Annotated in this window: 43 protein-coding genes and 3 tRNA genes (2 of these 46 running past the window's edge); 29 read left to right on the top strand and 17 right to left on the bottom strand. The window is 63.8% G+C overall.

The window, feature by feature from the left end; translation table 11 throughout:
* The 14 genes from ccmB to B0E48_RS17485 all read left to right on the top strand — a co-directional run.
* On the top strand, positions 1–72 hold the end of the coding sequence (gene ccmB / locus B0E48_RS07090) for a heme exporter protein CcmB (RefSeq protein ID WP_077517331.1). The gene continues 615 nt to the left of window position 1, outside the view; the window shows 72 of its 687 coding nt (coding positions 616–687); the start codon falls outside the window, past its left edge; it ends in the stop codon at positions 70–72.
* A 6-nt stretch (positions 73–78) separates the two neighbouring features.
* Positions 79–837 (top strand): heme ABC transporter permease, encoded by a 759-nt coding sequence (locus B0E48_RS07095; protein ID WP_077517661.1) that lies wholly within the window; start codon positions 79–81, stop codon positions 835–837.
* 5 nt (positions 838–842) lie between these two features.
* Complete coding sequence (gene ccmD / locus B0E48_RS07100; protein ID WP_174566727.1) at positions 843–1,037, top strand: heme exporter protein CcmD; 195 nt, start codon at positions 843–845, stop codon at positions 1,035–1,037.
* A gap of 24 nt (positions 1,038–1,061) precedes the next feature.
* On the top strand, positions 1,062–1,529 hold the full coding sequence (ccmE, locus tag B0E48_RS07105; RefSeq protein WP_174566724.1) for a cytochrome c maturation protein CcmE: 468 nt from the start codon (positions 1,062–1,064) through the stop codon (positions 1,527–1,529).
* Positions 1,526–3,502 carry a heme lyase CcmF/NrfE family subunit gene (locus B0E48_RS07110; protein WP_077517337.1) on the top strand — a complete coding sequence of 659 codons (1,977 nt, stop codon included), beginning with the start codon at positions 1,526–1,528 and terminating at the stop codon, positions 3,500–3,502. The genes ccmE and B0E48_RS07110 overlap by 4 nt, the downstream gene beginning before the upstream one ends.
* Positions 3,499–4,041, top strand: coding sequence for a DsbE family thiol:disulfide interchange protein (locus B0E48_RS07115; protein ID WP_077517339.1), 543 nt, complete (start codon positions 3,499–3,501; stop codon positions 4,039–4,041). Before B0E48_RS07110 ends, B0E48_RS07115 begins: the two co-directional genes overlap by 4 nt.
* A gap of 176 nt (positions 4,042–4,217) precedes the next feature.
* Positions 4,218–4,613 carry a cytochrome c-type biogenesis protein gene (locus tag B0E48_RS07120; protein WP_254423896.1) on the top strand — a complete coding sequence of 132 codons (396 nt, stop codon included), beginning with the start codon at positions 4,218–4,220 and terminating at the stop codon, positions 4,611–4,613.
* Complete coding sequence (locus B0E48_RS07125) at positions 4,610–5,662, top strand: hypothetical protein (protein WP_077517343.1); 1,053 nt, start codon at positions 4,610–4,612, stop codon at positions 5,660–5,662. Before B0E48_RS07120 ends, B0E48_RS07125 begins: the two co-directional genes overlap by 4 nt.
* Positions 5,662–6,789: a homoserine O-acetyltransferase gene (locus tag B0E48_RS07130; protein ID WP_077517345.1), complete on the top strand. Its 1,128-nt coding sequence runs from the start codon at positions 5,662–5,664 to the stop codon at positions 6,787–6,789. Before B0E48_RS07125 ends, B0E48_RS07130 begins: the two co-directional genes overlap by 1 nt.
* A gap of 48 nt (positions 6,790–6,837) precedes the next feature.
* Positions 6,838–7,419, top strand: coding sequence for a cysteine dioxygenase family protein (locus B0E48_RS07135; RefSeq protein ID WP_077517347.1), 582 nt, complete (start codon positions 6,838–6,840; stop codon positions 7,417–7,419).
* Positions 7,420–7,444: 25 nt separating this feature from the next.
* A tRNA-Leu gene (locus B0E48_RS07140) sits at positions 7,445–7,530 on the top strand.
* 353 nt (positions 7,531–7,883) lie between these two features.
* Positions 7,884–9,251 carry an integrase arm-type DNA-binding domain-containing protein gene (locus tag B0E48_RS07145; RefSeq protein WP_077517349.1) on the top strand — a complete coding sequence of 456 codons (1,368 nt, stop codon included), beginning with the start codon at positions 7,884–7,886 and terminating at the stop codon, positions 9,249–9,251.
* A 378-nt stretch (positions 9,252–9,629) separates the two neighbouring features.
* The gene (locus B0E48_RS07150; RefSeq protein WP_077517351.1) at positions 9,630–12,098 is read left to right on the top strand and encodes a protease pro-enzyme activation domain-containing protein; all 2,469 of its coding nucleotides are present in this window, start codon (positions 9,630–9,632) and stop codon (positions 12,096–12,098) included.
* 35 nt (positions 12,099–12,133) lie between these two features.
* Complete coding sequence (locus B0E48_RS17485; RefSeq protein ID WP_139350191.1) at positions 12,134–12,322, top strand: cadherin-like domain-containing protein; 189 nt, start codon at positions 12,134–12,136, stop codon at positions 12,320–12,322.
* Between the two features lie 116 nt (positions 12,323–12,438).
* Here the strand turns inward: B0E48_RS17485 and B0E48_RS07155 are convergent, their stop codons facing one another.
* On the bottom strand, positions 12,439–14,376 hold the full coding sequence (locus tag B0E48_RS07155; protein ID WP_077517353.1) for an SUMF1/EgtB/PvdO family nonheme iron enzyme: 1,938 nt from the start codon (positions 14,374–14,376) through the stop codon (positions 12,439–12,441).
* A gap of 98 nt (positions 14,377–14,474) precedes the next feature.
* On the opposite strand from B0E48_RS07155, the gene rnd reads away from it, so the two are divergent.
* Positions 14,475–15,590, top strand: a complete 1,116-nt coding sequence (gene rnd / locus B0E48_RS07160; RefSeq protein ID WP_077517355.1) for a ribonuclease D — start codon at positions 14,475–14,477, stop codon at positions 15,588–15,590.
* 68 nt (positions 15,591–15,658) lie between these two features.
* Positions 15,659–15,734 (top strand) — tRNA-Ala (locus tag B0E48_RS07165).
* A gap of 181 nt (positions 15,735–15,915) precedes the next feature.
* Here the strand turns inward: B0E48_RS07165 and B0E48_RS17490 are convergent.
* A complete protein-coding gene (locus tag B0E48_RS17490; RefSeq protein ID WP_139350192.1) occupies positions 15,916–16,164 on the bottom strand; it encodes a hypothetical protein in 249 nt (82 codons plus the stop codon).
* A gap of 368 nt (positions 16,165–16,532) precedes the next feature.
* Complete coding sequence (locus B0E48_RS17745; protein ID WP_077517357.1) at positions 16,533–17,063, bottom strand: hypothetical protein; 531 nt, start codon at positions 17,061–17,063, stop codon at positions 16,533–16,535.
* 20 nt (positions 17,064–17,083) lie between these two features.
* On the opposite strand from B0E48_RS17745, the gene B0E48_RS17750 reads away from it, so the two are divergent.
* A complete protein-coding gene (locus B0E48_RS17750) occupies positions 17,084–17,305 on the top strand; it encodes a hypothetical protein (protein ID WP_168170308.1) in 222 nt (73 codons plus the stop codon).
* Between the two features lie 537 nt (positions 17,306–17,842).
* On the opposite strand, the gene B0E48_RS07175 is transcribed toward B0E48_RS17750, so the two are convergent.
* Positions 17,843–18,046, bottom strand: a complete 204-nt coding sequence (locus B0E48_RS07175) for a hypothetical protein (protein WP_077517359.1) — start codon at positions 18,044–18,046, stop codon at positions 17,843–17,845.
* Positions 18,047–18,260: 214 nt separating this feature from the next.
* On the opposite strand from B0E48_RS07175, the gene B0E48_RS07180 reads away from it, so the two are divergent.
* A complete protein-coding gene (locus B0E48_RS07180) occupies positions 18,261–20,249 on the top strand; it encodes a S9 family peptidase (RefSeq protein WP_077517361.1) in 1,989 nt (662 codons plus the stop codon).
* A 500-nt stretch (positions 20,250–20,749) separates the two neighbouring features.
* Positions 20,750–22,498 (top strand): diguanylate cyclase, encoded by a 1,749-nt coding sequence (locus B0E48_RS07185; RefSeq protein ID WP_077517363.1) that lies wholly within the window; start codon positions 20,750–20,752, stop codon positions 22,496–22,498.
* A gap of 18 nt (positions 22,499–22,516) precedes the next feature.
* On the opposite strand, the gene B0E48_RS07190 is transcribed toward B0E48_RS07185, so the two are convergent.
* The 4 genes from B0E48_RS07190 to B0E48_RS07205 all read right to left on the bottom strand — a co-directional run bounded on the left by B0E48_RS07190 (position 22,517) and on the right by B0E48_RS07205 (position 27,209).
* Positions 22,517–24,787, bottom strand: coding sequence for a thiamine pyrophosphate-dependent enzyme (locus tag B0E48_RS07190; RefSeq protein ID WP_077517365.1), 2,271 nt, complete (start codon positions 24,785–24,787; stop codon positions 22,517–22,519).
* A 122-nt stretch (positions 24,788–24,909) separates the two neighbouring features.
* A complete protein-coding gene (locus tag B0E48_RS07195; protein WP_077517366.1) occupies positions 24,910–25,512 on the bottom strand; it encodes a glutathione S-transferase family protein in 603 nt (200 codons plus the stop codon).
* Positions 25,509–25,970 carry a hypothetical protein gene (locus B0E48_RS07200; RefSeq protein WP_139350193.1) on the bottom strand — a complete coding sequence of 154 codons (462 nt, stop codon included), beginning with the start codon at positions 25,968–25,970 and terminating at the stop codon, positions 25,509–25,511. Before B0E48_RS07200 ends, B0E48_RS07195 begins: the two co-directional genes overlap by 4 nt.
* 69 nt (positions 25,971–26,039) lie before the next feature.
* The gene (locus B0E48_RS07205; protein ID WP_077517369.1) at positions 26,040–27,209 is read right to left on the bottom strand and encodes an acyl-CoA dehydrogenase family protein; all 1,170 of its coding nucleotides are present in this window, start codon (positions 27,207–27,209) and stop codon (positions 26,040–26,042) included.
* A 117-nt stretch (positions 27,210–27,326) separates the two neighbouring features.
* On the opposite strand from B0E48_RS07205, the gene B0E48_RS07210 reads away from it, so the two are divergent.
* A complete protein-coding gene (locus tag B0E48_RS07210; protein WP_077517371.1) occupies positions 27,327–28,202 on the top strand; it encodes a DMT family transporter in 876 nt (291 codons plus the stop codon).
* Positions 28,203–28,237: 35 nt separating this feature from the next.
* Here B0E48_RS07210 and B0E48_RS07215 read toward each other — a convergent pair whose 3' ends face one another.
* From B0E48_RS07215 to B0E48_RS07225, 3 genes are all read right to left on the bottom strand, one after another.
* Positions 28,238–29,185 carry a 5'-nucleotidase gene (locus tag B0E48_RS07215; protein WP_077517662.1) on the bottom strand — a complete coding sequence of 316 codons (948 nt, stop codon included), beginning with the start codon at positions 29,183–29,185 and terminating at the stop codon, positions 28,238–28,240.
* A gap of 48 nt (positions 29,186–29,233) precedes the next feature.
* On the bottom strand, positions 29,234–29,995 hold the full coding sequence (locus B0E48_RS07220) for an NAD kinase (protein WP_077517373.1): 762 nt from the start codon (positions 29,993–29,995) through the stop codon (positions 29,234–29,236).
* 162 nt (positions 29,996–30,157) lie between these two features.
* The gene (locus B0E48_RS07225; protein WP_077517375.1) at positions 30,158–35,086 is read right to left on the bottom strand and encodes an NAD-glutamate dehydrogenase domain-containing protein; all 4,929 of its coding nucleotides are present in this window, start codon (positions 35,084–35,086) and stop codon (positions 30,158–30,160) included.
* Positions 35,087–35,636: 550 nt separating this feature from the next.
* Here B0E48_RS07225 and B0E48_RS07230 point away from each other — a divergent pair.
* Entirely contained in the window at positions 35,637–36,824 is a 1,188-nt protein-coding gene (locus tag B0E48_RS07230; protein ID WP_077517377.1) for an efflux RND transporter periplasmic adaptor subunit, read from the top strand.
* A gap of 13 nt (positions 36,825–36,837) precedes the next feature.
* Positions 36,838–40,020 carry a multidrug efflux RND transporter permease subunit gene (locus B0E48_RS07235; RefSeq protein ID WP_077517379.1) on the top strand — a complete coding sequence of 1,061 codons (3,183 nt, stop codon included), beginning with the start codon at positions 36,838–36,840 and terminating at the stop codon, positions 40,018–40,020.
* A 112-nt stretch (positions 40,021–40,132) separates the two neighbouring features.
* On the opposite strand, the gene B0E48_RS07240 is transcribed toward B0E48_RS07235, so the two are convergent.
* Positions 40,133–41,293 (bottom strand): acyl-CoA dehydrogenase family protein, encoded by a 1,161-nt coding sequence (locus tag B0E48_RS07240; RefSeq protein ID WP_077517381.1) that lies wholly within the window; start codon positions 41,291–41,293, stop codon positions 40,133–40,135.
* 156 nt (positions 41,294–41,449) lie between these two features.
* Between B0E48_RS07240 and B0E48_RS07245 the strand changes: the two genes are divergently transcribed.
* From B0E48_RS07245 to metH, 3 genes are read left to right on the top strand one after another with little or no spacing between them, the layout of a single operon-like run.
* Positions 41,450–42,379, top strand: a complete 930-nt coding sequence (locus B0E48_RS07245) for a metalloregulator ArsR/SmtB family transcription factor (RefSeq protein ID WP_077517383.1) — start codon at positions 41,450–41,452, stop codon at positions 42,377–42,379.
* A gap of 44 nt (positions 42,380–42,423) precedes the next feature.
* Positions 42,424–43,518, top strand: a complete 1,095-nt coding sequence (locus B0E48_RS07250) for a homocysteine S-methyltransferase family protein (RefSeq protein WP_077517385.1) — start codon at positions 42,424–42,426, stop codon at positions 43,516–43,518.
* Positions 43,519–46,209, top strand: coding sequence for a methionine synthase (gene metH / locus B0E48_RS07255; protein WP_077517387.1), 2,691 nt, complete (start codon positions 43,519–43,521; stop codon positions 46,207–46,209).
* Positions 46,210–46,320: 111 nt separating this feature from the next.
* Here the strand turns inward: metH and B0E48_RS07260 are convergent, their stop codons facing one another.
* Positions 46,321–46,662, bottom strand: a complete 342-nt coding sequence (locus B0E48_RS07260) for a lipid-A-disaccharide synthase N-terminal domain-containing protein (protein WP_077517389.1) — start codon at positions 46,660–46,662, stop codon at positions 46,321–46,323.
* A 161-nt stretch (positions 46,663–46,823) separates the two neighbouring features.
* Between B0E48_RS07260 and B0E48_RS07265 the strand changes: the two genes are divergently transcribed.
* Positions 46,824–46,898: transfer RNA gene (locus tag B0E48_RS07265), tRNA-Val, on the top strand.
* Positions 46,899–47,291: 393 nt separating this feature from the next.
* Positions 47,292–47,795 carry a hypothetical protein gene (locus B0E48_RS07270; RefSeq protein ID WP_077517391.1) on the top strand — a complete coding sequence of 168 codons (504 nt, stop codon included), beginning with the start codon at positions 47,292–47,294 and terminating at the stop codon, positions 47,793–47,795.
* A gap of 204 nt (positions 47,796–47,999) precedes the next feature.
* Here B0E48_RS07270 and B0E48_RS07275 read toward each other — a convergent pair whose 3' ends face one another.
* From B0E48_RS07275 to B0E48_RS07290, 4 genes are all read right to left on the bottom strand, one after another.
* On the bottom strand, positions 48,000–49,304 hold the full coding sequence (locus B0E48_RS07275; protein WP_077517393.1) for an RNA polymerase sigma factor: 1,305 nt from the start codon (positions 49,302–49,304) through the stop codon (positions 48,000–48,002).
* 45 nt (positions 49,305–49,349) lie between these two features.
* Entirely contained in the window at positions 49,350–49,877 is a 528-nt protein-coding gene (locus B0E48_RS07280; protein ID WP_077517395.1) for an SRPBCC family protein, read from the bottom strand.
* A 71-nt stretch (positions 49,878–49,948) separates the two neighbouring features.
* Positions 49,949–50,362: a VOC family protein gene (locus tag B0E48_RS07285; protein WP_077517397.1), complete on the bottom strand. Its 414-nt coding sequence runs from the start codon at positions 50,360–50,362 to the stop codon at positions 49,949–49,951.
* Between the two features lie 46 nt (positions 50,363–50,408).
* On the bottom strand, positions 50,409–50,828 hold the full coding sequence (locus B0E48_RS07290; RefSeq protein ID WP_077517399.1) for a YciI family protein: 420 nt from the start codon (positions 50,826–50,828) through the stop codon (positions 50,409–50,411).
* A 215-nt stretch (positions 50,829–51,043) separates the two neighbouring features.
* On the opposite strand from B0E48_RS07290, the gene recC reads away from it, so the two are divergent.
* Both recC and recB read left to right on the top strand, forming a co-directional pair.
* On the top strand, positions 51,044–54,538 hold the full coding sequence (gene recC / locus B0E48_RS07295; protein ID WP_254423891.1) for an exodeoxyribonuclease V subunit gamma: 3,495 nt from the start codon (positions 51,044–51,046) through the stop codon (positions 54,536–54,538).
* On the top strand, positions 54,535–57,671 hold the 5' portion of the coding sequence (gene recB, locus B0E48_RS07300; protein ID WP_077517403.1) for an exodeoxyribonuclease V subunit beta. It continues 544 nt past the right edge of the window; only the first 3,137 of its 3,681 coding nucleotides appear in the window; its start codon is at positions 54,535–54,537; its stop codon lies off the right edge, out of view. Before recC ends, recB begins: the two co-directional genes overlap by 4 nt.

The following is a 57,671-nucleotide window of genomic DNA, read 5'->3' on the forward strand; positions in this document are numbered from 1 at the left end:
GCCGTGGTGCTGGCCGTGGTGCTGGCGCCACTGGCATGCGCAGCGGCCCTTCGTATTGCTCTGGACGCTTGATTGGTCATGTCTAGCTGGATTCCCCTCTGGTTGCACAAGCTCGGCTCACCACCGACGTTCTACCGATTTGCCGGCACGCTGCGACCATGGGCGATGCTTCTGGCTTTGCTGCTCGGTGCAGTCGCGCTGTATGGCGGCCTGGTGCTGGCACCGGCCGATTACCAGCAGGGCGATGCCTACCGGATCATCTTCATCCACGTGCCAAGCGCCGAGATGAGCATGTTCATCTATGCGGTGATGGGCGTGGCCGCGTTCATCGCGCTGGTGTGGCGGATCAAGCTGGCGGAAGTGGTAGCAATGGAATCGGCGCCGATCGGCGCGGCGTTCACCTTCATCACCCTGATCACCGGCTCGCTATGGGGCAAGCCGATGTGGGGCACCTGGTGGACGTGGGATGCACGGCTCACCTCCGAGTTGGTGTTGCTGTTCCTGTTCCTCGGCGTGATCGGTCTGTATCACGCATTCGAAGATCGTCGTCAGGGCGCACGCGCCGCCGCGTTCCTGGCGATCATCGGCATCATCAACGTGCCGATCGTGCATTTCTCGGTGAACTGGTGGAACACCCTGCACCAGGGCAGCACCATCAACATCTTCGGCAAGTCGAAGATGTCCTGGGACATGCTGTGGCCGCTGCTGACGATGATGCTGGCGACCAAATTCTATTATGCGGCCAGCCTGTTCAATCGCGTGCGCACCGACCTGCTGGCACTGGAAGGCGGCAAGGACTGGGTGCGCCAGATCGCCGAAAGCGAGGCACGTTCATGAGTGCCTTGCAGACGTTTTTCGCCATGGGCGGATACGCCGCCTATGTATGGCCGGCCTATGCAGTGTTCTTCATCGTGCTGATCGCCGACACCATCGCTCCCGGCGTGCGTCGCCGCCGGGTGCTGCACGAACTTCGCGCCAGGCTGGCGCGTCAAAGCCTGCGCCAGAATCGCAACTCTCCTGCCCCGCCGTCGCCCTGACCGGAACGGCTCACGACCATGCCCATGAATCCCACCCGTAAACGCCGGCTCACCATCGTCGTCCTGATCGCCGCCGCCGCCGCGCTGGCGGTCGGCCTGGGCGTATATGCGTTGCAGAACAACATGAACTACCTGCTCACGCCGAGCCAGGTGCAATCGGGACAAGCCACCGATTACAAGACGTTCCGCCTGGGCGGGATGGTCAAGGCCGGCTCGATCCAGCGCAGCAGCGATTCGCTCAAGGTCACCTTCACCGTGGTCGATGCCGGCGGCGCGATGCCGGTCGAGTACACCGGCATCCTGCCCGACCTGTTCCGCGACAACCAGTCGGTGATCGCCACCGGCCACATGGACGGCGCCCGCTTCGTCGCCACCGAAGTGCTGGCCAAGCATGACGAGACCTACATGCCGAAAGAGCTGAAGGATGCGATGGCGAAAGCGCACGCGGACAAGAAAGTCGGCGAAGAATCCGCGCAGGGCGACATGCCATGACCCCGGAACTCGGCCAGCTCGCGCTGATCCTCGCCCTGCTGCTGGCGCTGGCACAGGGCATCTTGCCGATGCTTGGAGCGTGGCGTGGCAACCGCGCGCTGATGGCAGTGGCGCGTCCGGCTGCGGCGGGACAGGCGGTGTTCGTGGCGCTCGCGTTCGGCATCCTGGTGTGGGCGTTCGTGCATTTCGATTTCTCGGTGCAGTACGTGGCCGACAACTCGAATCTGGCGCTGCCGTGGTACTACCGCATCGCCGCGGTATGGGGCGCGCATGAGGGTTCGCTGCTGCTGTGGATCTTCATCCTCAACGTGTGGACGGTGGCGCTGGCCGCGTTCAGCCAGAAGCTGCCGGAAGTTTTCGCCGCACGCGTGCTGGCGGTGATGGGCCTGATCGCGGTGGGTTTCCTCGCCTTCATCATCTTCACTTCGAATCCGTTCGGACGGCTGCTGCCGATGCCGGGCGACGGTGCCGATCTGAACCCGGTGCTGCAGGACCCGGGCATGACGTTCCACCCGCCGGTGCTGTACACCGGCTACGTCGGATTCTCGGTGGCGTTCGCGTTCTCGATCGCCGCCCTGCTCGGCGGCGGCTTGGAACAGGCCTGGGTGCGCTGGGCGCGCCCATGGACGAATATCGCCTGGGCTTTCCTCACTCTTGGCATCGTCGCCGGCAGCTGGTGGGCGTATGCGGAACTGGGCTGGGGCGGCTGGTGGTTCTGGGATCCGGTGGAAAACGCCAGCTTCATGCCGTGGCTGGTCGGCGCGGCGCTGATCCACGCGCAAGCGATCACCGAGAAGCGCGGTGGCTTGCGCGCCTGGACGATCCTGCTGTCGATCTTCGCGTTCTCGCTCTCCCTGCTCGGCACCTTCCTGGTGCGCTCGGGCGTGCTCACCTCGGTGCATGCGTTCGCCTCCGATCCGCGCCGCGGCATCTTCATCCTGATTTTCCTGACCATCGTGGTTGGAGGCTCGCTGCTGCTGTACGCGCTGCGCGCACCGAAGGTCGCCAGCGGCAAGCCGTTCAAGCTGGTCTCGCGCGAAAGCGCCCTGCTGATCGGCAACCTGATGTTCGCGGTCGCCGCCGCGATGGTGTTGCTCGGCACCTTGTTCCCGCTGATTGGCGATGCGCTGAACCTGGGCCGGATCTCGGTCGGGCCACCCTACTTCGGCTTCCTGTTTCCGTTGCTGATGCTGCCGGTGGTGCTGTTGCTGCCGTTCGGGCCGTTCCTGCGCTGGGGCAAAGGTGACGCGTCGGCGCTGAAGCAGGTGCTGCTGCGTGCCGGCATCGCCGCTGCGGCCTGCGCGATCGTGGCTGTTTTCTTCGTCGATGGTCAGCTCAAGGCGATCGCCGGCGTGGCCGCCGCCGTCTGGATCATCGCTGGCGTGCTGCTGTATGCATACAAACGCTGGCGCGAGATGCCGCGTGGCCGGCGTTACCCGGCTGAGATGGCCGGCATGCTGCTGGCGCATCTGGGCGTAGGCGTGTTCGTGGCCGGCGTGCTGCTGTCCGAGTCGCTCAGCGTGACCAGCGACGTGCGGATGGCGCCGGGACAGACCGAACACATCGGCGGCTACGACTTCCGCTTCGACGGCGTGCATCGCGCCAGCGGAGCGAACTGGCGTGCCGACCAGGGCGTGATCACGGTGACCCGCGATGGTCGCCAGCTCACCGTGATGCATCCGCAGAAGCGCACCTACCTGCGCGGCCAGGTGCAGACCGAGTCGGCGGTGGACGCCGGCATTTTCCGCGACCTGTATGTGGCGCTGGGTGAGCCGATGGATGCGAACAAGGTCGAGGATGCCTGGTCACTAAGGCTGTACTACAAGCCATTCATTCGCTGGATCTGGGGTGGCGGCCTGTTGATGATGCTGGGCGGCTTTGTCTGCGCTGCCGACAAGCGCTTCCGCATCAAGCGCGCAGCTACTGAGGTCGTAACGGCCGAAAGTCTGCAGGTGCAGGAGACGCATGCATGAACCGGTTGCTGCCGTTCATCGGCTTCATGTTGCTGGTGGCATTGTTCGGCTTCGGCATCTGGTGGAACTCCCGGCACGACCCGAATGCGATCCCGACACCACTGTTGAACAAGCCGGCGCCTGCGTTCGTGCTGCCCAAGCTGTATGAGCCCACGCAGACGGTGAGCAAGGCGGACTTGCTGGGCAAACCCTACCTGCTCAACGTGTTCGCCAGCTGGTGCGTGGAATGCGGCGCGGAGCATCCCATGCTGGAAGCCGAGGGTCCGACGCTGGGCGTGCAGCTGGTCGGCTACAACTACAAGGACGCGCCAGCCGATGCGAAGCGCTGGCTGGCCGAACACGGCGATCCCTACAACCTGCTGATTGCCGATGAGCCGGGCAACACGGCGATCGACTTCGGCGTATACGGCGCACCGGAAAGTTTCCTGATCGATGGCAAAGGCGTGATCCGCTACAAGCATATCGGTCCGCTGACGCCTGATGTGGTCGCCAGCGAACTGAAGCCGGCGATCGCGGCGTTGCAGCAGGAGACACCGTGATGCGGCTTTCTTCTTCCTGTCCCACAGGGACTCCCTGCGGTCGTGGGAGCGGCTTCAGCCGCGACAGCTCTTCGCACGGTAGATCAACAGCATCGCGGCTCAAGCCGCTCCTACAGGTTCTGTTCGTGGCCCTTCTGGCATTTGCCGGCGTGACCCACGCGCAGGCGATCGAGCCGATGCCGTTCGCCGACCACGCGCAGGAACTGCGCTTCCAGCACCTGACCCAGCAGCTGCGCTGCCCGATGTGCCAAAACGAGACGCTGGCCGATTCCAACGCACCGATCGCACGCGACCTGCGCAACCAGATCTTCCAGTTGATGCAGCAAGGCAAGAGCGACGACGAGATCAAGCAGTATCTGGTCGCCCGCTATTCCGATTACGTGCTGTACGACCCGCCACTGAAACCCGGTACCTGGCTGCTGTGGTTCGGCCCGCTGCTGATCCTCTGTGGCGGCGCCGGCGTGGTGCTGGTCGCGATCCGCAGACGCGGCCGCGACGGCGGCACCTCCGATAAAACCACTGACAGTATGCCGCTCGACAACGAACCGGCCGACAACGGGGACGACTGGTGAAGATCGTGTTTTCCATCGCCGCTGCAGTGATGATCGCTGTGGCGCTGGCCGCCTTGCTGCTGCCGCTGGTACGACAAGGCCGCAAGTCAGGACGCTCGCGCGGCGTGTTTGCGCTGACGCTCGCGATTGCCTTCGTGCTGCCACTAAGCGCGGGCGCGCTGTACCTGCTGGTGGGTACACCGACCGCGCTGAATGGCGTCTCCGCCGAGGCCGAACGGCCACTCACCTTGTCGCAAGCGATTGATGAACTGCGCGCCCACTTGGTCCAGCAACCGGGCGATGTGCAGGGCTGGATGCTGCTGGCACAGACCAGCACCATGCAGCGCGATCCGGCCGCGGCGCGCGACGCCTACGACCACGTGCTGAAGCTCGCCCCCAACAACGCCGAGGCAATGGTGGGCTGGGCCGAAAACGATTCGTTGACGCGCAGCGACCATATGCTCGAAGGCCGGGCGCTGGAGCTGCTCAAGCGTGCCGTGCAGTTGCAGCCGGACAGCCAGCGCGGCCTGTGGCTGCTCGGCATCAGCGACTTCCAGCATGGCCAGTATCACGATGCCGCCGCTACCTGGCGCGTGCTGCAGCCGCAGCTGGAACCGGGCTCGAAGGTCGCCCAGGCGGTGGCTGAGCAGATCACCGTGGCCGATGCCCGTGGCGGCGGCGCGCCGGCTGATGCGTCGACCGCAGCCCCGGCTGCCGCCCCGCAAGGCGCGGCGTTGCAAGTACAGGTTTCGCTGGCAGCGGCGCTCAAGGACAAGGTTGCTGCGGGCGACACCCTATTCGTCTACGCCCGCGCCCAGAACGGCCCCCCCATGCCTCTTGCTGTGGCCAAACTCGACGCCAGCCAGCTGCCCACCAGCGTCACACTTACCGATGCGATGGCAATGACGCCAGCGCTGAAACTGTCGTCGGTCTCTCACGTCTTCGTCGGCGCGAGGATCAGCCACAGCGGCCAGCCGATCGCCCAATCCGGCGATCTCGAAGGCGATGCCGGCATCGTCGCGGTGGACCGCAAGACGCCGATCACGATCCGTATCGACAAGGTGCATTGATGAGCCAGGACGCGCGCCGCTATTTCAGCCTGCCCTCGCCGTTCGCGATGAAACGCGGCGGCGCACTGCACGGCGCGCATGTCGCCTACGAAACCTGGGGCACGTTGAACGCCGCGCGCGACAATGCCGTGCTGGTGCTGACCGGCCTCTCGCCCAGCGCGCACATGACCTCCTGCACCACCGATCCCACGCCCGGCTGGTGGGAAAACATGGCCGGCCCGGGCAAGGCGATCGACAGCTTGCGCTGGTTCGTGATCTGCGTGAACTCGCTGGGCAGCGACAAGGGTTCGACCTGCCCTGCCTCCATCGACCCGGCTACCGGCGAGCCATATCGACTGACGTTTCCCGAGCTGGCGCTGGAGGACGTGGCCAACGCCGCGCACGCCGCCGTCAGCAGCCTCGGCATCACCCAACTGGCCTGCCTGATCGGTTGCTCGATGGGCGGCATGAGCGCGCTGGCGTACATGCTGCTTCATCCCGGTAGCGTGCGCGCGCATATCAGCGTGGACACCGCGCCGCAGGCGCAGCCGTTCGCGATCGCGATCCGCTCGCTGCAACGCGAGGCGATCCGGCTCGACCCGCAGTTCAACGACGGTCAGTACGACATTCACGCCACGGAAGGCGGCAACTATCCCGACCTGGGCATGAGCATCGCACGCAAGCTCGGCGTGATCACCTATCGCTCGGCGATGGAATGGAACGGTCGCTTCGCGCGCATCCGGCTCGACCCGGAACAGCGCGACGAAAATCCGTTCGGCCGCGAGTTCCAGGTCGAGTCGTATCTGGAAGGCCATGCCCAGCGCTTTGTGCGCAACTTCGATCCAAACAGTTATCTGTACCTCTCGCGTGCGAGCGACTGGTTCGACATCGCCGAATACGGCCATGGCAGCGTGCTGGAGGGACTCAAGCGCATCCACATCGAACAGGCGATGGTGATCGGCGTCAGCACCGACATCCTGTTTCCGCTGCAGCAGCAAGAACAGATCGCCGAAGGCCTGCAGGCAGCCGGCGCCGAGGTGGAATTCGTGGCACTGGATTCGCCGCAGGGCCACGACGCGTTCCTGGTCGATATCGAGAACTACAGCCGTGCCATCGGCGGCTTCCTGAACCGGCTGCAGGCCGCTTAACTGATGCGCTGGTAAGATAAGCGGCATCACGCACCACCCGAGACCATCATGCTCACCCTGGATTTCCCCGGCAGCCGTACCCTGATCGACGCGATCGACGCCGCTGTGGCCAAGCCGACCACCCACGAGCTCACCGACAGCCTGCGCAACAGCCTGTGCAAGCTGATCCGCGACAACGAAGTGAAGCTGCCCGATTGCGTGTTCGAAGCCAATCCGGAGCACTACGCCCGCCGCGAGCTGTACCGCAGCGACGAGCACGGCTACTGCGTGGTGGCGATGACCTGGGGCCCGGGCCAAGGCACACCGATCCACGATCACGACGGCATGTGGTGCGTCGAGGGCGTGTGGAACGGCGCGCTGGAGATCGTGCAGTACGAATTGCTGGAACACGACGCGCAACGCTACTGCTTCCAGCCGGTCGGCTCGATCCAGGCCGGCGCCGGCTCGGCCGGCAGCCTGATCCCACCGCACGAGTACCACAGCATTCGCAACCCCAGCGACAGCGCCGTCACCGTCAGCCTGCACATCTACTCCGGCCCGATGCTCCGCTGCGCGGTGTTCCAGCCGTTGCCGGAAGATCGCTGGTACGGGCGCAACGTGCGTCAATTGGGTCTCGACCGCGTGCACTGAACCCGGCATAATGCACCGCTCACATGCCGGTGTGGCGGAATGGTAGACGCGGCGGACTCAAAATCCGCTGGCAGCGATGTCGTGTAGGTTCGAGTCCTATCACCGGTACCAGTTATTGAAAACCCCGCCAAGTGCGGGGTTTTTCATGTCTGCCCTAAGCTCACGCAGCTTAAGGCTCGCGCAGCACGCAAAAGCCACCCCGGCCGATGCACATGCTGCCATCGGAGACCTTCGCGATAAGAGTGGCTCACTGATCCCTTTGGTTGCTACCAACTCGAAGAAAAGCGTGGAGCGCCTGAGACCTTCCAAATAACCCGACCATCAGCCTGCGTCGCCCATACCGGCAGGGAAAGGTATCCGACCATGGGGCATGGCAGGCCAGAGCCCGTCGTCTCGCATTGTTGCCTGGTGGTACCTGACGGTATATTTGACGAATCACCACATACCGTCTCAAGGTTACCGTCATGCCGCTTACCGACATTGAAATCCGAAGAGCCAAGCCGGCAGATAGACCTCGGAAATTGGCAGCCGGCGGAGGCCTGTACCTACTGCTGAACCCGAACGGCTCGCGCTACTGGCGGTTGGACTATCGGTTTGCGGGAAAGCGCAAGACCATCAGCATGGGGACCTATCCCAAGACTGATCTGAAGCAGGCTGAGGGCAAACGAGACGAGGCACGCAAGCAGTTGGGCGCTGGTATCGATCCCGGCGAACACAGGAAGAACCAAAGAGCAGGCGATACCGGACGCTCAGCGAATAGCCGTGCACCGATCGCACGCGCTTCGAACATGCCAAAAACGATTCATGACAAGGTGAACAACCCAAGACCCTTGGCAGCGCTTGGCATCGACGATATGGAAGAGCGTGCCTATCGCGCGCTCATCGTCCATCGGATCGCGACCGTGGAGGAAATCGCCAACTTGCTTGCCCTGTCGCCGCGCAAGGCCCAGCGGCTGCTCGACACTATCGAGAGCAAGGGGCTGGCAACCTACTCACAGGAACGACCACCACGCTACATCGCCACCCCTCCGGAATTCGCCGTCGAGGCATTGGCCAGTCAGCGCCGGGCAGATATAGAACGTGCATGCTTAACGATACCGGAGCTGAAGGCGCAAGCCATAAGCGCAGCTTCCAGCGACGGTCAACAGATTGTGGAAGTCATCACCAACCGTGCTGCCCTTGGCCAGATATTGATGCATCTGCATCAAACGGCTCAGCATGAAATGATCGGCTTTCAGCGCGCACCCAGTTTGTATCCCAACCACGGCAAGAGAGCGCACGTCGGCGTTCACATCCGAACCATCTCCGATGCCAGCTATATCGAAATGCCTGGTGCTCTGAATTCGATCCGACAGGTCATGAAGATGGGGGAGGAGGCGAGATTCTTCTCCGCGTTGCCGGTCAAGATGGTCATTGTGGATCGACGCATCGGCCTCATCCCATTGAAAACCGACGACCCGAATGGCCCCATCATGTTGCTGCGATCTTCCGCATTGCTCGACGCACTGTGCGCGCATTTTGAGTTTATCTGGGAACGAGCAACACCCATCGTGTTCACGCAAGCTGGAGAATGGAAGGCTACAAAACCCACGACGCGACTGTCGGAGGCAGCCGGGCAGTTGATACCCCTGCTTGCCGCAGGGCTCAACGACAAGGCGATTGCCCATGAATCGGGAATGTCCGCGGCAACGCTCAACCGACGCATTGCCGAACTCATGAAGTCGTCTGGCATACGAACGCGGTTCCAGTTGGGCTGGCGTGCAGCCATGGACGCGTATCCGAACAGATCGCCGCAACAGCAAACGGCAAGTGTGGATGCAGCCGCAGAGTAGCCGTTGGAGTGATTGACGCATTTTTTCAATGAAAGAAATCAGACAGCACTTTTCATTGTGCGCCTCGCCCGACCATGCACATACTCGGTCCACGCGATAGGAATCAAGCCGCCGGTGCAGGGCCTGACGCCCCCTTTATCGCGTATTCCAGATGCGCAGCGATTTACGCTCTGGGGATAGGCGGGATGCCTGAAATGTTATTGCTGGACCCTTGTGTGTTCGCTGAACCCTTGCGCGGCTGAATACCGACGGGGATGTGGTCGAGTTTGTCCCATTCGATGGAAATGCCCATGAAACGGCGATCACTTGTCGTGTTCCTTCGCGGCCGTGATCGATCGATTTCACGCATGGTTGTGCCCAGGCTATTGGGAATAGCCGATGCAAAGGCAGCTTGGCGAGGGGATGGGGAATGGCGCCAACCGGCGTTGCGGCATTTTTTTAATCTTGTCTGATTTCTTTGAAGAGGTAGTCATGAACCATGGTCGTTTGATCTTGCGTGCATCCATCGTGGCGGCACTCGCCACGACATCTGCATTGGTATTCGCGAATACGATAGACACCTCAGGGGCCCTGCCAACTGCCGGAATCAGCGGCATCGAGGCGCCTCGGGTCACCCAGGCTGTCAACATCAGCAATCTCGTTACGGTTCCAAAGTCCCACCTTGCTTTTGTTGACAAGGCGTCGTCGAAAGCGCCGCTGGCCAATACATTCACCATGAATCACCTGCAGCTGGTGCTGAAGCCTAGTGCGCTTCGCACGGCAAGCCTGGAGGCGCTGATCGCCAATCAGCACAATCCCAACTCCCCCCAGTTCCAGAAGTGGATGACACCGCAGCAGTACGGTGAGCAGTTCGGCGTAATCGATAGTGATATTGCCGCGGTGACCTCGTGGCTCACCTCGCAGGGATTTACCGTCAATAGTGTGTATCCAAACAAGACACAGATCGATTTCAGTGGAACCGCGGCGCAGGTGAACCAGGCGTTCCATACCCAGGAAAACATCTACACGGTCGGCGAAGAAAAGCACTTGGCCAACGCCGGCGACATCCGGGTCCCCGCCGCGCTGCAATCGGTGGTGGCGGGCGTGATGGGCTTGAACGACTTCCATCCGGCTCCGCTGCTCAAAAAGTCCCGGATTGCCAAGTGGGACGCGTCCAAGAAGGGTTACGTACTCAGGAAAGAGGTCGGCGCAAGCGCAAGTGCAAACCCAATCAGTCAGGCCGTCACCCCCGTTGGCGGGACTGCCCGTGGCTTGGCACCCAATGACATGGCTACGATCTATGGCATCAAGACGATACGCGCCAACGGCGTGACCGGCAAAGGCATCAACATTGCCGTTGTCGAGGATGGTGACATGGTGCCGGCGGACTGGGCCAATTTCGTCAGCGTGTTCAATCTCGGCCAGTATGGCGGCACGTTCAGCCAGATCAATCCGGCCCCGCCCAGCGGCACCAGCAATTGTGCCGACCCCCAAATAGCAGGCCCTACTTTTTATTTCGGCGAGTCTGGGGAGACCCTGCTTGATGCGGAATGGGCAACCGCGATTGCCCCTGGCGCGAACATCACGGTCGCTTCCTGCTCCGACTACAACACAAATTATACCTATGCGAGCAGCAACGCCTTCGGTGGCGTTTTCATCGCGGCGGATAATCTGATCAATGCCAGCAGCGGCCGCCCCGATGTCATCAGCGCCAGCTATGGTTATGGTGAGCAAAATGTCGATGCCGCCAGCAAATCGGCGATTGACGCCATGTGGGCGCAGGCTGATGCCGAGGGTATCTCGGTGTTCGTGTCCACCGGTGACTCCGGCTCCAACCCGAGTTTCAACGGCTCAACTATCAATAACCAATCTGCTGTCGATGCGAATGCGTTTGCGACCTCAGCACACGACACAGGTGTAGGCGGGACGGATTTCGCCGATGTGCTGGATGGCACTACCAGCCAGTACTTTGCCCCTACTCCGAGCGTTGTGGGTGGTTCCGCGTTGTCCTACGTGCCGGAGATTCCGTGGAATGAGTCCTGCGGCAACGGCGTCGCCGCGAAGGCCAATGGCTTCAGCAGTGCTATCCCGTTCTGCCTGGAAGCCCTGAAGTGGGATCCCGATGGTTACTACGTGACATCTGAGGCCGGTAGCGGCGGCCCCTCGTCGATGGATGCCAAGCCGGCATGGCAGCGTCAGATCTACAACTCGGCGAAGGATCAGTCGCGCGATCTCCCTGATGTATCGCTGTTTGCAGGCTCCTTCGGCGATGCTACCTGGGCGATCGTATGCACGAGCGCCTATCCGTGCGCTCCGGGTTTCTCCACGCCCATGGTATTCAGTGGCGGCACCTCGTTGGCTTCGCCGATGTTTGCCGGTATCCAGGCGCTGGTCGATCAAGGTCTGCAAGCGCGTGGCCTGCCGGTCGATCAGGGCAATGCGGCGCCCACACTGTATGCGCTGGCGGCAAGTGAATACGGCAACGCAACGGGACCCGTGCCGGCCAGTCTGGCCACCTGCAATGCCGACAACGGTGCCACAGGGACATCAAGCTGCGTGTTCCACAATGTCACGCGCGGCTCGATTTCCAGTCAATGCGTGGAGTTGCATGGGTATGTGGATGGCGTGCTCGAAGAGCTCTCAACCCCCAACTGCTATTTCTATGCGTCGCCCTTCAATGGTCAGGTGCTTCTTGGATTGACGAGTACGGAGTCTACCCCCACCAGCTACACAGCAACCAACAAGGCATTTTCGGCACAACCGGGCTGGAGCTTTGCTTCTGGTCTGGGGTCAGTGAATGCCACGAACCTGCTGATGGCATGGCGTGCGTTCGTGCATGCCCCGGCCGCAGTGGCGGCTTCCAACTGATCCTGGTCTGACTGCAGCGCGACATAGGTGATGGCGTGCTCGATCCGGCGGCGGAATGCCGCCGGATTTTTTTGATTTGCGAGAAGGAACCTTCGATTCAAGGCGGCGGCATCGTATACACCACACCGGGCGATTATTCCGGGAACGTCACTTTCCGCCACACCGTATCTGATGGTGATGGTGATGCGACAACAGCGAGTGTGACCATCACGGTAAAGCGCTGACTCGGATTGCAGTCGTCACAGTGACTGAAACCTGGCAACTCGCCATTTCCTCATTCTCGATTCGGATCGCCGAGAAAATTGAAAACCCCGCCTCGCGCGGGGTTCTTCATGCCTGCCTACAGCTCGCGCACCACCCGGAAGCCGACGCGACCGCTGCGCACGTCGCTGTTGTTGCCCTGCCGATAGGCGGAAACGACCTGCTCCGGCGAGCTGCCCCAGGAGCCGCCGCGCACGACGTGGGCGGTGCAACCGGGGTTGAGCCATGCCGTGCCGTCGGCCGGTGCGCGGTTGTAGTTGTCGTGCCAGCAGTCCGCCGACCATTCGGAGACGTTGCCGTTGATGTCGTACAGGCCGAATGGATTGACGGCGAAGCTCATCACCGGCGCCGGACCCCAGTAGCCGTCGCGGTAGCCACGGAAAGCATGACTCCAGTGGCGACCGCTGCGCGAGCGGTCGCCGGAACCGGTGAGGTTTTCGACAGGATGCGTGGGCACGCCATCGCCCCACCAGTAGCGGGTGGTGGTGCCGCCGCGCAGGGCGTACTCGAACTCGGCTTCGCTGGGCAGGCGGTAGGCCTTGCCGGTGCGCTGGCTGAGCCAGTCGGCGTAGGCCTTGGCGTCATTCCACGAGATGTTCACCACCGGCAGGCTGTCCTCGGCCTTGCGGCCGGCGTAGTCGTCCTGCCAGGTCGCGCCGGCATCGTCACGCATCGCGCCGCTGCGTTCGTCATACACGCTGGCGCCACCCATTTTCACCGAGTCGGGCACGTAACCGCTGGCGCGCACGAATTCGCGGAACTGGCCTACCGTGACCGCGCTGCGCGCCATCGCAAAACCCTTGCTGATGGTGACCGCGTGCTGTGGCATCTCGGCATCGATGCGGTCATCGTCGCTGTCCGGCGCGCCCATCTGGAAACTCCCGGTAGGAATCACCACCATCGCCGGAGTCTTGCCGGGCAGATCGACATAGCGATCGGAAAATACCTGGCCCGGCTTGTAGCTGGCGTACAGCTGCGCATTGGTCAGCTGTTCCTGGAAATTGGCCAGTCCGCCCAGGCTCGGGCTGATTCCCTGCGCCTGCGCCGCCAGCTTCTTAGCCATCGCGATATTGCCGGCATCCAGGGCCGAATGCGCCTGCGCCAGCACGCCATTGGCGCGCTGCTCGCGCATGTCATCGATGCGTTTGCGCACATCCTGCATCTGCTGCGAGCCGGGGCGGATCGCCTGCGCCTGCGCCAGCTGCTTGTCCGCGCCAGCGAAATCGTTCTGCGCCACGGCGGCCAGCGCACGATCGAGCACCGCACGCTGCACTTCAAAGATGCCCTGCTCGGCCACTGCGTTCTGCGGATCCAGCTGCTGCACTTCGCGGTAAAGATCCAGCGCACTCTCGCCACTCGGCTGATCGGCGTTGCCCTGTTGCAGCAGGCCGGCGGCCTTGGCCAGCATCGGCCGCACCTTGGCCAGGGTTTTCAGGCTCGCCTCGAGTTGCGCCACATCGTCGGCGGCATTCGGCAGCGTGCGCAGTGCGTTGAGCAGATCCTGTGCCGAATCGGCATCGCCCACCGCGATGTCCTGGTCGATCTCCGCCACCAGCCGCACGCGTACGTCGAACAGGCCCTGGGCCGCGCGGCGGCTGTCCGGTTTCTCCTTCAACGCCTGCTCGTACAGCGCCGCGGCACTGTCCTTGTCGCCGACCAGCTGGCCGGCATGCAGCGCCTTGGCGGCACGCGCCAGCAACTCGCGCACCGCCAGTGGATCGGCACTGAGCTGCTCGGGAAGATCCGCATTCCGGCCACTGCGCGCGGCAATCACCTCGGCCGGTGCCAGCGTCAGCGGCGGCCCGGCATTGAGCTCGGCCACTGCCGACGCCCGCTCCGGCGCCTGCGGACTGCCCGGCGCCGCCGTACCCAGCGACATCGAGCGCCGTGGCGCTTCAGCCGGATTGACGTGAAACACGCGCGGAAAGAAGTGGTAGGTCAGCGCGCAGCCCAGCACGATCACGCCAAGCGCTCCGCCAAGCGTGCGCTGACGATGCAGGGTTGCGTTGCTCGGCATGGATGGGCGTCCTTGGTGTGGCCTGTTATCGTGCGCTGTCCACCATAGGCACAAACCGCTGACAGGGCAATCCGCCCCGCGGCCTTAAAGGAATACTGATGTCATTGCCCGAGACGGCCACAGCCGACTGGATCGATCACCGTGATGCATTGCTGGCGTGGCTCGCTGCGGTCCCCGCGGATGCGGCCGTCGGCCTCGACACCGAGTTCATGCGCCGCAATACGTTCTACCCGCAGCTGGCGCTGCTGCAACTCGGCTGGAACGGTCGCCACGCGTTGATCGATCCGCTCGCATTCGACATCGGCGACGCTCTGCAGCCGCTGCTCGGCGCCGGTCCGGCAGTCACCGTGATGCACAGCGCGAGCGAGGATCTGGAAACCCTCTCGCCGTTGCTGCCGGATGGCCCGCACATCCTGTTCGACACCCAGATCGCCGCCGCCTTCGTCGGCATGGGTCTGGGCATCAGCTATCGCGCGCTGGTCGCCGAACTGGCCGGTGCGGAGCTGGACAAGGGCGAGACCCGTTCTGACTGGCTGCAGCGCCCGCTCACCGCCTCGCAATGCAGCTATGCCGCGCTGGACGTGGTGTATCTGAAAACCATCCACGAACAACTGAGCGAACGCCTGCAACAGCGCGGGCGCAGTGCCTGGCACGCGGAGGATTGCGAGCGTCTGAAGCGCCGCGCCAGCCATCGCGATGGTGACCCGCAACCGCAACGTGCCATGCGTGGCGCCGCCGACTGGCCGGTCGCACAACAAGCCCTGCTGCGCCGCCTGCTGCTGTGGCGCGATCGCAGTGCGCGCCGACTTGACGTACCGCGGCCATGGTTGATCGACGACACGCTGGCACTGAGCCTGGCGCAGCAAATACCCGCCAGCCTCGGCGAACTCGAACAACGCAGTCGCGGCCAGCGTGCGCTGCGCTCGGCCCAGCGCAGCGAACTGTTCGCGCTGCTTGCCGAGGCCGTCAGTGGCGACGAAATTGCCATTACCGCGCGCATTCCCGGCCACCCGCAGGGCGACGCCAAGAAGGCACTCGGCGAAATGAAGCCACTGGTCGACAGCCTCGCCGGCGAACTTGACCTGCCGCCCGGCCTGCTGTGTCCGCGCAAGGCACTGGAGGAATACGTGGTCACCGCCGAATGGCCCGAGTTCCTCGAAGGCTGGCGCCGCGACGTGCTGCACGATCGCCTCGCCACTCTGCTGCCCGGCTGATCCCGACCCGGACCGAACACAGGGCTTGGCGAGAACCGGCGCACGCTGCTAACATTTGCGGATTCCGTGGGGCGGTAGCTCAGCTGGGAGAGCGCCACGTTCGCATCGTGGAGGTCGTGGGTTCGATCCCCATCCGCTCCACCACGGATTTACGACTCACGGGAAGCCGGCCTTGCGCCGGCTTTTTCGTATGCGCTATCCGGCACGACATCCCGATCCGCCCAACAAAAGTGGGAGCGCGGGACCAGGCGTGAACTTTGCCACCCCATCCGCGCGAACAAGATGGTCTGGGCCTGCCATGGACCACATGCCTGTTCGCAACGCACTAGCAGCCTTGCAGATAGGCCTCCACCTTGTCGATCAACTCAAAGTCTCGGTGACTGCCATCGTGTCGCGCATGGTCACGCAACCTTTCGACCATCTCCATCAGCAACTCCTCACCCATCTCGGCATGCACTGTTCGGCCGCCCTGAAATCTTGATGAAGCCTCGGCCGAGGCGACCGTTTCCACGACTTTTTTGCCCGGGAGCGGGCCTGTTTTTCCTTTCTCAGCTGAATAACATAGTGTGAGCATGAGTGGCTGTCCTCGGATCCGGACTTGAATGATCATAAATGGGCACGTTTGGACGCAGCTCGGTAACAACGGTCAGCCACCTCGTCTGCGGGCTGAACCATCACGCTCTCCATGGCACACCGCCTTGCAGCAGGCAGTGCCTGGACTGCCGTACGACTCTGATTGCGCGTCGCGACTGAAGCTGCGTCCGATTCATCTACGGTGAAGCAAGAGCTATGCCGTAAAGGCGCCGCTTCGGGTCACAGGCTGGAAGCGCTTGCGATCCCGGGGCAGTCCACGCCGTCCGATAGGGGCCGATTTCAATCCGGTGCCCACCGGACACAGTCGACCAGCGCTCGCCCCGTGCCGAATTGGCCATGCGGGAATCATCAGGCCCGGTCGCTTGGCACATCAGCCTTGCCCTTCCATCGTTTCAAGATCAATCCACCAATGGGCAGCAGAATGGCTGCCCACAGCCACTGCCAGTTGTTCTTGAGAAAATCTGTAACCCATTGGCCAGCAGTCACCTTGACGACGATAGTCTTGTCATAGGTATGGATGGCTATTCGAGAGGTAGCACCATCGGTTTCGACCAATGCAGTCAGCGTCAAGTGCAAGGGATATTGGCCGGATGCCGTGGGCACGACATCCCACCTCCATTCGGCCGTATCGAGAGACCCGACCGATTGCTCTTCCGGTGTAATCGCCGTGATCTGGAGTTGCGGCGCCGTAAGTCGGGCCTCCATTCGATCCCACACTTTTACCGTCGCGGTCTGCTTCACTCCAGCCTCAGCGATTTCTGCAGCCAAGGTCGCCTGAGATTTCTTGACGTCGAGCAAGAGCTGGATATGGCCGGTCTGCCTCAGATTGAGCTGCTCCGGTACATTGAACGCGATATTTGCTGCAGGCATGGCCGCCATAAACTGATCCACGTCAGCGAATGGATTTACGGCAGTGGCTGTGGCTGCTGGTGCTGGTGCTGGTGCTGGTGCTGGTGCTGGTGCTGGTGCTGGTGGTGGTGGTGGTGGTGGTGGTGACGGTGGTGGCGCTCCATTCCCGGATGTATGCGCAGCAGCGGCACCCACAGCTACAGGTACTGGTACCGAAGCTTTGTAATGGTATTCGGCGGCCTGTGATGCGTGCGAGGCTGCGAGCTGGGTGACCTCATACGGACTTGCCCTGCCCGGGAATGCCGAGGGTGGGTAATAGGCCACCAGATACTCAAAGTTGCCGCGGCACGTCTGCACAGACCACCGCTCGTCGCGATAGCCATTTTTGTCTACCACGGCGTTGTCAACATTTGCCCGAACCACGGTGCAGGATGGTTCAAAGCTGGCCTTGATCAGGCGGAGCCACGCATCATCCATGCTTTCTGCCGCAAGAGCCGTGCTCCCGGCAAACACAAGCACGACAGATGCCCATCCGATAAGTGCAGATCGCTTCACTGGCCCTTCGCCCGAATCAAGTGGCGCGAGCTGGACATCCGCTTGAATGAATCACCATGGCTGGCAACGGTTCCGCAATCCATGGCCGAACTCTTTCAAGAGCTCATCGATGCGCCCGCCGATGCATAGTGAACCACTGCAGCATGCTCACCAAGATGACCGAAGGGCATAGAGCCATGGGCCGATTTCGACTGATGGTCGCGCCAGAGAAACATCGCTGTTGCGAGCGATCTTTGTTGTGCGCCTTCCTTAACTTAGATCCTGACGAAATAAGGTATCGCCATCAGCGCAACGCCGATGGCAATCAGCAGCAGCGTGCCTGACACGAAATAGGGAAACGCCATCAGCGCCAATCCGCATACCAGCGGGACGATCGCGCGCTGTTTCCTGCCGTACACGAAGAAACCGAGTCCGATCGACCCGAACAACACACCCCAAAGTAGTGTCGATGAGTTCAAGGCAACCTCGATGGTTTCGGCCTGAATGGCGCGATCGTACTCCAGCCCGGGCCAGCGAATTCAGCGGTATGTGTCCACCCGCACTTCTCGCTGAACTGGCGAACGTGCGAGTCTCTGCAGCGGGAATCTGCCTGCCGGGATTCAACCTCTACCGCGGGATGGCGTGAATCGCACGCCATCCCGCCCGTCGCATGCTTGGGATAGGAGCGTTTTCATGAAGTCCACCGGATATTTTGCGTTCGCGGCCTGCTGTGTGCTTGCCCTGCCGCTGTCGGCACATGCCGCCACGGCCGCACCAGCACTCCAGCTAGGCGATCTGCAGAAGATCGTGAGCCTTGGCGAGCCGCAGATTTCGCCAGACGGCAAGCGCATCGCCGTGATCGTGTCGACGCCGGACTGGAAGACCGACAAGAGCAAGCAGGAGCTCGACCTGGTGGATGTCGCCAGCGGTACGCGGCGCATGCTGACCTGGAAGCGCGAGGGGATCTCGTCACCGCGCTGGTCGCCGGACGGCACGCGGCTGGCCTTCATCGCCGACGACGCGGAGTCCAAGCAGGGGCAGCTGTTCGTGATGCCGATGGACGGCGGCGATGCGTTGCGCATCACCGAGATCAAGCGCGGTGTGGACTCATATAGCTGGAGCCCTGACGGCACGCAGATCGCGTTCGTCAGCGAGGACGAACCGGCCAATGCGAAAGCCATCAAGGAACACGACGACGCGTTCCAGGTCACCGACAACCACTTCCTTACCCGCGCCGCGCTCACGCCCTGGCACCTGTGGCTGGTACCCAGCGCCGGCGGCGGCGCAAAGCGGCTCACCCAGGGCAGCTACAGCCTGCAGACCGATCAGCAGGACAGCGCGCCGGAACCGGCATGGAGCCGCGATGGTCGCAGCATCGCGTTCGTCCGCTTTCCCAGCCCGTACTGGGGACCATCGTTCCATTCGGTGATTGCCACCGTGGATGTCGGCGGTGGCGAGCCGCGCACGCTGGTATCCGCCGAAGGGGCCGCAGATGTCATCTATGCGCCGGACAGCGACCACTTCGCCTTCGTGCGCTCGCGCAACGGCGACCAGAACAACGGCAATGCCGTCTATGTGACGGAGGGCGGCAACACCCGCGACGTCACCCAGGCGCTGGCGCGCAACCTCAACAGCTACGCGTGGCTGCCGCACGCCAAGTCGCTGCTGCTGGCCGCCGAGGACGGCACCCGCTCGGTGCTGTGGGAGCAGCCGCTGTCGGGCGCCGCGAAGAAGCTCGACCTCGGCGAGGTGGAAGCCGGTGCTGACGTGAGCGTGTCGAAAACCGGCGCACTGGCCTTCACCGGCAGCACCACGACGCATCCAGGCGAGCTGTACGTGATGGACTCGGTGAGTGCGAAACCGCGCCGGCTCACCAACCTCAATGCGTTCGTCGACAACCTCTCGCTGGGCCGCACCGAATCGGTCGAGTGGCAAGGGCCGGACGGTTTCCACGAGGATGGTGCACTGACCTATCCGATCGGCTACCAGCGCGGGCAGTCCTATCCGCTGGTGCTGGTGATCCATGGCGGTCCGGAAGCCGCTTCCACGGTGAAATTCTCGCCATTGCCGCAACTGCTGGCTGCGCAGGGCTTCGTGGTATTCCAGCCGAACTACCGTGGCAGCACCAACCTCGGCGATGCCTACCAGCACGCGATCTTCCGCGACACCGGCGTGGGTCCCGGCAATGACGTGATGGCCGGCGTGGCCGCGGTGCAGAAGCTCGGCATCGTCGACGCGCAGCGCATCGGCGTCACCGGCTGGTCGTACGGCGGCTACATGACGACCTGGCTCACCGGCCATTACCCGATCTGGAAAGCTGCCGTATCCGGCGCAGCGCTGACCGACTGGGTGATGGACTACACCGTGTCGTACTACCAGACCGGCGATACCTATTTCTTCGGCGGCTCGCCGTGGATGGCGAAGTACAAGGACATCTGGCGCGAGCAGTCGCCGATAGCCTATGCGCACAACGTCACTGCGCCGACCCTGATCATGGGCGACGTAGGGGACCCCAACGTGCCGCTGCTGAACAGCTACGAGTGGTACCACGCGCTGCGCGACAACGGGGTGCCGGTGGAGTTCTACGCCTACCCGGTCGACACGCATTTCCCCAAGGACATCGTGCGCACCACCGACGTCTACCGCCGCTGGGTGGGCTGGATGACGCAGCACCTGAAATAGCCGCCAGCGGCAGCGCGAACCGGCCAGGTCCTCGCCTCCGGACGTGGTTGTCATCCCCGCAGCTGTCCGACCTCATTGCCAGCAGGTGATCGGGCGTGTGATGAAGCAAGGCTGTGGCGTGGACCGGCACACACGCCGGGCCATTCCAAGGAAGCAGCGGCCGCGCTGCGTTGGTCAACCTTGGATGACCCTCCGCGTCCAACCTGAACCTGGCCGGCTCTGACGCCGCCTGCACGGTAGTCAGTGGTCACGAGGGGACGGATGTGATGGCGTCAGCGCTTGCGGGGCACCCAGTAGCACTGGCATGACCCGTGCTTGGTATTACGCAGAAAGCTGCGGTGTCCCGGCAGAATCGGTTCGATCCATAATGATGGGTCGACCGGCCATTCGGTGCGGGCGACGCAGTATGGAACAGGCTGGCTGAAGAAGAGCGCGGCTGACGGCTGTGTGCGTCGTTCGCTTGCAGTACCGCAGGATCATCCCAGAACAGGGGAAGGCAAATGGAGAGGCTCGTCACAATACCGGTATCAGGTCGCCTCTGGCGGTCATGGTGCGGTTTTGTGCTCGGGCTGCTCTGGCTCGGTCTCGCCCATGCTGCCAGCCCGCTGAATGGCGCCTGGCGTGAAGTCCATATCGGCGACACCCCGCAAACCGTGCTGAACGAGTACCACGACGGCTTGCTGCAGACGTTCAATCCATCCCTGCTGGAACGGTTTCCGCATAGCGCACAGGGCAGCTGGGTGGTCATCGCGCCGCAGCCACCGTGGGACAACGGCGAACGCGTGCTGACGATCTACCCGCCCCCACTGGGTGCGGTCACGGTGTACAGCCACGACCAGACCCAGACACTGGCGCTGGATGATTTCAGTGCGCCCACCCACGGTCATGGCCGACTGGCCTGGCGCGTACCCGCCAGCCAGGCTGGCTCGGAGCCGATCCTGTTGAAGTTCGAGCCGGCGGAAACACTGAGTGCGCCAGTGCGTTTCCGCCTGCTGCCGTGGAGCGACTACCTGCAGCAGGATGCGCAGTGGCTGGTGTTCGCCAGTGCCTGTTTCGCGGTGATGCTCGCGATGGTGCTGATGGCCTTGTGCTTTGCACTGATGCTGCGCGATGTCACGTATGCCTGGTACGCCGGCTACGTGGTCTGTTACGCGCTGATCCAGGGTATCCAGACCGGCTTCCTGTTCCACCCGCTGGAATGGGAATGGCTGTCCGGCAACATCGTGCTGGCTGGTACGACTGCGGTCGCACTGTCGGTATCGTTCGCTGCGCTGTTCATGATGCGCTTCTGCGAACTGCGGCGTTACGCACCGTTGTTGCGAGTGCCGATCATGGCGCTTTCCGTCGGCATGATCCAGCTGGTTCTGATGCGCTGCAGCCAGATCCCGTTGCTGATCGAGGTGGCGCAGGTCCTGCTCAATCCACTCTTGATGATCGGCGCGGCACTGCTGCTGATTGCTTCGGTCGTCGCCGCCGCGCGTGGGTCACGCCAGGCATGGTTTTTCCTGGGTGGCTGGACGCCGCTGCTGCTGCTCACCGCGATGACCAGCGCGCAGGCCAACGGTGCGCTGCCCCAGCTGGACTGGCTCAACGATGCCAGTCTGGCTGGCGGAGCATTCGAAGCGGTGGTGCTGTCACTGGGCCTGGCCGACCGCGCCTTGCGACTGCGTCACGATCGCGACAGCGTGCGCGTACTGGCCGACCATGACTCGCTCACCAATGTGCTCAACCGTCGCGCCTGGAGCGAGCGCGCCAGTGCGTTGCTGGCCAGCGATCCGTCGCGGCCGGTCGCCCTGCTGTTTCTCGATCTCGACCATTTCAAGCTGCTGAACGATTACCAGGGCCACAACACCGGTGATCGTGCCCTGGTCGCGGTGGCCAAGGCACTCGGCGCGGAATTGCGCCCGAACGATCTGCTCGGTCGTTTCGGTGGCGAGGAGTTCACCGCCCTGCTCGACGATGCCACCGCGGTGCAGGCGATGCAGGTGGCCACCCGGTTGTGCCGGCGCGTGCACCGGCTGGAAATCCCGGTGAGCCGCGAAGCGCAGTTGCTCAGCATCAGCATCGGCATCGCCATGCGGCAGGAAGGCGACGACCTGGAGTCACTGGTCGAGCGCGCCGACCATGCCATGTACGACGCCAAGCTCAATGGCCGCAACCGGGTGCGCCTGTTCGACAGCAGCACACCGATAAACGTGTCGTCCGGCCGGCTGCTGCGCGTGGTGGAAACGCGCGAGCGCGACCGCTGATCCTGCCAGACACCTCGTTCAGCGCGAGGCCAGTTCGCGCGCCGCCGCAACCACCTCAGCCTCTCCGGGCAATACCAGCAGCGCAGCGCCGGCCAGTGGCGTGAAGGTGTCGGCACCGACCACCCGTTGCATCGGCGTGGCGCCGCAACCGCCCTCGACGATCGCCGTGATCACGCCCTCGCCCACACCGGCACTCTTACGCCCTTCGTCGAGCACCAGAATGCGCTTGGCGGTCTTCGCCTGCGCAGCGATAAACGCATTGTTGAGCGGCGCCAGCCAGCGCAGGTCGACCACGCGCACCTGCCAGCCGTGGTTCTTCTCGATCGTGCGTGCCGCGCGCAGCGCCATCGGCACACCGTTGCCGAACGTGAACACCACCAAGTCGTTCGCCGCTTCGTTGTAGACGCGCCCCTCACCCAGCGTCATCGCCTGATCCAGTGCCGGGTACTCGAACTGCCACTGGCCGTCGCCGGCCTCGTGCAGATCCTTGGTCATGTACAGCGCGATCGGTTCGAGGAACGCGCAGACGCGGCCATCGACTTTCGCCAGCGCCATCAGCGTGCGCAGCATCATCGCCGCATCGTCGCCGCGGCTGGGACAGCCGACGACCAGACCCGGGATATCACGCAGCGCGGTGATCGAGTTGTCGTTGTGGAAATGGCCACCGAAACCCTTCTGGTAGCCGAGCGAAGCCACGCGCATCACCATCGGGTTGCGGTACTGGTCGTTGGAGAAGAACTGCAGCGACGCCGCCTCGCCGCGGATCTGGTCGCAAGCGTTGTGGAAATACGCCAGGTACTGGATCTCGGGCATCGGCAGCATGCCCATGTTGGCGTAGCCCTGGGCCAGGCCGAGGATCATTGTCTCGTCCAGCAGCGTGTTGAACACGCGGCTGCCCTTGAAGGTCTTGTTGAGGCCCTTGGTGACGGTATACACGCCACCCTTCTGCGCCACGTCCTCGCCGAACAGCAGCGCCTGCGGATATTTCGCCAGCAAGTCATGCAGGGTCTGGCCGATCTGGATGGCCAGGTGCCGCGGCGGAAGATTCTCCGGCAACTTCGCCTCGCCGCCGAATACCGCGAGACGCTTCTCAGCGTAGTCCGCACGGGTGGCTTCGGCTTTCACGGCCACCGGGGAGTACGGGGCCAACGGCCTCATCACATCTTCCAGCGAAGTCAGCCGATGCCGCGAATCCGCCTCCTCGGCCGCAGCGAAGCAGCGCTTGCGGGTGGCTTCGTACAGATTCAGCAGCTCGTCCTTCGAGTACAAACCGGACTCCAGTGCGATGCCGGCCGAACGCAGCAGCGGATCGCTCGCCTCTACTGTGAACAGTTCCTCGATGCTGCGCCACTCGATCTCGAAATCGGTGCCGGCATGCCCTGTCACGCGAGTGGTCTTCAGATGCAGGAAGGTGGGGCGACGCGTCGTCCGGCAATGCTGCACCGCGCGCTGCACCTGTGCGTAGCCTGCAGCCAGATCGAGGCCATCGGCGAAGAAGTAGTCCAGGTTGGAACGCTGCTGGAAATTGCTGGCGACCCAGCCGTTCGGCGTCTTCACCGAGATGCCGATACCGTTGTCCTCGCACACGAACAACACCGGCGCCGGCAGCTTCTGGTACGCCGTCCACGCGGCGGCGTTGAACGCGGTCTGCGCAGTGGCATGGTTGCTGGAGGCATCACCGAACGAGCAGATCGTGATCGAGTCATCCGGAATCGGCAGCTGGTGGCCGATCCGTCGCGCCTGCTCGATCGCCACTGCGGTACCCAATGCCTTGGGCAGATGCGAGGCGATCGTCGAGGTTTGCGGCAACACCCACAACGGCTTGCTTCCCCATACCTTGTGGCGGCCACCGGAGGCGGGATCGTCCTTGCTGGCGGCAAAGCTCAGCGCCGAATCCATCACCGCATCCATCCCCGGCAACTTGCGGAAACGTTCGGCCATGAAGCCACCGCTGCGGTAATGCAGGAAGGCCGGATCGGTGTGACGCGTGAGCCGAGCCACCATCGCGTTGCCCTCGTGCCCGCTGGAGCCGATTGTGTAGAACACCTTGTTCTGCACGCGCAGCACGCGTGCCATCAAGTCAAGGTGACGCGAGATCAGCTGTGATTCCAGCAACTCGCGAAAGCCGCGTGCGTCGAGCGCACTGCCCGGCAACACCGCTTCATCATCGCGCGGCGTCGCGCGCACATCGCCATGCCACAACTGCACGAACTCGATGAAGTTCTGATCGACGATCTCGGCACGGTTGAATCCCTTGTGACGGGCGCTGATGGCAAACGGAATGGACATGGTGGTTATCGCTTGGATGAATTGGGAAATATGGCGTCTGTGTAGGAGTGGCTTCAGCCGCGACCGCTCTTGCCTCAGCATCGAGCTCCGTCCTGATCGCGGCTGAAGCCGCTCCTACAAAATCAATGTTGCATCGGGGTATGGCCAGGCTGTGCCTGCACACGCGCAAGCCATGCACGAATGTTCGGGAACACGGACAAATCGAAACCGCCGTCGCCGGCGCAATGGGTATACGCATACAACGCGATGTCGGCGATGCCATAACGCTCACCGACAAACCATTCGCGTCCGGTCAGATGCTGTTCCATCACCGCCAGCACCTGCACGCCTCGCTGCAACAGCACCGGCACCTCGGCCTGACGCGGATGATCGGGCGGCAGCCAGCCGCGGATGAAGCGTGCCACCGCGATGCATGGCTCATGGCTGTACTGCTCGAAGAACAGCCATTGCAGCGTCTGTGCGCGCAACCAGCGGTCATCGGGAAGCCATGCCGTGCCCTCGGCAAGGTAGCAAAGAATCGCGTCGGACTCGGCCAGCCGACGGCCATCCTCCAGCTCCAGCAAGGGCACCTTGCCGTTGGGATTTTTCGCCAGATAGGCGGCGGTGCGTGTTTCACCATGCGCGCTGTCGATATCCACCCAGCGATAGGCATGGCCGAGTTGATCGAGCAGCAACTGCAGCTTGTAGCAGTTGCCGGAAGCGCGCATGCCGTAAATCGTGATCATTCCACATTCCCACCAAGCAGTTTCAGTTGCTCCGCGCGCCGCTGGTCCTTGGAACGTCCAAAACTTTCCAGGACGCGCACCTGTTCCGCGACGACAGGGATCGGCACCGCGAAGCCGCCAAACTCCGCCATGATGATCCCGCTGATCCGCACCGGCTCCCAGCCACGTGCGCTGAAGCATTCGAGGTCACCCATCACCTCGACCGGCAGTCCGGGAAAGCCGTAGCGCGCAAAGTGCGAGCGGAATCGGCCGCCATCCGCCGGCACATGCATGCCGTCCCGACGTTCGCACCAGCAGCCAGCCAGGGTTTCCGCATCGCGGGCACTCGTCAATACATCGAGGTCAGCCACCGTTACATCCGCACCGGCCAGCCATGCCGCGGCGCTGCCGACCAGCGTCCACGCATCACGACAAACCCGACGCAGGTCCGGCACGACGGCCGCAAGCACCTGAGCCATCGCAGCCGCCGTAGCGTCGGTTCCGGATGGCGTCCTGGCTTCACGCGGCGCGGCGACCATCGAGACGACTCAGAATGCGTTGATGCCGGTCAGCTCGCGGCCGACCACCAGCTCGTGCACGGTCTCGGTGCCTTCATAGGTGATCACCGATTCCAGGTTCAGCGCATGGCGGATCGCGCCGTGCTCGGTGGTGATGCCGGCGGCGCCGAGGATGTCACGGCACTGGCGGGCGATGTCGATCGCCATGCGGCAGTTGTTCCACTTCGCCAGCGACACCTGGGTCGGCTGCATCTTGCCGGCATCCTTCAGGCGCCCGAGCTGCAGCGATATCAGCTGCGCGCCGGTGATGCGCCGGGCCATGTCGGCCATCTTCAGCTGCACCGCCTGATTGGACGCGAGCGGACGACCGAACAGGATGCGCTCCTTCGTGTAATCCAGCACTTCCTTAAGGCACGCCTGCGCAGCACCGATCGGGCCCCAGGTAATGCCGTAACGCGCCTGCGTGAGGCAGCCCAGCGGACCCTTCAAGCCCTTCACGTTCGGCAGTCGCGCGCTGTCCGGCACGCGCACGTTGTCGAAGAACAGCGCGCTGGTGACCGAGGCGCGCAGGCTCATCTTCTTGTGGATTTCCTGCGCCTTGAAGCCGGCGCTGTCGGTCGGCACGACGAAGCCCTGGATGCCATCCTCGGTCTGCGCCCACACGATCGCGATCTGCGCCAGGTTGCCGTTGGTGATCCACATCTTGGCGCCGTTGATGACCCAGTCGCCGCCGTCCTTCTTCGCGTTCGTCTTCATGTTGGCCGGATCGGAGCCGCCATGCGGCTCGGTCAGGCCGAAGCAGCCGATCACTTCGCCGGCCGACATCCGTGGCAGGTACTGTTTCTTCTGCTCTTCGCTGCCGTAGGCATAGATCGGATACATGCACAGCGAGCTCTGCACCGACGCGAAGCTGCGCAGGCCGGAATCGCCGCGCTCCAGTTCCTGGCAGATCAGGCCGTAGCTGACCCCGTTCATGCCGGCGCCGCCGTATTCCTCCGGAATCGTCGCGCCGAGCAGGCCGAGACCGGCGATCTCCGGAATCAGCTCGGTCGGAAAACGGCCCTGATCGAAGCAGTCGCCGATGATCGGCAACACGCGTTCGTCGACGAAGCGACCCACGGAGTCCTGCACCATGCGCTCCTCGTCGGTGAGCAGCGAGCGGACATCGTAAAGATCGAGCGGATTCAGACTGACAGCCATGGAAGCTCCGGAGGCGGGCGCGTAAAAACCGTTATTGTAGCGCGGGAGCCGGGGGCGCACAGGATCGAGTGCGGCGACTTCGGACTCCACTGCTCCATTCCCAGGTACCGGAAATCCATGTTCAAAGGTGTACTGCTCGGCTTCATGGCATTCGCGGCGTATGCCCTCAGCGACGCCTTCGTGAAGTCGCTGAAAGGCTCGCTGCCGGCCTACGAAGCGGTGTTCTTCGGCGCCGCGCTGGGTTTGTCCGCGCTGCCGCTCATCAAGGCCCGCGGCGACCGTTGGCGCGAAGTGCTGGTCGCCCAACGCCCGGGCCTGTACCTGGTGCGCGCCGTGGCTGGTGCCGTGGGCAGCATCGCCGCCGTGATCGCCTTCACCGCGCTGCCGATGGCCGAGGCATTTGCGCTGATCTTCCTGCTGCCGATCTTCGTGACCATTCTGTCCGTGGTGCTGCTGAAGGAACACGTCGGCTGGCGCCGCTGGTCGGCCGTGGTGGCTGGCTTCATCGGCGTGCTGGTGGTGCTGCGCCCCGGCTTCCGCGCGCTCGGCATCGGGCATCTGGCCGCCATCATCTGCGGTCTTGCTGGCGCCATCTCGATGATCGCGCTGCGCGTGGCCGGACCGCATGAGAAACGCATCACTCTGTACAGCGCCGGCGTGATCGGCCCGATGTTGCTCACCGGCGTGCTGATGCTGACGGATTTCCGTTGGCCCAATCTGCCGCAGATTGGCCTGCTGCTCGGTTACGGCCTGCTCGCCGCGCTGGCCGGCGTGCTGCTGATGGTGGCCACGCAGAAAGCGCCGGCCAATCACGTCGCGCCGACCCAGTACAGCCAGATGCTGTGGGCAGTATTTCTGGGCTACATGCTGTTCCACGACCAGCTGGACTGGCCGATGGCCGTCGGCATCGCGATCATCCTCGGAGCCGGGTTGTTCACCTTTGTGCGCGAGGAGAAAGTCACCCGCTGGTGGAAGCGCATGCGGATGGTGTGAGTGCGCTGCCCGCCCAGTCCGCACTGATCACTCTGTCAGCGATTGCTCACCCCATGCGGCACATGCCCGGTCGCCACGTGCTTGCGTGCGGACTCCACGTTCGCCGGCGAGTCGTCAAAGAAAATGTCGGCGCCAAACGCATCGAGGAATGGGCCCTTGTCGCGACCGCCGAGGAACAGGGCCTCGTCGATACGCACGCCCCACTTGCGCAGAGTGAGGATCACCCGCTTGTGCGCGGGCGCGGAACGCGCGGTAACCAGAGCGGTGCGGATCGGCGAGTTCTCGGCCGGGAACGCAGCCTGCAGGCGGTGCAAGGCGGTGAGGAAGCCGCGGAACGGGCCAACTGACAGCGGCTCGGCGGCATGTTCGGTTTCGCTGCGATGGAAGGCTTCCAGACCTTCCTCGCGCGACACGCGCTCACCTTCGTCGCCGAAGATCACCGCATCGCCGTCGAATGCGATGCGCAGCTGTTCGCTGGCGCGTGGTGGCGCGGTGCTGGGCAGGATCGTGGCCGCCGCCACGCCTGCGGCGAGCGCGCGGCCGACATCTTCAGCATTGGCGGAAAGGAACAAATCCGCCTTGAACGGCGCGATGTAGTCGGAGGTCGGCGCGCCGCTGGTGAACGCGGCGCGGCTGATTTCCAGGCCGTAATGCTGGATCGCGTTGAAGATGCGCAGCCCGGTATCGCCGGAATTGCGCGACAGCAGGATCACCTCGACCGGCGGCACATCGCCGGCCAGCTTGTTCAGGCCGAGCAGCTTCTGCACCAGCGGAAACGCCACGCCGGGTTTCAGGATCTCGTTTTCATGATCGATCTGGAACGAGCGATAGGCGTCGAGGCCATCGCGCTCGAACAGCGCATGGCTGTCGCCGAGGTCGAACAGCGCGCGCGAGGAGATCGCCACCACAAGCCGCTGGTCGCCAGCAGCAGCTGGATCGTTGGCGTCGGTAGACGAGGGCAGCTTGTTCACGGGTAACGTCATGCGGATCGATGATGGATCGTTGCCGATCAATCTAGCACGCAGCCAGTTTCATTCCGCCGCGAACTGCTCATCGAGGATACGTTGTTCGAGGTTGTGTTCCGGATCAAACAGCAGCCGCACGCCCTGTCCGCCGGACTGCCGGATCGATACGGTTTGCACGTCACGCACTTCATGGAAATCGGCGGTGGCGCTGACCGGACGCTTGGCTGGATCGAGCACGCGCAGGATGACTTCGGTGCGATGCGGCAGGATCGCACCGCGCCAGCGGCGTGGACGGAACGGGCTGATCGGAGTGAGCGCCAGCACGTTCGCGTCCAGCGGCAGGATCGGCCCATGCGCGGACAGGTTGTAGGCGGTAGAGCCGGCCGGGGTAGATACCAGGATGCCATCGCAGACCAGGGTCGCCAGCTTCACGATGTCGTTGAGCTGCACTTCCAGATGGGCGGCTTGATTGCTCTGACGCAACAACGACACCTCGTTGAACGCCAGCGCCGTGTGTTCATTGCCGGCCGCATCGATGACCTGCATCTGCAGCGGAAACAGCGAAGCGGTGTGCGCGCGTGCGACTCGTTCCGGCAAACCGTCGAGCTTGTGCTTGTTCATCAGGAAGCCGACCCGGCCCAGCTTCATGCCATAGACCGGCACTTCCAGTGCCCGGTACGCATGCAGGGTGCGCAACATGAAACCGTCGCCGCCCAGCGCCACGATCAGCTCGGCCTGCTCGGGCGACACATCGCCGTAACGGTCCACCAGTTTGCGTCGCGCCTGCTGGGCAACGCTGGTATCGCTGGCGACGAAGGCGAAGCGCATACGTGGAAACCCGACGAAAAGGTCAGGTCAGATTACCCGATTTCCGCGGCAGCGCCTTCTGTACGCCGGAGCCTGCAGGAGCGGCTTCAGCCGCGATGCTTTTGATCCAATCCGGGGAAACCAAAAAGCATCGCGGCTGAAGCCGCTCCTACATAGGTTGACTCAGCTCACCGGCACCTGCGCCAGCTGGGCCAGGCGACGGACGGCGACCGAGGCGATCGGATAGTCCGCGTTCTGGGTGAGGATTTCGGCCAGCATGCTGCGGGTGTACTGCAGCGTGGCATCGTCGCGCTGCAGCCATGCCTGCACCGGCGAGATGTCCTTGCGCTCGCCGGTCAGGCTCAGCACCTGCAGGGCCAGCGCGCGATGCTGGTGGTTGAGTTCATCCAGCAGCGAGCCGCGGGCCTGTGCATGCCAGTGACCATCGACCGGTAGCGCCTCGATCTGGCTGCGCAGCCACTCCAGGTCGAGCGCCTCGCCCAGCTCGAAGAACACGGAGGCCACCTTCTCCATTGGCTGGCCGCTTTGCTGCACGACCTCGGCCATGTCCAGCGCAGCGCGCAGCTCTGGCATGCGGGCTAGGCGCAGGGACAGATCGGCGGGCAGGTCCAGGCCCTCCCACTTCTCCTGCGTGCAGGAGAAGTCGCCCTTGCCGGTCGGCGTCAGCACCTCCGGCAGCGCCTTGCGCAAGGCCGACACGCTGGCCTGGTAACGCTCCACGTTGGCAGCGATATCCAGCGTGCCACCCGGGCGGTTGAGCAGCCAGCGGGTCAGATGGCGCAGCAACGACCAGATCTGCTTGATCGCATCGACCTGGGTGTCCTCGGCGACCTTGCTGTCGAGCGCCTCGATCTGCGTCCACAGTTCACGCGCCTCGATGATCTCGCGCGCCGCCGTATATGCCTTGGCGATCGCCGCCGGACCCTGCCCGGTGTCTTCCTGCATGCGCATCATGAAGGTGGCGCCCATGCGGTTGATCGTCGAGTTGGTCACCGCGGTTGCGATGATCTCGCGCTTCAGGCGATGGCGTTGCATGTGCTCGGCGTACTTCACGTGCAGCGGCTCGGGGAAGTAACGCACCAGCTCCTTGGACAGGTACGGGTCTTCCGGCACGTCGGAATCGAGCATCTGCTGATACAGGCGAATCTTGTCGTACGACAGCAGCACCGCCAGCTCCGGCCGGGTCAGACCCAGGCCACGAGTCTTGCGCTCGGTGAGTTCCGCTTCGGACGGCAGGTTCTCGACCTGGCGATCCAGCGTGCCTTCGGCCTCCAGCGTGCGGATGAAGTGCGCCATCGAGCCGAGACGGCTCACCGACTGATGCTCCATCAGGGTGATCGCCTGGTTCTGCCGGTAGTTGTCCCACAACACCAGCTGGCCGACCTCGTCGGTCATCGCGGCCAGCTGGGTGTTGCGTGCCGACTCGGTCAGCTCACCGCGATGCACTGCATCGTTCAGCAGGATCTTGATGTTGACCTCGTGGTCGGAGGTGTCCACGCCGGCGGAGTTGTCGATGAAGTCGGTGTTGAGCAATACACCTTGCTGCGCCGCCTCGATGCGACCCTTCTGGGTCATGCCCAGGTTGCCGCCCTCTCCCACGATCTTGCAGCGCAGCTCGGCGCCGTTGACGCGCAGCGCGTTGTTGGCGCGATCGCCTACATCGGCATGCGTCTCCGCAGCCGACTTCACGTAGGTACCGATACCGCCGTTCCACAGCAGGTCGACCGGCGCCTTGAGGATCGCGCTGAGCAGATCGCTCGGCGCCAGCTGCGTCACGTCAGGCTTGAGGCCCAGCACGGCACGCACTTCCGGCGAGACCGGGATCGACTTGGCGCTGCGCGGGAAGATGCCGCCGCCAGCGGAGATCAGCGACTTGTCGTAATCGTCCCAGCTCGAGCGTGGAACCTTGAACATGCGCTGACGCTCGGCGAACGAGCGCACGGTATCCGGGTTCGGGTCGAGGAACACATGGCGATGGTCGAACGCCGCCAGCAGGCGGGTGTGCTCGGACAGCAGCATGCCGTTGCCGAACACGTCGCCGGACATGTCGCCAATGCCGACGCAGGTGAAGTCCTGCGTCTGGCAATCGCGGTTGAGCGAACGGAAGTGGCGCTTGACCGACTCCCACGCACCCTTGGCGGTGATGCCCATGCCCTTGTGGTCGTAACCGTTGGAACCGCCGGAAGCGAACGCATCGCCCAGCCAGTAGCCGTGCTCGATCGAGATCGCGTTGGCGATGTCGGAGAACGTGGCGGTACCCTTGTCGGCAGCAACGACCAGATACGGATCATCCGCGTCGTGGCGCACCACGTCGTGCGGGTTCACCACCTTGCCTTCGACCAGATTATCGGTGATGTCGAGCAGGCCGCTGATGAACAAGCGATAGCAGGCGATGCCTTCGGCCAGCTGCGCGTCACGGTCGCCGCCAACCGGCGCCTTCTTGACGAAGAAGCCGCCCTTGGAACCGACCGGCACGATCACCGTGTTCTTGACCATCTGTGCCTTGACCAGGCCCAGCACCTCGGTACGGAAATCCTCGCGACGATCCGACCAGCGCAGGCCGCCACGCGCCACCGCACCGAAGCGCAGGTGGATGCCCTCGACGCGCGGCGCGCATACCCAGATCTCTCGGTACGGCACCGGCTTGGGCAGCTCGGGCACCAAGTGCGAGTCGAGCTTGTAGCTGATGTAGTCGCGATAGGCGCCCTCCCACTTCTGGAAGAAGCTGGTGCGCAAGGTGCCGCGGATCAGTCCCACGAAGCTGCGCAGGATGCGGTCCTCGTCGAGGCTGGCGACGTTCTCCAGCAACACGCCGATCGCGCTCTCGACGATCTGGATCTGCTCGTCGCGCGGCTTGGACAACGCGGCACTCAGGCCGTCGATCAGCGCCGGCTGCGCGCTCTGCACATTCGCCGGAATCAGCGCATGCATCTCGGTGGCCAGGGTCGCGCCGGCGGCCTTCAGCTCGTCGGCAGAAAGCGCCTCGCGGCGCGGGTCGAATTTGGCCAGGAACAGTTCCACCAGCAGGCCGGCGACCGCCGGATAGCGGTTGAGAGTCTCTTCCATGTAGGTCTGCGAGAACGTGGCACCGGTCTGCAACAGGTACTTGCAGTAGCCGCGCAGCATCGCCACCTGGCGCCAGTTGAGCTTGGCGCCGAGGATCAGCCGGTTGAAACCGTCGTTCTCGGCGTTGCCGCGCCAGATCTGCTCGAACGCATCCTCGAACAATGCACCAACCTGCTCGACGCTGAAGGTCAGCTTGCCCACCGGCTGCACTTCGAAATCCTGGATCGAACGCGGCGCATCGCCGGGAATCTCGTAGACATGCTCGGTAAGCACGCGCAGGCCGAGGTTCTCCAGCTGCGGCAGCACTTCGGACAAGGCGATGTCGCCACCTGAACGGTAGACCTTGAAGCGCAGTGTCTCGGGCGCCTTTGGCGGATGGTAGAACGACATGCGCAGCGCGTTGTCGCCGTTCAACAGCGACAGCTGATGCACGTCCTCGGCCGCCACCGCCGGGCTCACGTCCTCGACGTAACCCGCCGGCAGCGACTTCGCAAAACGGTTGGCCAGCACCACGCCTTCGTGATCGCCACGCTGCTGCACCAGTGCATCGCGCACGTCGTCGTGCCAGTTGCGCACGATGGCGGCGACACCCTGCTCCAGCGCAGCCAGGTCATACGCAGGCTGGTCGCCGATCTTCGGACGCACCACGACGGTCAGCCGCGCCAACGCGGCCTCACCCATCTGCACCGACGAATCGCTCTGCTCGGCATGCAGGGCCGTGCCCAGCAGGCTCTCGATGCGTTCGCGCACCGAAGTGTTGAAGCGGTCGCGCGGCACGAACACCATGCAGCTGAAGAATCGGCCGTAGCGATCGCGCCGCATGAACAGCCGCGTGCGTGCACGCTGACGCAATTCGAGGATGCCCATCGAGGTGGCGAACAGTTCGTCCTCGCTGCTCTGCTGCAACTCCTCGCGCGGCAGCGTTTCCAGGATGTGGCGCAGCGACTTGCCGGAATACGAATCGCGCTTGAGGCCCGAACGTGCCAGCACCGCTTCGACCTTGTGGCGCACCAGCGGCACGTCCTGCGGACGCGCCATGTAGGCATTGGAAGAGAACAGCCCGAGGAAGCGCTGCTCGGACACCGCACGGCCATTCGCGCCGAACTGCAGCACCCCGATGTAATCCATGTAACCGGCGCGGTGGACGTGCGAGCGCGCATTGGTCTTGGTCAGGATGATCGCGTCGGTCGCGCCGGACTGCGGCAGCTCGCTGGCGGCCAGCGTGCGCAACGAACGTGGCGCCATCGAGCGCTCGGTGTTGCGCAGGATGCCCAGACCGGAAGACTCGACCGCACGCAGCACGCGGTCACCGTCAGCGTCGGTGACCTCATACTCGCGATAACCGAGGAAGGTGAAGTTGTCGTCGGCGAGCCAGTGCATGAACTCGCTGGCCTCCTGCACCGATGCGGCATCCAGCGGCAGCTTGCGCTGCGGCAGATCGGCAGCGATCGCCAGCGCCTTGTCGCGCATCGTGGCCCAGTCGTTCACGGCCGCGCGCACGTCGTCCAGCGCGGCCTCGATCTGCGCCTTCAGCTGCACCTGCTCGGCGTCATCGGCGACCCGGTCGATCTCGAAATGCATGACCGACTCGGGCACACCAGCCTCGTCACCGAGGCTCTGCAGCTGGCCGGATGCATCGCGCACCACCTTCAGCACCGGATGGATCACGGCGTGGATCTGCAGCTTCGCCGACACGATCATGCTCACCGTGTCGATCAGGAACGGCATGTCGTCAGTGACGATCTGCAGCAGGCTGCGACCGGCATGGGCGCCCACCGGATTGAGCACGCGCACCGAGGCGCGACCCGCCGGACGCTGCCGCATGAATTCCAGCAGGCCGCCGACCAGGGCCGCCCATTGCGTGGGTGTGTGCATGTCCCGGTCAGTCCCGGCGATGCGTGCGAAGAACGCCTGGCAAAAGACCTGCGCCTCGTTCAATCGCTGCGGCGACATGCCGCCTTTCTTCAGCTCATCAAGCACAACAGACGGGAGGGAAAGATCGTTCGCCGCAAGGGTCGCATTCATGGCATCTACTGGTCAGTGGAGACGAGGATTGAGAACGTGGGTAACAAAGCCTTGAAAGGATACGCCGCGCGTCAGGGCGAATCCACCCGCGGCAGCCCGAATCACACCATGCCCGCGCGCATGGGATCAGCAGAGCGGCACCACGCGTGGTCGTGTTCGATGAACGTTGCGGAGCCACACAATCACGGCATGACATGCAAACCGAGCGCCGAATCACGCGGTTGTCGTCAGCAGCATGCCGATCGAGTCACGACCGCCATATGACAGGCGAGCTGCCGCGTGACGGAATTGCCCAGATCGCAAGCGCCATGTCAATGACTGGATTCGCACCGCAAATAAAATGTAAACTGACCGGTATAGTCTGAGCTTGGCAACGCGTGGCAGCACCGTTCGCGGCGTGATCACACGCATGAATGACCATCGTCAGCCCTGCGCGGACCAACCAATGACACAAGACAGGCGTGTCGCGATGCAGTATCTGGTCCCTGGACTTGCTGCGCGCGCCCCGGCGACACCCCACATTCCCGACCAAGCAAGTCCTGGAGCTCTCATGAAGTCCTCATCACTGCGCACACCCCTGCTGTGCCTGAGTCTGCTGACGCTGGCCGCTTGCGGTCAAGGCAAGACCCAGGGACCGCCGCAGATGCCACCGCCCGCAGTAGGCGTGATCACGGTGCAACCGCAGAGCTCGCCATTGACACAGAATCTGGTCGGGCGACTGTCGCCTTATCGCAGCGCCGATGTGCGTGCGCGAGTGCCCGGCGTGCTGTTCAAGCGCAACTATGACGAAGGCACCGACGTCAAAAAAGGCCAGTTGCTGTTCCAGATCGACCCGGCGCCGCTGAAGGCCGTACTCGACTCCAGCGTGGCTGCCCAGGCCCAGGCCCAGGCCACCTACACCAACAACAAGGTCACCGCGCAGCGCCTGCAGGACCTGGCGCCGAAAGGCTATGTCTCCAAGTCGGATCTGGACAACGCGCTGGCCGCCGAACGCACGGCCGCCGCGGCCGTGCAGGCTGCCCAGGCCAACGTGCAGGCAGCCCGCATCAATCTTGGTTATGCCAGCGTGACTGCGCCGATCGACGGCCGCGCCGGCCAGCAGCAGGTCACCGAGGGCGCCCTCGTCGGCAGCGGCGAAGCCACCCTGCTCACCACGGTCGACCAGATCGATCCGCTGTACGTGAACTTCACCATGAGCGTGGCCGCGATGCAGCAGATGCGTCGCGCCCAGAGCAGCGGCAATGTCACCCTCGCCGATCCTGACAAGGCCAACGTCCAGGTCACCCTGCCCGACGGCAGCGTGTACGGCGAACAGGGCGTGCTGGATTTCTCCGACACCACGGTCAATCCAGCCACCGGCGCGGTCAACCTGCGCGCGATCATTCCGAACCCGAAACACAGCCTGCTGCCCGGCATGTATGTGACGCTGCAGGCTACCCTCGGCCAGCAGCACAAGGTGTTCCTGGTACCGCAGCAGGCAGTGCAGCGCGATACCGTCGGCGCCTATGTGATGGTTGTCGGCAACGACGGCAAGGTGCTGCGCAAGGACATCACCACTACCGACATGTCAGGCGGCAACTGGGTGGTCAGCGATGGCCTCGACGCCGGCGACCAGATCGTGATGTCCGGCCTGCAGAACGTGAAGGCCGGTGCGCCAGCCAAGGCCAGCCCATGGCAGGCACCTGCCAGTGGCGCATCCGCCGCCAACGCTCCGGGCTCCGCCCCGAGCGGCAAGTAACGGAGCGCCGATCATGCCGAGTTTCTTCATCGACCGCCCGATCTTCGCCTGGGTGGTAGCGATCCTGATTTCGCTGGGCGGTGTCCTGGCGATCCTCAACATGGGCGTGGAATCGTACCCATCGATTGCGCCGCCGCAGGTGGTGGTCAATGCCACCTATCCGGGCGCGAGCGCCGACACCACCGAGAAAACCGTCACCCAGGTGATCGAACAGCAGCTCACCGGCATCGACCACCTGCTGTACTTCAATTCGTCGTCCAGCGCCAGCGGCAGCTCCAGCATCACGCTGACCTTCGAGACCGGTACCAACCCGGACATCGCCCAGGTGCAGGTGCAGAACAAGGTGGCGCTGGCCACGCCGCGCCTGCCCAGCCAGGTGACCCAGCAGGGCGTGGTGGTGGCCAAGGCCAACGCCGGCTTCCTGATGGTGCTGGCGCTGAAATCGGACAACCCGGGCATCGACCGCGACCGCCTCAACGACATCGTCGGCTCGCAGGTGCTGGATCAGATCTCGCGCATACCCGGCGTGGGCAGCACCCAGCAGTTCGGTGCCGAATACGCGATGCGGATCTGGCTGAACCCGGACAAGCTGCAGGGCTACAACCTGTCGGCCAGCCAGGTGCTCGCCGCGATCCAGGCGCAAAACGTGCAGTTTGCCGCCGGCTCGCTCGGTGCCGACCCGGCCATTCCCAGCCAGGGTTTCACCGCCACGGTCTCGACCGAGGGCCGCTTCACCACGCCCGAGGAGTTCGCCAAGATCATCCTGCGCGCGAATCCTGATGGCACCACGGTCACCCTGGGTGACGTGGCACGGATCAGTTTCGGTCCGAACGGCTATGGCTTCGACACTACCTGGGACGGCAAGCCGATCGGCGCGTTCGCGATCCAGTTGCTGCCCGGCGCCAATGCGCTGGACGTGGCCACCGCCGCCCGCGCCAAGATGGACGAACTGGCACCCAGCTTTCCGCAGGGTGTGAGCTGGTTCAGTCCCTACGACAGCACCAGTTTCGTCAAGATCTCGATCAGCGAGGTGGTGCACACGCTGATCGAGGCGATCATCCTGGTGTTCCTGGTGATGCTGCTGTTCCTGCAGAACATCCGCGCCACGATCATCCCGACCCTGGTGATTCCAGTCGCCCTGCTAGGCACCTTCCTCGGCATGCTGGTACTCGGCTTCACCATCAACCAGCTGACCCTGTTCGGCATGGTGCTGGCCATCGGCATCGTGGTGGACGACGCGATCGTGGTGATCGAGAACGTCGAACGCATCATGACCGAAGAGCACCTGTCGCCCAAGGACGCCACCCGCAAGGCGATGGGCCAGATCACCGGCGCCATCGTGGCGATCACCGTGGTGCTTGCGGCGGTGTTCGTGCCTTCGGCGCTGCAACCGGGTGCTTCCGGCGTGATCTACAAGCAGTTCGCGCTGACCATCGCCCTCTCGATGGGCTTCTCCGCGTTCCTCGCGTTGTCGTTCACGCCGGCGCTGTGCGCCAGCTTCCTGCAGCCGGAGCACGACAAGAAAAAGAACATCGTGTTCCGCAAGTTCAACGACGCGTTCACCTGGACCACGAAAACCTACACCGGTCATATCGGTGGCGCGGTGCGTCATGCACCGCGCTGGATGCTGGTGTTCGTACTGATTGCGATACTCGGCGTTTTCCTGTTCACGCGCCTGCCCGGCAGCTTCCTGCCGGAAGAGGATCAGGGCTATGCGTTGTCGGTGATCCAGTTGCCGCCGGGTGCCACCAAGCAGCGCACCAATGAGGTGATGGCCCAGATGCGCGCCATCCTCGACAAGGACGACGCGGTGGAAGGCGTGCTGCAGGTCACCGGCTTCAGCTTCATCGGCTCCGGCGAGAATGCCGGCCTGGCCTTCATCAAGCTCAAGGACTGGGCGAAGCGTGACGTGACGGCGGCGCAGTTCATCCAGCGCACGAACGGCGCGATGCAGCAGGTGCATGACGCACGCATCTTCGTGGTCAATATCCCCACCGTGCAGGGCCTGGGCCAGTTCGGCGGCTTCGACATGTACCTGCAGGATCGTGGCGGTAACGGTCGCGATGCGCTCACCCAGGCGCGCAATACCCTGCTGGGCAAGGCCGCCCAGTCAGCACTGCTGACCGGCGTACGCCCGAACTCGCTGGAAGACGCGCCACAGTTGAACCTGAGCGTAGACCGTGTACAGGCACAGTCGATGGGCTTGCAGGTAGGGGATGTCTACAACGCGATCGCCCTGATGCTGGCACCGGTCTACGTCAACGACTTCACCTACGGCGGCCGCGTCAAGCGCGTGATCATGCAGGCCGATGCGCCGTACCGCATGGGTCCGGAAGCGTTGCAGCACATCTTCACGCCCAGCGGCTCACAGACGAACAGCGACGGCACGCCGGCGATGATTCCGCTGTCCAACGTGGTGCACCCGACCTGGCAGGTCGGCTCGCCGTCGCTGACCCGCTACAACGGCTATTCGGCGGTGGAAATCGTCGGCTCACCGGCACCGGGCCATGCCTCGGGCGAGGCGATGAACGAGATGCAGAAGATCGTCACCGATGACCTGCCCAAGGGCTATGGCTACGACTGGACCGGCCAGTCCTACCAGGAAATCCTCTCCGGCAATGCGGCCACGCTGCTGATGGTGCTGTCGCTCGTGATCGTATTCCTGGCCCTGGCTGCGCTGTATGAAAGCTGGTCGATCCCGGTGTCGGTACTGCTGGTGGTGCCACTGGGTCTGCTCGGCGTGGCGGTGTTCACCCTGCTGCGCGGATTGCCCGACGACATCTACTTCAAGATCGGCCTGATCACGGTGATCGGCCTGGCCGCGAAGAACGCGATCCTGATCGTGGAATTTGCGGTGGCCGAACAGAAAGCCGGACGGACCCTGCGCGAGGCGACCATCGATGCGGCCCGTCTGCGTCTTCGCCCGATCCTGATGACCTCACTGGCCTTCATCCTCGGCGTGTTCCCGCTGTTCATTTCCAGCGGCGCCGGCGCCAACGCGCGTCATGCGATCGGTACCGGCGTGATTGGCGGCATGCTGTTCGCCACCTTCCTCGGCGTGCTGCTGATCCCGGTGTTCTACGTGGTGGTACGCCGCCTGCTCGGCGACAAGCTGGACGGCGATACGCCGCCGCCCGGCACGTCATCCCACAACGGCATGCAGTCGTTTGATTCGGATCCGCGCCGCGGGAATTGAGTCATGGCTCCTCTCCCTGTCTGGGAGAGGGTTGAGAGCAGAAACCGAACGCGACAAACAAAAAGCCCGGACAGGTTTCCCGTCCGGGCTTTTTGTTTGAACCTATGCCAGCTTAACGCAGACCAGTTTCCGCGCGCGCAATCACCATGCGCTGGATCTCGCTGGTTCCTTCGTAGATCTCGGTGATCTTGGCGTCGCGGAAGTAGCGCTCCAGCGGCATCTCCTTCGAGTAGCCCATGCCACCGTGGATCTGCACGGCCTGATGGCTGATCCACATCGCCGCTTCCGACGCGGTGAGCTTGGCCACGGCCGCCTCGGTGCCGAAGCGACCACCGTTCTTTTCGGTCTCGCCTTTGGTCCATGCTGCACGCAGGGTCAGCAGAGTTGCTGCATCCAGCTTGCACTTCATGTCGGCGATCTTCGACTGGGTCATCTGGAACGTGCCGATCGGCACGCCGAATGCCTTGCGATCACGCGACCACTGCAACGTCGCCTCGTACGCGGCGCGGGCGATGCCGACCGCCTGCGAGGCGATGCCGATGCGGCCGGCATCGAGCACGCCCATCGCGATCGAGAAGCCCTTGCCTTCGTCGCCCAGCAGGTTTTCCTTCGGGCAGACGTAATCGGTGAACTCGATCTCGCAGGTGGCCGAGGCGCGGATACCGAGCTTCGGCTCGCTCTTGCCCGCATGGAAACCCGGCAGCTGGGTATCGATGATGAAAGCCGAGACGCCCTTGGCGCCGATACCCGGCGTGGAGATCGCGAACAGCACGATGTAGCGCGCCACCGGACCGGAGGTGATCCAGCTCTTCTTGCCGTTGATCACCCAGTCGCCGTTCGCATTCTTGCTGGCGCGAGTATGCATCGCCGAGGCATCGGAGCCGGACTGCGGCTCGGTCAGCGCGTAGGCACCGATCGCCTCGCCCTGGGCGATCGCGCGCACGTACTTTTGCTTCTGCTCTTCGTTGCCATGCTTGAGGATGCCGTTGCAGAACAGCGAATTGTTCACCGACATGATGGTTGCGGTGGCCGCATCGGCGGCAGCGATCTCGATCATCGCCAGCACATAGGCGATCGGATCCATGCCGGCACCGCCGTACTCATGCGGCACTTCGATGCCCATCAGGCCGAGCTGACCCATCTCGCGGATGTTCTCCAGCGGAAATTCACCCTTGGCATCCAGCTCCGCCGCCACCGGCACGATGCGCTTCTGCGCGAAATCGCGCGCGATCGACTGGATCGACAACTGGTCTTCGGTAAATCGGAAATCCATGAACTACTCCCAGACGCCGCATGCGGCGGCTGATCAAGACAAAACAAGCCGCGCATTGTAGTCCGGTCGCTCCCACGGATTCGCCGCGTGGTGCTTGACGGCTTCGCATGCGGGGCCTAGCCTTGCCATCTCTTTATCGCGATACAAGGATGCCCGATGGATCTGGCGACCGCCTCCAGCGTGCTCCGGCTGCTGGCCGACCCCACCCGCGTGCGCCTGCTGGCGCTGCTCGAACACGAGGAACTCACCGTGGCCGAACTGGCTGCGGTGCTGCATCTGGCGCAGCCGCGGGTGTCCACTCATCTGGCCAAGCTGAAGGAAGCCGGGCTGGTGCGCGACCGCCGCGCCGGCGTGTCCGCTTATTACCGCGCCAACAACGAGGGCGACGAGGCCCAACACAGTCTGCTCGCCTCGCTGCGCGAAAGTATCGACGACGCCTTGCTGCGCGAAGACAGCGCACGCCTGCCCGGTGTGCTGGCCAATCGTGCGCGCGAGGAAGGCTGGGCCGATACCGTGGCCGGCGACATGGAGCGCCACTACTCGCCCGGCCGCACCTGGGAAACGCTGGCGCGCTCGCTGCTGCAATTGCTGGGCACCGGCGATGTGCTCGACATTGCCTCCGGTGATGGCATCACCGCCGAGCTGCTGGCGCCACACGCCCACTCCATCGTCTGCATCGACAGCAGCGAACGGGTGGTCGAGGCCGCGGCAAAGCGCCTGCAATCATTTACCAATGTGAGGGTACGTCAAGGCGATATGCATGCGCTTGAACTGGGCGAGCAACGCTTCGATCTGGTGCTGATGCTGCATGCGCTGACCTATGCCCAGCATCCGGCCCAGGCCGTGGCCGAAGCTGCGCGACTGCTGCGTCCCGGCGGCCGCCTGCTCGCCGTGACGCTGGGCCAGCACGATCATCGCGCCGCGGTCGAGCCGTTCGATCATCGCAACCTCGGCTTCAGCGGCGAACAGCTCGATGGCTACGCGCGCGCCGCCGGCCTCGACGTCATCAGCTGCAACCGGCTCAGCCGCGAGCGCAAGGCGCCGCATTTCGAAGTAATCAGCCTGCTCGCGCGCAAGCCGGCCTGAACACCGCTCTCCCCACGGAGCGATGCATAACCAAAGGAAGTTTGATGAGTACGTTGCCCTGGCTTCACCCCGAACGCGTCGCCCTGCTGGAACAGGCGCTGCGCCGACGCATCCTGATCCTGGACGGCGGCATGGGCACCATGCTGCAGGCACACGAACTGGATGAACACGGCTTCCGAGGCGAGCGTTTCGAGCATGGCCACGACGGCCACGCGCAGATCCACGACAACCATGCCCATCCGGGTGGTTGCGACCTGAAGGGCAACAACGACCTGCTCACCCTGACCAAGCCGGAGATCATCCGCGGTGTGCACGAGGCCTATCTGGAGGCTGGCGCCGATCTGGTCGAGACCAACACCTTCAACTCGACCCGGATCAGCCAGGCCGACTACAAGCTGCAGCACCTGGCGCACGAGTTGAACCTCGAAGGCGCCCGCCTGGCCCGTGCCGCCTGCGATGCTATGACCGCAAAAACCCCGCATCAACCGCGCTTCGTGATCGGCGTGCTCGGCCCGACCAGCCGCACCGCCTCACTGTCGCCGGATGTCAACGATCCGGGCTTCCGCAACGTCACGTTCGAGGAACTGGCGGAGAACTACACCGAATCCGCCAACGGCCTGATCGACGGCGGCGCCGATGTGATCATGGTCGAGACGATCTTCGATACCTTGAATGCGAAGGCCGCGCTGTTCGCGCTGAGCGAACTGTTCCACCAACGTGGTACACGGATGCCGGTGATGATTTCCGGCACCATCACCGACCGCTCCGGCCGTACCCTGTCGGGACAAACTGCCGAGGCGTTCTACTACTCGGTGCGTCACGCGCGGCCACTCTCGGTAGGCTTCAACTGCGCGCTCGGTGCGGACGACCTGCGTCCGCATATCCAGACCCTGGCGAACCTCGCCGAGAGTTATGTCAGCACGCATCCGAACGCCGGCCTGCCGAATGCATTCGGCGAGTACGACGAGACGCCCGAACACATGGCCGACGTGATCAGCGGCTTCGCCCGCGACGGCCTGCTGAACCTGGTCGGCGGCTGTTGCGGCACCACCCCGGCGCATATCAAGGCAATTGCCGAGGCGGTACGCAACCACCCACCGCGCGCCTTGCCATCCGCTACCCAAGTGGAGGCCGCATAAATGGCGCGTCATACCCGCCTGTCCGGTCTCGAACCGCTGGTCATCACGCCTGATCTGCTGTTCATCAACGTCGGTGAGCGCACCAACGTCACCGGCTCGGCACAGTTCAAGAAGCTTATCAAGGAAGACCGCTACGACGAAGCCGTCGAAGTCGCCCGCCAGCAGGTCGAAAACGGTGCGCAGATCATCGACATCAACATGGACGAGGGCCTGATCGACTCCGAGGCGGCGATGACGCGCTTTGTGAACCTGATCTCCTCCGAGCCGGACATCGCCCGCGTGCCGTTCATGATCGACTCGTCCAAATGGACGGTGATCGAGGCCGGCCTGCGCTGCCTGCAGGGCAAGGGCATCGTCAACTCGATTTCGATGAAGGAAGGCGAAGCGGCGTTCCTCGAACACGCGCGCAAGGTGCAGCAGTACGGCGCCGCCGCGGTAGTGATGGCGTTCGACGAACAAGGCCAGGCCGACACCTGCGCGCGCAAGGTGGAAATCTGCTCGCGCGCCTACGAATTGCTGACTACCCAACTCGACTTCCTGCCCGAAGACATTATCTTCGACCCGAACATCTTCGCGATCGCCACCGGCATCGAGGAACACAACAACTACGCGGTGGACTTCATCGAAGCCACCCGCGAGCTGAAGAAACGCTTTCCCGACTGCCATATCTCCGGCGGCGTCTCCAACGTGTCGTTCTCGTTCCGCGGCAACAACATCGTGCGCGAGGCGATCCATTCGGTATTCCTGTTCCACGCGATCCGCGCCGGCATGGACATGGGCATCGTCAACGCCGGTGCGCTGACGATCATGGACGACATCGATCCGCCACTGCGCGAGCGCGTCGAAGACGTGGTGCTGAATCGCCGCGACGACGCCACCGAACGCCTGCTGGAGATCGCCGACAACTACAAGGGCAAGCGTGGCGAAGCCGTGGTCGAAACCCTTGCCTGGCGCGAGAAGCACGTGCGCGAGCGGCTCAGCCACGCGCTGGTGCACGGCATCGACCTGTATGTGGTCGAGGACACCGAGGAAGCCCGCCAGCTGTCGACGCGCCCGCTCGACGTGATCGAGGGACCGTTGATGGACGGCATGAACGTGGTCGGCGACCTGTTCGGCGCCGGCAAGATGTTCCTGCCGCAGGTGGTGAAGTCCGCCCGCGTGATGAAGAAGGCGGTGGCCTATCTGCTGCCATACATCGAGGCGGAAAAGCTGCGCACCGGCGACATGGGCAAGAACAACGGCAAGATCATCATGGCCACGGTCAAGGGCGACGTGCACGACATCGGCAAGAACATCGTCGGCGTGGTGCTCCGCTGCAACAACTTCGAGGTGATCGACCTCGGCGTGATGGTGCCGGCACAGAAAATCCTGGAGGCCGCGATCGCCGAGAAGGCCGACATGATCGGTCTATCCGGCCTGATCACGCCGTCGCTGGAGGAGATGAGCCAGGTCGCGCGCGAAATGCAGCGGCAGAATTTCCACATCCCGCTGCTGATCGGCGGCGCCACCACCTCGCGCGCGCATACCGCGTTGAAGATCGAGCCGCATTACAAGGCCGGCACTGTGTGGGTGAAGGATGCCTCGCGCGCGGTCGGCGTAGCGCAGTCGCTGGTCAGCAAGGACCTGGTGGAAGATTTTCTCGCCAAGGTGCGCGCCGACTACGTCGACGTACGCGAACGCCACCGCAATCGCGGGCCGGGCAAGCAGCTGGTGCCGCTGGAGAAAGCTCGCGCACACCGCTTCCGTTGCGACTGGGCTGCGTACGAACCGCCGCAACCCAGCAAACCGGGCGTCACCATCTTCGAAGACTACGATCTGGCGCAGCTTCGCCCGTACATCGACTGGACGCCATTCTTTCAGGCGTGGGAACTGGCCGGTCATTACCCGGCGATTCTCACCGACGATGTGGTCGGCCCCCAGGCCAGCGAACTGTTCCGTGATGCGCAGGCGATGCTGGGCAAGATCATCGCCGAGAAGTGGTTGACTGCCCGCGCGGTGATCGGCCTGTGGCCGGCGGCAAATGTCGGTGACGACGTGGAGGTCTACACCGATACTACCCGCACGAAGCGGCTCACCACCTTGCTCAGCCTGCGCCAGCAGGCGGACAAACCGATCGAACGCCCCAACCTCTGTCTCGCCGATTTCATCACGCCGAAGGAGTTCGACAAACCCGACTGGATCGGTGGCTTCGCGGTCACCGCCGGCCTCGGTATCGAGGAACATCTGGCCCGCTTCCAGGCTGACTACGACGATTATTCCTCGATCATTCTCAAGGCCTTGGCCGATCGTCTCGCCGAGGCGTTTGCCGAACACATGCACGAACGCGTGCGCCGCGAGTTCTGGGGTTTCGTACCGGACGAGGTGCTCGACAACGACGCCCTGATCGCCGAAAAATATCGCGGCATCCGTCCCGCGCCCGGCTATCCCGCCTGCCCCGACCACACCGAAAAAACCGCCCTGTTTGCCCTGCTCGACGTCACCCGCAACACCGGCATCGAACTGACCGAAGGCTTCTCGATGTATCCCGCCGCCGCCGTCTCCGGCTGGTACTACTCGCATCCGGACAGCCAGTACTTCGTGGTTGGCCGACTCGGCAAGGAACAGGTCGAGGACTACGCCAAACGCAAGGGCTGGACCTTGACCGAAGCCGAGCGCTGGCTCGCCTCCAATCTCGACTACGAACCCGAATAAACCGTAGGAGCGCACCCGGTGCGCGATGGCTTGTGGGAGCGACTTCAGTCGCGATGCTCTTGCTGATCTTCAAAGAGTATCGCGACTGAAGTCGCTCCTACCACTCTCGAATCACGCAATCGTGTCGCCGGTAATGCTGTTCTTGTGATGGCGCAGGTGCACGATCAGGTTGTAGACCGAGACGAAGGCCGGGAAGAAATTCGAGATGATGCCCACCGAATCGTTCTTGCCGACCGTGAAATAAGCCAGCAGCAATGCGCTGCCCACCACCGACAACCACCAGAACGACAGCGGCATCACCACCCGCTTGTGCTTGCGCGTGTAGTACAGCTGCACGAACCAGCGGCTGGTGAACATCACCGAGCCGAGCAGGCCGACGACCTTCCACGGCGTCAGCTGGAAATTCTGCAGCGCGTGCAGGATGTGGGCAAGTTGAGTGCTGAGAAAATCCATGGTCAGGTGCTTCGGCGTTGTGAAGAGTGGCGAGTTTACAACCCTCCACACGCACCACCGTCAGTCAGCTTGCAGCCTGTCGGGGTGCCTTGCCCGGAGAGGCGAGCCACACCAACCATTGACCCGCCCCGCGACTCCCCCTAAAATGCCGCGTTCTCGGCGGGCGATTAGCTCAGCGGTAGAGCACTGCCTTCACACGGCAGGTGTCGCAAGTTCGATCCTTGCATCGCCCACCATCAGATTCAACGTCTTAGGCCACCTTCGCGGGTGGCCTTTTTCGTTGTACGGACGCTGGTACGGAAAGTCTCTTCGAAATCGCAATAGCGAAACGCGAGGATTGAAAATATCGGCGTTGGCCGTTCAATGCTGTCATCAGCACTCAGCTTTCTTACGGCCATGACATGCGTGATGCTATTCGATTGAGATTCTCGATGAAGAGCTCAAGCAACCGCGGGCTTCCCATTGCAAACCCATTTCTCGACGTCGGCCCTGGCTTGCCAGGCTCCACTTGCCCGGATCGGGTAACCAGAAGGCGAATCGTGACAAACTGGATGCTGACTTGCAGCTTGTATGCACCTCTCTAAAACCAACTGCCTACAACAGGAAAACGCGGTGGACGGGAATACTCCATGATCAAAACCCCTTCAGCATCGGTCGCCACACTCGGGAACACTCAGGTCCGGTGGGTATTCGGCAAGGCCCCGGACATGCTGCGGCAGCAAATCGTGGCATTCTGGTTACACGAAGGAGCATTGACGAGTCCAGACGAGGCTTGGCGCCGCTCATGGGAGGTGGCATCTGTTCTCCAGGAGATGGAAAGTGGCCATATCCTGGGCGCTTGCACGGTGGCGATTCTTCTGGATGACCACGGCGCATCTTATGGATTCGTTCGTTTATACATTCGACCGGCCAGTCGACTGGCAGGTTTCAATGTTCGTCTGATGGAGACGATGATCGAAGGTTTCAAAGCCATGATGCACGAACCTGGCGCACCTCGCCGTCTGATTGTCATCCTCGAGAATCGCAAGATAGAACGTCGGGCTGCCCAGAGAATCATGGGAAGACTGGGTTTCGTCCATGCCGGCACAGCGCCCGGTGGCAAAGTCGTCATGCAATGCAGTCTGACGGCGTAACGCAATCCGTCAGAAGAATAACGCGCCACGAATGCCATGATCGGGGCATGCACCGGTGCACTTTCGACACGTCTGCCTGGAACAGGTTCGGTTGCACCTGCCGGCTTCCGTGCGACAACCCGCTCGTGCTGAGTCATGCCGAGCGCGCGGTCGGCACATGCAACCGGCAGCTCGCACAGCATTCGGAATCGATACACCACTTTCCTAGGGCAGCGATGGTGATCCGGGCAGAATGACGGGTATCGCCTGCGCCATACACGACTGTGCACGACCAAGCAGCAGCTCGCGCTCACGTGTGTTTTGCGTGAGCGCGGCGGCACGTTCGAATTCCACGCGAGCTTCATCTGGACGGCCGAGCCTGGCCAACAGATCACCACGCACTGCGGGCAGCAGATGATAGTGCTGCAGCGCGGGCTCGTCGGCCAGCGCATCGACAAGTTCGAGGCCGGCAAGCGGTCCGGATGCCATGGTCACGGCGACCGCGCGGTTCAATTCGACGACCGGTGACGGCATCGCCTGCGCAAGCTCAGCGTACAGTGCCGCGATCCGCGGCCAGTCAGTCTGCTCCGCAGTCAGTGCACGTGCATGGCAGGCGGCGATGGCTGCCTGCAGCGCATACGGGCCACCGGCGCCGCCCAGCTTTTCCGCGTGATCGAGCGCGGCCACGCCACGACGGATCAGCAACTGGTCCCAGCGTGCGCGATTTTGCTCGAGCAGCAGGATCGGCTCGCCGGCCGTACCGACGCGCGCCCTCGCACGCGACGCCTGGATTTCCATCAGGGCGAGCAGACCATGCACTTCGGACTCGCGCGGCGCCAACCCTGCCAGCACCCGGCCAAGACGCAATGCCTCCTCACACAGCGCCGGCCGCATCCAGTCATCGCCGGCCGTCGCGGAATAGCCTTCGTTGAAGACGAGATAGATGACCCCAAGCACCGAGGACAGGCGCGCAGCCAGCTCCTCGGCACGTGGCACCTCGAACGGCACCTGCGCCTTGGCGAGACTGCGCTTGGCGCGAACGATGCGCTGCGCGATCGTCGGCTCCGGCACCAGGAACGCGCGGGCGATTTCCTCGGTGGTCAGGCCGCCGAGCAGACGCAGGGTCAGCGCAACGCGTGCCTCGACGGACAACACCGGATGACAGGTGATGAACATCAGGCGCAGCAGGTCGTCGCCGATCGGATCGTCCAGAGCTGCCTCCACTTCGGACACGGCCTGTTCCTGCTGGCTCTCGAGTTCGTGCATCAATTCGACGTGCTTGCGTTCGAGCAGCTTGTGACGGCGCAGCCGGTCGATCGCACGACGCTTGGCGGTGGTCATCAGCCACGCGCCGGGGTTGTCCGGCACGCCCGACGTCGGCCACTGTTCCAGCGCGACGACCAGCGCATCCTGTGCCAGCTCCTCGGCCAAGCCGACATCCCGCAGCATGCGGGTCAGGCCGGCAATGAGTCGGGCCGATTCGATTCGCCAGACGGCGTCGATGGCACGGTGGGTGTCGGTCGCGGTCATGGCGACCGATCACACCATCTGCTTTCCGCCGACGCAAGGGGCGGATCAGTTTTCCTCGGCCGCCGCCTTCAGGTTGGCAAGCCCGCGTTCGAAGTCGCCACCGACCAGCTTGTCCATGTTGAAGAACAGATGCATGAGCTTCGCCAGGTAAGCATTCGGACCATGCATCGCCCAGGTGACCACGGTCGAACCATCCTGCGGCAGCAGTGTGAAATCGGCGATGTTGTGGGCCTCGAACGGCTTGATGAAATCCAGTTTGATCGATGTGGTGGATGATGACGACGCCATGATCTCCATGCGACCCTGGCCGACCTTGCTGTTGCCCTGCCACTCGTAGACAGCACCCGGACCGCTCGCCGGGCCGCTGTAGCTGCGCTTGAGCGCCGGATCGAGCTCCTCCCACGGCGACCACACGATCCATCTCCTGAAATCGTTGATGAGCGCAAGGATTTTTTCGGGCGGTGCCTTGATCGTCGCCGCGCGCTCCAGCTTGAACGTGCCGGGTCGGGTCGCTGCGAAGGCAAGCACCGCGACGATCAGGACGACGACGATGATGAGGACGATCTTGAACATGGCTCGCTCCGGTCAGTTCGTTGGAATGCGGCAACACTGGCTGCAAGGAATCGAAAACCTGGGACGCATGGCTACTGATCCTTCTCGCAATTGATCATCCACGGCACGCCGAACCGGTCGACCAGCATGCCGAAGCGCTCGGCCCAGAAGGTCTTTTCGTACGACATCTGTACCGTGCCGCCCTCCTTCAGCGCGTTGAAGATGCGCTCCCCTTCCGTCTGGTCGTGAATCTGGATTGATACCGAGCAGCCATTGATGCCGTCGTAGGGACGATCGGGCGGACAGTCGGAAGCCAGCAGCACCTGGTCACCGATTTCCAGCCGCACGTGAATAAGCCAGTCACGGGTTTCCGCCGGCATGTTCTCGCAGCCGGGCGCTTCACCGAAACGCATCATCCGGGTGATCTTGCCGCGCAGGCATTGCTCGTAGAACTTGAATGCCGCTTCGGCGTTGCCATTGAAGATGAGGTAGTTGGTCAGTTGCATGGGAATGCTCCGTCGGTTTTCCGTGGAGGCCGGATCAAGGCCCGGCTCATGATTTGGCAGCGACCTGTGCCCGCAGCCGTTCTTCCCGCTCGCGCAGCTCGGGTGTGAGCTCGGCGCCGAAGTCATCCGCCTCGAAGACCTGGCGCAACTCGATCTCGGTGCCACCGTCGAATGGTGCACGCTTGAGCCATTCGATCGCCTCGTCCTTCGACTTCACCTGCCACAGCCAGAAGCCGGCGATCAGCTCCTTGCTCTTGGTGAACGGCCCGTCGATCACCGTGCGCTGATGGCCGGAGAATTTCACCCGCACGCCCTTCGAGCTCGGTTGCAGGCCCTCGCCCGCCAGCATGATGCCGGCCTTCACCAGTTCCTCGTTGTACCTGCCCATCTCGGTCAGCAGTTGCTCGCTCGGCATCACGCCGGCTTCCGAGTCCTTGTCCGCTTTCACTATCACCATGAATCGCATCGTTGTGTCTCCTTGAAGTTCTGGATGGGAGTCTGGACCGGGGTTACCCGAAATCCCTGCTCTATCCATCCGACGAACGGGGCATAGCCAAATCGACATGATCGGCGCATCTATCCATCGCAAACGCTGAGACGATGACCCTGCACACTCAAGGCGACAATCCCCCCCACACTCGGAGACAATCGCCGGATGAGTGAATACGAGCACCGCCAGCCGTGACCGCGTCCCAACCATCGCCCGCGGCGGCCCCGATCGAACCCGGCCTGATGGTGCTCCACGGCAACCGGCTGGAGGATCTGCGCGACCTGCTCACCGCCTGGCTGGCCCGCGCGCCGCTCAAGCCGCTGGAAAACGAGCTGATGCTGGTGCAGAGCAACGGCATCGCGCAGTGGCTGAAGCTGGCGTTTGCGCGCCCGGTCGAAGCCGGCGGACTGGGCATCAGTGCGGCGATCGAGGTGCAACTGCCGGGACGTTTCTTGTGGGCGGCGTACCGCGCCGTGCTGGGTCGCGACGCCGTGGCGGCCACCTCGCCGTTCGACAAGTCGCGACTGGCCTGGCGACTGCTGCGACTGATTCCGCAACACCTTCACGAAGAGGACTTTGCGCCACTGCGCGATTTCCTCGGCAACGACCCGGACTGGCGCAAGCGCCATCAGCTGGCCCTGCGCGTGGCCGACCTGTTCGATCAATACCAGGTCTATCGCGCGGACTGGCTCGACGACTGGGAACACGGCCACGATGTGCTGCGTGATGAATTGCGCGGCAGCCGCGCACCGATCAGTGACGAACAGCGCTGGCAGCCACGACTGTGGCGCCTGTTGCTGGACGACGTCGGTGTCGCCCAGCGCGACCAGCACCGCGCCGGCGTGCATCGCACCTTCCTCGCACGCGCGGCAGCGTTGAGCGAACGGCCAGCCGCCCTGCCGCGACGCATCGTGGTGTTCGGCATCTCCTCGTTGCCGCAGCAGACGCTGGAAGCACTCACCGCGCTGGCGCGCTTTTCGCAGGTGCTGCTGGTGGTGGCCAATCCGTGCCGGCATTACTGGGCCGATATCATCGAGGACCGCGAACTGCTCAAGGCCAGCCGGCAGCGACAGGCGGGCAAGCCTGGTCTGCCGGCCACGCCGCGCTACGAGGATCTGCACCTGCACGCCAACCCGCTGCTCGCTGCCTGGGGCAAGCAGGGGCGTGATTACATCCGCCTGCTCGATGCGTTCGATCAGGCCGACGACTATCGCCAGCAATTCGCCGCGATCGACCGCAGCATCGACCTGTTCCACGATGTCGGCGAGGACAGTCTGCTGCATCAGGTACAACAGGCCATCCTCGACCTGCAGCCGCTGCCGGCCCGGCGACAGCCATGGCACGATGTCGACGCTTCGCTGCGCTTCCACATTGCGCACAATCCGCAGCGCGAAGTGGAAGTGCTGCACGACCAGTTGCTGGCGATGTTCGAGCAGGCCGCACGCGATGGTACGCCGCTGGCGCCACGCGACGTGATCGTGATGGTGCCGGATATCCAGACCTATGCGCCGCATGTGCAGGCGGTGTTCGGCCGGCTACCCGCCGACGATCCGCGCCGCCTGCCGTACAGCGTGGCCGACCAGTCGTCGCGCGCCAGCGTGCCGCTGCTGGTCGCGCTGGAGCATCTGCTGGCGCTGCCCGAATCGCGCTTCGCGGTCAGCGACATGCTCGACCTGCTCGATGTACCCGCGCTGCGCGCACGCTTCGGTCTCGACCAGAGCGGCCTGCCCACGCTGCGCCGCTGGATCGAGGATGTCGGCATCCGCTGGGGCCTCGACGCGGCACAGAAGCAGAGCCTCGAGCTGCCGGCGCTGGAACAGAACAGCTGGCGCTTCGGCCTGCGCCGGATGCTGCTCGGCTATGCGGTGGGCGACGGCGAATCGCTGGACGGGATTGCGCCCTACGCCGAAGTCGGCGGTCTCGATGCGGCCCTGCTGGGCCCGCTGAGCCTGCTGCTGGATCGGCTGGAGCACTACTGGCAGCTGCTGCGCACGACGGCCACGCCAGCGGCGTGGTGCGAACACCTGCGCGCACTGCTGAACGACTTCTTCGACAGCGGCGATGACGACGACAGCGTGCAACTGAGCCGACTGCACGATGCGCTTGACGCATGGCATGAGGCCTGTGCCGAAGCCGGCTTCGCCAGCGCGGTTCCGCTCACCATCGTGCGTGAGCACTGGCTGCAGGCAATCGACGAAAGCCGACTGTCGCAACGCTTCATGGGCGGCGCCGTGAGCTTCGGTACGCTGATGCCGATGCGCGCCATTCCGTTCCGTGTGGTCTGCCTGCTCGGCATGAACGATGGCGATTACCCACGCCGGCAGACGCCGCTCGATTTCGACCTGATGGCACAGACCGGTCACAGCCGCCCCGGCGACCGCTCGCGCCGCGAGGACGACCGTTACCTGTTCCTCGAAGCCCTGCTATCCGCCCGCGATGCGTTGTACATCAGCTGGGTCGGCCGCAGCGCGCGCGACAACAGCACGCTGCCACCGTCGGTACTGGTCGGCCAGTTGCGTGACTATCTGGCCACCGGCTGGTGTCGCGATGGCACGCCATCCGATGACCATGAGGCCGGCGTGCAACTGCTGGCTGCACTCACCACCGAGCACCCGCTGCAACCGTTTAGCCACCGCTATTTCGGTGCCGACGATGATGCACGCCTGTTCACCTACGCCCACGAGTGGCAGCAAGCGCATCGCGTCGCACCTGAATCAGCAAATTCGTCGGCGCTCACTCCGTGGCAACCCGACAGCGCACTGAGCCTCGAGCAGTTGCAGCGCTTCCTGCGCAAGCCGGTGGCGTACTTCTTCAACCAGCGGCTGAAGGTGTATTTCACCGAGGCGACCGACGACGTACTCGATGACGAACCGTTCGCGCTCGATGGCCTGCAGCGTTACGGCGCGACCCGCGCGGTGCTGCACGCGGCAATCGACCCGGCCGTCATGACTGACCCGGACAACGCCATCACCCACGCCACCCAGCGCCTGCATGACGAAGGCCTGCTGCCGCCCGGCGGTTTCGGTGCCGCACTGCAGGCGGAGATCGCCGAACAGGCGCATGCGCTCGCGCTCGCCTGGCGCGATGCCTGCCTGCACTGGCCGTTGACGGACGACACGCACGAGCTGCGCTACACCAGCGATGGCTTGCTGGTCGAAGACTGGTTGATCGACCTGCGCCACGACGGTGCCGGCCATCTGCGGCGACTCGAACTGCTCAGCGGCGCGCTGCTGGCCAGGGATGGAACCCTGCGCCACGAAAAATTGCTACCGGCATGGATCATCCATCTGCTGGCGAACGCCTGCGGGCTGGCGATGCAGACCCAGGTGATCAGCGCCGATGTACAACCCACGCTGCGCGCACTGACACGTGAGGTCGCTGTCCAACTGCTCGACCAGTTGCTGGCCGCCCTGCGTGCCGGCATGCAGTCGCCATTGCCGATTGCCCGCAAGACTGCGTATGCGTGGCTGCAGGCCGCCAGCTCCGACAAGAACGCCGCTGCCGCGGCAGCCCTCTGCTACGAAGGCAGCGCCTTCTCTCCGGTGCCGGGCGAGCGCATGGAAGATCCCTGTCTCACCCGCGCGTGGCCGGATTTTTCGGCGATGCATGCAGGCGGTTTCGAGCACTGGCTGCCGCTGTACCAGGCGCTGATCGACGCTGTATTGCCGATGGAGGGCGCGGCATGAATCGCCCCGCCCCGCTCGACCCGTTGCAGTTGCCCTTGCACGGCACCCGATTGATCGAAGCCAGCGCCGGTACCGGCAAGACCTGGACGATCGCCGCGCTGTACCTTCGCCTGGTGCTCGGCCACGGCGACAACGCCACCCCGCTGCTGCCGCCGCAGATATTGGTGATGACCTTCACCAAGGCCGCCACCGCCGAATTGCGCGAGCGCATCCGTACCCGCCTGGACAAGGCGGCAGCGGCGTTCCGCGGTCATGGCCCCGCCGACGATTTTCTTGCTGCCCTGGTCGCAGCCTATCCCGACTTGAATGCTCGCGCCCGCGCCGCGCGCCAACTGGAGCTGGCCGCGCAATGGATGGATGAGGCCGCCGTGCACACCATCCATGGCTGGTGCCAGCGCATGCTCAGCCAGCACGCGTTCGACAGCGGGCATGCGTTCGTGCAGAACGCCACCAGCGACGAAAGCGAGTTGCTGGCTGAGGCCGTACGCGATTACTGGCGCCGGCAATTCTTCACACTCGATCGCAGCGACGCCGAACAGATCACGCGACTGTGGGCGAACCCGTGCGAATTGCAGCAGGACGTGCGCCCCCTGCTGCGCCAGCCACTGGAAAACCTGCGGCTGGACGGCCATGCGCTGCCGGTGATCACGGATCTTGCGGCGACGATCGCGGCCACGCTGATACCGTTGCGCGAAGCTCGGCAGCATGCCCGCGCGCTGTGGCTCGCCGATGCCGAGGCGATCGCGGCCTTACTCGACACCGCGATACAGGCGAAGGCGCTCAGCGGCACCACCTACAAGGCGGCACAGTTTCCCGACGACATGGCAGCGCTGCGTCAGTGGGCAGCCAGCGGCACCCCGTGCGACGAGAATATCCTGCAACGCTATGCGCAGCGCAAGCTCAGCACCGCGACCAACAAGAACCGGACCACGCCGGAACATCCTGCCTTCGCGGCGATTGACCGGCTGCTCGACGCGCAGCATGCCAGCGAGATGCTCGGGCCGCTGATTCTCGCCCATGCCGTGCCATGGATCGCCAGCCAGCTGGAGGCCGCCAAGCAGCGGCTGGCCCAGCTCGGTTTCGACGACATGCTCAAACGCCTGGACCAGGCGCTGCACGGCCGCCGTGGTGCCCAGCTGGCGCAGACCATCGCCAGTCAGTATCCGGTCGCGCTGATCGACGAATTCCAGGACACCGACCCGCTGCAGTGGCGCATCTTCCAGCGCATCTACGGCGAGCGGAGTGAGACCGGCCTGCTGTTGATCGGCGATCCCAAGCAGGCGATCTACGGTTTCCGTGGTGCCGACATCCACACCTATCTGCGCGCGCGCAGCAGCGCCGTCCAGCCGACCTGGACACTCGACACCAATTACCGTTCCACCCAGTCGATGGTGGGGGCGGTCAATCGCGTGTTCGGGTTTGCCGAGCAGCATCCGCAAGGGGCTTTCCTGTTCGGCAAGGGCGAACAGGGACTGCCATTCCTGCCGGTGCACGCGAAAGGCCGCAAGGAACGTCTGCAACTGCATGGCCAATCCATGCCTGCGCTGCAACTGGCGGTAACCCCCGACGCCACCTTGATCAGCAAGAACGCCTATCGCAAGATGATGGCCGAACATGCCGCGTCGACCCTGGTGCAATGGCTCGACGCGGCCAGCCACGGCGACTGCGGTTTCGTGGCCGCGGATGGCCGGTTCAGTGCACTGGTGCCCGGCGACATCGCGATCCTGGTGCGCACCGGCACTGAAGCCACCGAGATGCGCAACGCGATGCAATCCCGCGGGCTGGCCAGCGTCTACCTGTCCGATCGCGACTCGGTGTATGCCTCGCCCGAGGCACGCGACCTGCTGCTGTGGCTGCACGCCTGCGCCGAACCCGGCTCCGACCGCGCGATGCGCGCTGCGCTGGCCACACCGACGCTGGGCCAGGACTATGCCGAGCTCGACCGGCTCAACCTGGACGAATCGCACTGGGAGCATTGCGGCGACCGTTTCCGTCAACTGCACGACGGCTGGCTGCGTCACGGTGTGCTGGCCATGCTGCACGACCTGCTGCACCTGTTCGACCTGCCGGCGCAGTTGCTGAGCCGTGCCGATGGCGAGCGAGCGCTGACCAACCTGCTGCATCTGGCCGAACTGTTGCAGCAGGCAGCCACGACGCTGGATGGCGAACACGCCTTGATCCGTCACCTCGCCGCGCAGATCGATCTGGCCGATGACCACCAGGCCGACACCGCCGACGAGAAGATCGTGCGACTGGAAAGCGAGTCCGCCCTGATCAAGGTGGTGACCATCCACAAGTCGAAGGGGCTGGAATATCCGCTGGTGCTGCTGCCGTTCGTATGTAGCCTGCGCGAGCTGAAGCAGGACGACAGCTTCGTCTGGCATGACGATGACACCCAACCGGCGCTGGATCTACGTCCCTCCCACGCGGCCTTGGAGCAGGCCGACCGCGAACGCCTGCAGGAAGATCTGCGCCTGCTGTACGTGGCACTGACCCGTGCCCAGCATGCTTGCTGGCTGGGCGTCGCCAATCTCAAGGACGGCCAGAAGAAGACCTCGGGATTGCACAAGTCCGCGTTCGGTTACGTGCTGTCTGGCGGCGAACCGATCGAGGAAGCCGCATTTTCCGAACGACTCCATCTGTTGCAACATGGCCATCCAGACATCCATATCGAATCGCTGCCAGCCAGCGCCGACAGCCGACGCTACCAGCCCACTACCACGATCCTTCCCACCCGACCGGCACGCGATTACCACGGCGCACCGATCGAGCCGTGGTGGATCGCCAGCTACAGCGCACTGAAAGTCGCCGAGGCTGAATCCAGCACGCGCCAGCAGGCGCCGGAAACCGCGCAGCAGGATGTGCTGGCTGAGGCCAGCACCGAACGACCGGACCATCCCGCGCCAACCAGCCTCGATCTCGCCCCGAGCATCCACAACTTCCCGCGTGGCGCCGAGCCCGGCACCTTCCTGCATGGCTTGCTGGAATGGGCAGCCGACGAAGGCTTCGCCACCTGCGCCCATGCAACGCCTGAACTGGAAAGCCTGATCGCCCGACGCTGCCAGCGCCGCGGCTGGCAGGCATGGATCAAACCATTGGCGGCATGGCTGCCGGCCTTCCTCACCACACCACT

It is taken from the genome of Rhodanobacter sp. C03 (genome assembly GCF_002001175.1).
Taxonomy (GTDB): Bacteria; Pseudomonadota; Gammaproteobacteria; order Xanthomonadales; family Rhodanobacteraceae; genus Rhodanobacter.

Coding starts and splice junctions, on each gene's coding strand:
- B0E48_RS07280 (WP_077517395.1), bottom strand. CDS start 49,877: ATGTTCAAGATCGTCCTCATCATCGTCGTCGTCCTGATCGTCGCGGTG.
- metH (WP_077517387.1), top strand. CDS start 43,519: ATGGCGCGTCATACCCGCCTGTCCGGTCTCGAACCGCTGGTCATCACG.
- B0E48_RS07195 (WP_077517366.1), bottom strand. CDS start 25,512: ATGATCACGATTTACGGCATGCGCGCTTCCGGCAACTGCTACAAGCTG.
- B0E48_RS07235 (WP_077517379.1), top strand. CDS start 36,838: ATGCCGAGTTTCTTCATCGACCGCCCGATCTTCGCCTGGGTGGTAGCG.
- B0E48_RS07215 (WP_077517662.1), bottom strand. CDS start 29,185: ATGACGTTACCCGTGAACAAGCTGCCCTCGTCTACCGACGCCAACGAT.
- B0E48_RS07230 (WP_077517377.1), top strand. CDS start 35,637: ATGAAGTCCTCATCACTGCGCACACCCCTGCTGTGCCTGAGTCTGCTG.
- B0E48_RS07250 (WP_077517385.1), top strand. CDS start 42,424: ATGAGTACGTTGCCCTGGCTTCACCCCGAACGCGTCGCCCTGCTGGAA.
- B0E48_RS07205 (WP_077517369.1), bottom strand. CDS start 27,209: ATGGCTGTCAGTCTGAATCCGCTCGATCTTTACGATGTCCGCTCGCTG.
- B0E48_RS07180 (WP_077517361.1), top strand. CDS start 18,261: ATGAAGTCCACCGGATATTTTGCGTTCGCGGCCTGCTGTGTGCTTGCC.
- B0E48_RS07285 (WP_077517397.1), bottom strand. CDS start 50,362: ATGCAACTGACCAACTACCTCATCTTCAATGGCAACGCCGAAGCGGCA.
- B0E48_RS07275 (WP_077517393.1), bottom strand. CDS start 49,304: ATGACCGCGACCGACACCCACCGTGCCATCGACGCCGTCTGGCGAATC.
- B0E48_RS07210 (WP_077517371.1), top strand. CDS start 27,327: ATGTTCAAAGGTGTACTGCTCGGCTTCATGGCATTCGCGGCGTATGCC.
- B0E48_RS07200 (WP_139350193.1), bottom strand. CDS start 25,970: ATGGCTCAGGTGCTTGCGGCCGTCGTGCCGGACCTGCGTCGGGTTTGT.
- B0E48_RS07145 (WP_077517349.1), top strand. CDS start 7,884: ATGCCGCTTACCGACATTGAAATCCGAAGAGCCAAGCCGGCAGATAGA.
- B0E48_RS07155 (WP_077517353.1), bottom strand. CDS start 14,376: ATGCCGAGCAACGCAACCCTGCATCGTCAGCGCACGCTTGGCGGAGCG.
- B0E48_RS07270 (WP_077517391.1), top strand. CDS start 47,292: ATGATCAAAACCCCTTCAGCATCGGTCGCCACACTCGGGAACACTCAG.
- rnd (WP_077517355.1), top strand. CDS start 14,475: ATGTCATTGCCCGAGACGGCCACAGCCGACTGGATCGATCACCGTGAT.
- B0E48_RS07290 (WP_077517399.1), bottom strand. CDS start 50,828: ATGCGATTCATGGTGATAGTGAAAGCGGACAAGGACTCGGAAGCCGGC.
- B0E48_RS07150 (WP_077517351.1), top strand. CDS start 9,630: ATGCAAAGGCAGCTTGGCGAGGGGATGGGGAATGGCGCCAACCGGCGT.
- B0E48_RS07245 (WP_077517383.1), top strand. CDS start 41,450: ATGGATCTGGCGACCGCCTCCAGCGTGCTCCGGCTGCTGGCCGACCCC.
- ccmE (WP_174566724.1), top strand. CDS start 1,062: ATGAATCCCACCCGTAAACGCCGGCTCACCATCGTCGTCCTGATCGCC.
- B0E48_RS17750 (WP_168170308.1), top strand. CDS start 17,084: ATGGATTTACGGCAGTGGCTGTGGCTGCTGGTGCTGGTGCTGGTGCTG.
- B0E48_RS07240 (WP_077517381.1), bottom strand. CDS start 41,293: ATGGATTTCCGATTTACCGAAGACCAGTTGTCGATCCAGTCGATCGCG.
- B0E48_RS07115 (WP_077517339.1), top strand. CDS start 3,499: ATGAACCGGTTGCTGCCGTTCATCGGCTTCATGTTGCTGGTGGCATTG.
- B0E48_RS07120 (WP_254423896.1), top strand. CDS start 4,218: ATGCCGTTCGCCGACCACGCGCAGGAACTGCGCTTCCAGCACCTGACC.
- B0E48_RS07220 (WP_077517373.1), bottom strand. CDS start 29,995: ATGCGCTTCGCCTTCGTCGCCAGCGATACCAGCGTTGCCCAGCAGGCG.
- B0E48_RS07190 (WP_077517365.1), bottom strand. CDS start 24,787: ATGTCCATTCCGTTTGCCATCAGCGCCCGTCACAAGGGATTCAACCGT.
- B0E48_RS17490 (WP_139350192.1), bottom strand. CDS start 16,164: ATGCTCACACTATGTTATTCAGCTGAGAAAGGAAAAACAGGCCCGCTC.
- B0E48_RS07185 (WP_077517363.1), top strand. CDS start 20,750: ATGGAGAGGCTCGTCACAATACCGGTATCAGGTCGCCTCTGGCGGTCA.
- B0E48_RS07260 (WP_077517389.1), bottom strand. CDS start 46,662: ATGGATTTTCTCAGCACTCAACTTGCCCACATCCTGCACGCGCTGCAG.
- B0E48_RS07135 (WP_077517347.1), top strand. CDS start 6,838: ATGCTCACCCTGGATTTCCCCGGCAGCCGTACCCTGATCGACGCGATC.
- B0E48_RS07095 (WP_077517661.1), top strand. CDS start 79: ATGTCTAGCTGGATTCCCCTCTGGTTGCACAAGCTCGGCTCACCACCG.
- B0E48_RS07130 (WP_077517345.1), top strand. CDS start 5,662: ATGAGCCAGGACGCGCGCCGCTATTTCAGCCTGCCCTCGCCGTTCGCG.
- B0E48_RS07110 (WP_077517337.1), top strand. CDS start 1,526: ATGACCCCGGAACTCGGCCAGCTCGCGCTGATCCTCGCCCTGCTGCTG.
- B0E48_RS17745 (WP_077517357.1), bottom strand. CDS start 17,063: ATGGCGGCCATGCCTGCAGCAAATATCGCGTTCAATGTACCGGAGCAG.
- B0E48_RS07225 (WP_077517375.1), bottom strand. CDS start 35,086: ATGAATGCGACCCTTGCGGCGAACGATCTTTCCCTCCCGTCTGTTGTG.